The following is a 54466-nucleotide window of genomic DNA, read 5'->3' as shown; positions in this document are numbered from 1 at the left end:
AGCGGGCGCAGCGGGTGGCGGCGGTGCAGGTCGTCGGTGCGGTAGGTGGCGACCACCAGCAGCCGCTGGGTGTCCAGCCGGGACAGCAGGAACAACACGAGGTCCCTGGTCGAGGCGTCGGCCCAGTGCAGGTCCTCCAGCGCGAGCAGCACCGGGCCACGGGCGGCGAGGTGCACCAGCAGCGCGTGCACCGCGTCGAACAGCCGCAGCCGTTCCACCGTCTGGTCGGCGGGCTCCGGCTGGGTGAGACCGGGCAGCAGGCGCCCGAGCACCGGCCACTGTTGCGCCGCCTCCCGCTGCCCGCCCAGCGCCTCGGCGAAGGGCAGGTACGGCAACCCCGCTTCGCCGACGTCGAGGCAACGCCCGGACAGCACGGTCACCCCATCTGCTTCCGCGACCAGCTCACCGAGCAGCCGCGACTTGCCGACCCCGGCGTCACCGGCCAGGAGCACCGCCCCCGCCTGGCCCGCCCGGGCCCGGTCCAGCGCGGCACGCAGGGTGTCCAGCTCGGGTTCGCGGCCGATCAGCGGGATCGCGGTGTCGAGGCGAGGCACACCTCATGCTCCCACGGACGACGATCAGCGCGGGGGTCGTTCGTCGGCGAGGGCGGCGACCGAATCGGCCAGCCCGAAGCGGTCGCGCACCCGGCACAGGAAGTCCGGCTCGTCGAGGCGGACCAGCCGCGCGCGCCGGCTCGCCGCCTGCACGGTGATCCAGTCGCCCGGCTCCAGCACGCCCCGCAGCTGCCCGTCAACGCTCACCGCGGCCTCCCCGGACTGCTCCAGCACCCGGATGCCGACCCGCTGCTGCGGCGCCAGCACCACGCTGCGGTTGAAGACCATGTGCGGCGCGACCGGCGTGAACACCAGCGCGTCCAGGCCGGGCGAGACGATCGGGCCGCCCGCGGAGAAGCTGTAGGCGGTCGAACCGGTCGAGGACGCCACGACGAACGCGTCGGTCGAGTAGACGGCGAACTGCCGCCCGTCGACGTAGACCGCGAGGCTGGCCTGCCGGTCGCGGGCCAGCTTCTCCACCACGATGTCGTTGAGCCCCAGCACGTCGAGCTGGATGCCGTCGCCATCGGACGGGGCCCGCCGGGTGGTGGGCGGCGGCAGCGCCGGGCCGCGGCCGTAGCGCAGCATCGGCTCGATGCCCTTCGGGATGCTCAGCGGCCGCGACGCGCACATGGTGAGCGTCATCCGCGAGTCCTCCTGGAAGGCGCCGTCGTTGACCGCGTCCAGCGCGGCGACCACGTCCTCGGTGGCGACCTCGGTGAGGAATCCGACGCGGCCCACGTTCACGCCGAGCACCAGCGACCCGACCGGCGCCGCGACCCGCACCCCGCGCAGGAAGGTGCCGTCGCCGCCGACGGTGACGATCAGGTCCGGGTTGCCCGCGCGCTCGGCCTCCTCCTTGGCGTGCCGCCGGTGGCCGTCGAAGTCGTCCCACACGTCGATGTCGGTGCACGGGATGCCGCGGGCGGCCGCCCAGGCGCGGACCTCGCCCGCGGTGCGCCGCGCGGTCTCCTTGCCGCCGTGCACCACCAGGCCGATCCGGGAAACGGAAGCCATGTCCCTCCTCGCGACCGGAGGCACTCCACGTCGGCCTCCTCGGTACCAAGCTAGTACCGGCGGGTCAGGACGCGAGCGGCTCGGCGCCTTCGGGCACCGGAACGAGGGCGGGCTTGGGCAGTTCCGCGCAGCTCACGCGCAGTTCGGCCGGCCGCGGGGTGGCCCAGGTGCCCAGCATCAGGAAGGTGACGGACTCGCCGGGCCCGAGGTCGAGCGCGTCGGGCAGGCGGCGGGTGAGGGAGCGGTCGTAGCGGTCGCCGAAGTCGACCCGGACGCCGGTGGCGAGGACCGGGCCGGTGTTGGTCAGGCGGTACCACTGCTGCGGCTGGGCCTCGAGGCGGAACGCGGGCGCCGGCCCACCGCCGCGGCGGGGCCGGGCCGACCGGCGGCCGAACCAGAACGCCGTCGCCACGGCCAGGACCAGCACGGCCACCTCGATCATCAGTCGCACAACCAGCTGATCGTCCGTTCGGGGCAGTGCGCTACCCGGGGTGATCGAACCGTGATGTGACAAGCACGATCATCAATGTCCCGTCCACCAGGGATTCGGGCAGCGGCCACCCGGGGTGCTTAGCGTGTGCGCGCCTTTCCTCCCGAACCCCCGAAAAGGTGACGCATGACCGACCTCTCCCCCACCCGCCGTCAGGTCCTGATCGCCGGTGGCGCCGCGCTCGGCGCCGCCGCCTTCGCCGGCTGGGGCACCGCCTCCGCCAGCCCGGTGCGCGACCCGTTCACGCTCGGCGTCGCGTCCGGCGACCCGCTGCCCGACGGCGTCGTGCTGTGGACGCGGCTCGCGCCCGAACCGCTGGCCGCCGACGGCCTCGGCGGCATGCCGTCGAAGGTCGTGCCGGTCGAGTGGCAGGTCGCCGCCGACGAGCGGTTCCGGCACGTGGTGCGCGCGGGCGCCGAGATCGCGCGGCCGGAGTCCGCGCACACCGTGCACGCCGAGGTGTCCGGCCTGCGGCCCGGCGCCGAGTACTTCTACCGCTTCCGCGTCGGCAACGAGATCAGCCCGGTGGGCCGCACGAAGACGGCGCCGCGGCCGGGCGCGCGGCTGGACAAGTTCTCGTTCGCGTTCGCCAGCTGCCAGAACTACCCGGACGGCTTCTACACCGCGCACGCCCACCTCGCGCAGGAGGACCTGGACCTGGTGGCGTTCCTCGGCGACTACATCTACGAGGGCAACGGGCAGGGCAGCATCGGCCGCGGGCACACCCCGGCCGCGGAGACGTTCACCCTGGCCGACTACCGCGTCCGGCTGGCCCAGTACAAGGGCGACGCGGACCTGCAGGCCGCGCACGCCGCGTTCCCGTGGGCGCTCGTGTTCGACGACCACGAGGTGGAGAACAACTGGGCGGGCGACATCTCCCAGCCCGACACCGAGCCCGACCAGGACCCGGCCGTGTTCCGGCAGCGGCGGGCCCAGGCGTTCCAGGCGTACTGGGAGCACATGCCGCTGCGCCGCGCCCAGCGCCCGTCCGGGCCGGACATCCGCATCTTCCGCAGGCTCACCTTCGGCGACCTGGTGGACGTGCACCTGCTGGACACCCGCCAGTACCGGGACGACCAGGTCGCGGGCGACGCGCGGCTGGACCCGTCGCGCACGATCCTGGGCGCGCAGCAGAAGGAATGGCTGCTGCGCAACCTGTCCGGCCCGACCGCGCGGTGGAACGTCCTGGCGCAGCAGGTGTTCTTCTCCCAGCGGGACTTCACGTCCGGCACGGCCGACTCGTTCAGCGACGACGCCTGGGACAACTACTACGTGGAGCGCAACCTGGTGCGCTCGAAGCTGGCGCAGGCGAGCAACCCGGTGGTCATCACGGGCGACGTGCACGCCAACTACGTGGCCGACGTGAAGGCCGACTTCGAGGACCCGGCGTCGGCGACGGTCGCGACCGAGCTGGTGGGCACGTCGATCTCCTCCGGCGGCGACGGGACCGACCAGAACTCCGGTGACCGCGTGCAGCTCGCGGAGAACCCGCACATCAAGTTCATCAACCGCAAGCGCGGCTACGTGCGCAACACGATCACCCGGGACTCGTGGACCGCCGACTACCGCATCGTGGACTACGTGACGCGGCCCGGCGCGCCCGTCCAGACGCGGGCGAGCTTCGTCATCGAAGCCGGCCGCGCGGGAGCGCAGCAGGTCTGACCGGGGTTCCTCACCCGCCGGTCTCCCGCAGCCGGCGGGTGAGGAACTCCCGCTCGGGCGCGTTCTCCGTCCGCCGCAAGGCTTCCTCGTAGGCGCGTGCCGCCTCCTCCCGCCGGTCCAGGCGGCGCAGCAGGTCCGCCCGGACCGCGTGGAACAGGTAGTACTCGGCCAGCCGCAGGCGCTCCACGAGTGCCAGCCCGGCCGCGGGACCGTCGACCTCCGCCACCGCCACGGCCCGGTGCAGGGCCGCCACCGGGGACGGCGCGACCGCCATCAGCTGGTCGTACAGCGCCACCACCTGCCGCCAGTCGGTGTCCGCGGCGGTCGGCGCGTCGCTGTGCACGGCGTTGATCGCGGCCTGGATCTGGTACGGCCCCGGGCGTCCCCGGCGCAGGCACCGGCGCACCAAGGCCTGTCCCTCGGCGATCAGCTCCCGGTCCCACCGGCTCCGGTCCTGGTCGGCCAGCAGCACCAGCTCCCCGCCCGGACCGGTGCGGGCGGCGCGGCGCGACTCGGTCAGCAGCATCAGCGCGAGCAGCCCCAGCACTTCCGGCTCGTCCGGCATCAGCCCGGCCAGCACCCGTGTCAGCCGGATCGCCTCGGCGCACAGGGCCGCGCGCCTGGCCGTGTAGCCCTCGTTGAACACCAGGTACAGCACCGCGAGCACGGCCCGCAGCCGGTCCGGCAGGTCCGCCTCGTCCGGCACCCGGTACGGGATGCGGGCGGCGCGGATCTTGCCCTTCGCGCGCACGATCCGCTGCGCCATCGTCTTCTCCGGCACCAGGAACGCCCGCGCGATCTCGGCGGTCGTCAGCCCGCCGAGCAGCCGCAGGGTGAGCGCGACCCGCGCGGCCGGGGCGAGCGCCGGGTGGCAGCACGTGAAGATCAGCCGGAGCCGTTCGTCGGGCACGGCGCCCTCCTCCACCGGATCGTCACGTGCGTGCAGCAGGGCCGCGTGGGCCTGCCGGTCGTCGCGGGTCGCCTCGCGCCGCAACCGGTCCACGGCGCGGTTGCGGGCCGTCGTGATGATCCAGCCCGCCGGGCTGGGCGGAACCCCGTCCTCGGGCCACCGCCGCACGGCCGTCGCGAACGCGTCCTGGACCGCCTCCTCGGCGATGTCGATGTCGCCGAAGACGCGGACCAGGACGGCCACCGCGCGCCCGTACTCCTCCCGGAAGACGCGGGCGATCTCGTCGGTCAACCGCAGGACCCGTCGACCACCGGCCGGACCTCGATGGGCAGTGTGGTCGCCGCCGTCAGCTTGCGGCCCCACTCCAGCGCCTCGTCCAGGTCCGCGGCCTGGATGATGGTGAACCCGCCGACGTGCTCCTTGCCCTCCAGGTAGGGCCCGTCGGTGACGAGCACGTCGTCGCCCCGCGCGTGCACGACGGTGGCGGTGCTCGGCGGGTGCAGGCCCGCGTTGAACACCCAGGCGCCCGCGGCCCGCAACTCCTCCTGGAACGCCGCCACCTTCTCCATGATCGGTTCGAGGAATTCCGGCGGGGGCGGCTCGCCGTCGGGCTGGTAGATCGTGAGCAGGTAGTGGGTCATGGTCCCTCCTCGGTTCGGTCTTCACCACCTACACGAACGACGACCCCGCGAATCGACACCTCAGCGAAATTGGCCGGGGCATCACTCAGTCGGGGTGCTGGACGGTGATGTGGTGTCGATCAGCGCACGAAGCGTCCGCTGGTACCGCTCGAAGGCGGCCCGGCCCTCGTCGGTGAGGGAGAGCCAGGTCCGCGGCCGCTTGCCCTCGTACCCCTTGACCACCTCGACGTACCCGGCCCGCTCCAGGGTGAGGATGTGCCGCGACAGCAACGAGTCGCTGACCTCGACTGTGTCGCGGAGCAATCCGAACGCGACGCGGTCGGCCGCGGCCAGCGCCGCCATGGCCGACAGGCGGACCGGCGCGTGGATGATCTCGTCGAGCTGGTGCCGGGGGTGGGCACCCGTCTTCCTGCCGCTCACCGGCGCGCGACCCGCCACGCCAGGACGATGAACGGCAGCGCGGGCAGCACTCCGGCCGGCACCGCCCACGGGGTGAAGCCCTCGGGGACGAGGAACTTGTCGAGCAGCATGGTGGGCACGGCGAGCCCGACGCTGGCCCAGACGGCCGCGTTCTCCAGCCGCGCGGCGGCCCGGTCGATCACCCGCAGTCGCAGGCCGATGAGGCCGGTGAGCACGACCACGACCAGCACCCCGGGCAGGACCAGGTCCCCGACGGCGGCCGGGGCGGCGATCAGCCCGATGTAGCAGGCCGCGGTGAACACGGCCATGACCGCCGTGGCGGCCACGTACCACCAGCGTTCCCGGCGGACCCGGCGGCCCACGCGGTCGATCGTGTCCAGCGCTTCTCGCGGATCCAGCTCATCGGGCGAGGCCATGTGTCCACGCTGGCATGTACTTGAATGACACTCAAGTACTTTCCGATCGGTCTTTCCGTGCCCCCAGCCCGGAAAATGCGTTGACCGTGGCGCCTGCACCGAGGGACTCTGGGCGTACCGAAACTCCACGCGACGCCCGCCCGATCCGCTGCGCCCGGCTCCACACCGCGCGCTCCGGTCCGGTCGCCGGGGCGCGCGTGCGCGGGCCCGCTATCGCACGGGCCGCCCCCGGCCGGCGCGGACCGAAGCCGCGCCGGCCGGGGTGACCAACGGCGCCACCGCCTTCAGCGTCCGCAGGATCGGCGCGGTCTCCAGGTGCGTGATCGCGGGCAGCGCGAGCCGGGTCGTCAGATATCGGTGCAACGCGCCGGTGTCCGCGCACAACGCGATCGACAGCAGGTTGGTGCGCCCGGTGGTGGCGGCGACGACGGCGAGTTCCGCGTGGCTCGCCAGTTCCGTCGCGACCCCGTCCAGGTGCACCGGGGGCACGGACATCCACAGCAGCGCCGAAGCCGTGATGCCGAGCAGCGCGTCGTCGATCTCGACGTCGAAGAACAACGCGCCGCGCCCGCGGAGTTCGTCGCCCCGCCGGGCGACCGTCGATGCCGACCACCCGGTCGCCGCAGCCAGAGCCGTGTAGCCGGCGCGGCCGTCCTGCGCGAGCGCGGCCAGCAGCACGCGGTCCGTCTCGCCGAGCTCGACCGGTTCGCCCGTCGGCGCCGGGCGGCTCAGTTCCCGTTGCTGCGCGGGCGAAAGCGCGTCGAGGTGGCCACGCCACGCCGTCGGCCCGCCCAGGTAGGTGTGCAGCAGGTAGTGCGCCGACACGGAGGTGACGCTCGCGGTGCGCGGCACGTCCCGCAGCAGCAGCGAGTTCCCCGCGCCCGGCTCGGCGCGGACGATCGCGACGATCTCCGTGCCGCCTGAGGTCAGCCGCACCCAGGCCGTGTCGTCGCGCCGGGCGAGCGCGTGCGCGATGTCGTGCGCGGTGCTCGGCGCCGCGGTGAGTCGGACGACCCACTGCTGCCCACGCGTGCCGGCCGGGTCCGGGAGCCCGGTCACCCGCAGCCCGGCCTCGCGGGTGAGCCGCTGGTAGCGCCGCGTCACGGTCTGAGTCGACGTGCCCAGCACGGCGGCGATCTTCGTGAACGGCGCCCGCGCGTCCAGGTGAAGGGCGTGGAGCAGTCCGCGGTCAAGCTCGTCCAGCACGGTCACATCCAGCATTTTAGGGCTCCCAGCGGAAGGATCCGTCGGATTCCGGCTTGCAGGTGGAACCAGTCCTGCTCTCCCCGCACGCTGTCGCCGACCGCGTGGAAGGGAAGCCGGATGAACCACCGAGCGGCGCTGGCCGCACTGTTGACCGCCGAGGCGATGAACCTGCTGGACTCGACGATCGTCCAGGTCGCCGCGCCCGCCGTGCACGAGAGCCTGCCCGGGCCGGTGGCGGACGTCCAGTGGTTCAGCGCCGCCTACACCCTGCCGTTCGCCGCGCTGCTGATCACCGGTGGGCGGCTCGGCGACCTCGCCGGGCGCCGCCGGGTGTTCCGGCTCGGCGTGACGGCGTTCCTGCTCACCTCGCTGGCGTGCGCGCTCGCGCCGGCCGCGAACGCGTTGATCGTGTTCCGCGCCGCGCAGGGCGCGTCCGCGGCGGTGATCATCCCGCAGACGATCGGGCTGATCCGCGCGATGTTCACCGGCCCCGCGCTCTCCCGCGCGCTGGGCGCGATCGGCCCGGTCATGGGGCTCGCGGCGGTGTGCGGGCCGGTGCTCGGCGGCGTGCTCACCGAGGCCTGGACCTGGCGCTCGGCGTTCCTGGTGAACGTGCCGCTGTCGGTGATCGTCTTGCGGCTCGCCCGTGGCCTGCCGGAGGACCGCGCGCCCGGCCGCCCGCGCCTGGACGTGCCGGGGACGGTGCTCGCGGTCCTCGGCCTCGGGCTGCTCGTCCACCCGCTGACGCAACCGTCCACTCCGGACTACCGGCTCCTCGCCGCCGGCGCCGTCGTGCTCGTCGTCTTCGTGCTGCACCAGCGCCGCGGCCGCGCTCCGCTCGTCGAACGGTCCCTGTTCGCCGGACGACGGTTCCCGGCCGCGCTGGTCACCTCGGCGCTGTTCTTCACCGCCACCTCGGGCCTGACCCTGGTCGTGGTCCTGCACGAGCAACTGGACGCGGGCGCGGGTGTGCGTGCCGCCGGGCTGACGCTGGTGCCGTGGTCGGCCGGGCTGGGCGTGGCGTCCTGGGTCGCGGGCTCGGTCCTGGTGCCCCGCTTCGGCGACCGCGTGATGCCCGCCGGGCTCGCCGTCTTCGTCACCGGCCTGGTCACCGCGTGCCTGGTGACCGATCACGCCGCGTTCCTCGGCGCACTGGGGGTGATCGGAATCGGCGCGGGGTTGTTCAGCCCGGCGTTCTTCACCGCGGCGTTGCGCGCGGTGCGCCCGGTGGAAATCGGCTCCGCCGCGGGATTGCTCAACGCGATGCAGCAACTCGGTGCGACGCTCGGTGTCGCGCTGCTCGGCGGTGTGTTCTTCGGCAGCGGAGCGCTTGCGGCGTACCGGATCGGGATCGCATTGGCGATCGGCGCCGCGGCCGGCGCCGCGGTGATGGCGGGAAAACGACGCTCTCGGTTTTCCGGTGAAGCGGGTTATCGTGTTTCGTGACCATTCCGCGATTCTGGCCGCGGACTTTGCGGTGGCAGGTGATCCTGCTCGTCAGCGGGTTGCTCCTGCTGCTCACCACCACCGCGATCGTCACCACCGCGGCCCGCGTCCACGTGACCGACGTCGGTTCGCGGGTGCGGGACACGCTGCGCCCGGCGCAGGCGGCGGTCGCCTCGCTCAGCCGGGGTTACCTGGACATGGAAACGGGTGAACTCGGTTTTCTGCTGACCCGTGATCCGCAATTCCTGCAGCCCTACGAAACGGGGAGCGCGGCGGTCACCGCGGCGGAGGACAGCATCGCCCGGTTGATGGCCGACGACGCGGAAACGATGGACCTCCTTTCCGCGGTGAGCGCGGCCGGGATCGCCTGGCGCACCCAGGCCGCCGAGCCGGCGATCGCGCGGATCCGCGCGAACGGCACCGTCGCGGACAACCAGCAGGGCAGGGCGTTGTTCGACACCTTGCGCGCCCGGCTGACCGCGCTGGGCGACCACGTCGACCAACTCATCGCGGCCAGGCTGGCGTCGTCGCGCCGGGCGAACGCCACCGCGAACGTGACCACCGGGGTGTGCGTGGGCCTCGCGGTGGTGCTGGGCCTGGCGAGCGTGCTCATCCTGCGCCGGTCGCTCGTCACGCCGCTGAACCGGCTGGTCGCGCAGGTGCGCGAGGTGTCCGCGGGCGACCTGCACCGCGAGGTCGAGGCGGCCGGGCCGGAGGAGGTGACCAGGCTCGGCGAAGCGGTCGAGGCGATGCGGGTGCGGATCCTGTCGGAGGCCGACCAGGTGGCGGCTGCCTCCAACCGGATCGCCCGGCTGGAGGAGACCGACCGGATCGCCCGCACGCTCGGCGACACGGCGATCCGCCGGCTCTACGGCATCACGCTGGACCTGCAGTCCGCGGCCGCCCGGTTCCCCCGGTCCGGCCCGGTGATGGCGACCGCGATCAGCGGCATCGACCGCACGATCTCGGCGTTGCGGAGCTCCGTCTACGGCACGGCGACGCGCACCCAGCCTCCGCTGCACACCCAGGTCAGCGAGGTGGTCGGGGAGCTGGAGAGCACCCACGGGCACGCGCCGGGGCTGCTGCTCACCGGCGACCTCGACGCCGAGCCGCCCGCGGAGGTCGCCGCCGAGGTCACCCAGGTGCTGCGCGACTTCCTCCGCGCCACCGCGGTGCCAGGCGGCGGCGCGGAGGAGGTCGAGCTGGCCCTGTCCGGCGAGGAGATCCGGCTGCGCGTGACCTGCGCGGTGCCGGACGAGCGGGTGGCCGGCGTGGAGCGGGCACTGGCGGAGGCGTCCGCGGACGCGGTGGTGCGCCGCGAGCCGGGCCGCGTCACGGTCGAGTGGCGGCGTCCGTTGTGACGACCGGGTAGGCCGGTTCGCTCATCTCCGCCAGCGCGGTCTCGCGGCCCTCCGGCGTGAGGTGGTCGATGTAGAGGCGGCCGTTGAGGTGGTCGGTCTCGTGCTGGAAGCAGCGGGCGAGCAGGTCGCGGCCCGGCACGGCGATGGGGTTGCCCGCGAGGTCGAAGCCGCGGACGGTGACCTGGGCGGGGCGTTCGACGACGGCCCTGGCGCCGGGCACGGACAGGCAGCCTTCGGGGTGGGCGCCGGTCTCGTCACCGGCGACCTCGATGACCGGGTTCACCACGTGGCCGGCGTGCCACAGCTCGCCCTCGCTGCGTGCGTAGCTCTCCGGGCAGAGGTAGACGAACACGCGCAGCGGGACGCCGATCTGGTTGGCCGCGAGGCCGACGCCGCTGGCGGTGCGCATGCTGACGAACATGTCGGACACCAGCTGGGCCAGGTCGTCGCCGAACTCGGTGACGTCGGCGCACGGCCGGTGCAGCACGGGGTTGCCGACGACGGTGATGGGCCGGGACGCGCCCCGGGCGTAGTGGTGGGCCAGGTCGCCGCCGGTGGTGACGTCGTGGTGGACCTCGATCTCGGACATGGGACGAGTAAATCAACCGGGTGCGGGTATGACCGCGAGTGCCCAGTTCGAGTGCACCAAAAGGCAGGCAGAGATGACGAAGGCTCGCGAAATCATGACGCCGGACCCCGAGTGCGTGCGGACCAGCGACACCGTGCTCGACGCCGCGAAGCGGATGGCGGAGCTCCAGGTGGGGGCGATGCCCATCTGCGGTGAGGACAACCGGCTCAAGGGGATGCTGACCGATCGGGACATCGTGGTGAAGGTGCTGGCGGAGGGCAAGGACCCGCGCGCGGTGAACGCCGGGGAGCTCGCGCAGGGCGAGGCGGTCACGATCGGCGCCGACGACGATGCGAAGGAGATCCTGCGCACGATGTCGCAGCACCAGGTCCGGCGGCTCCCCGTGATCGACGGCCACGACCTGGTGGGGATCGTCGCGCAGGCGGACGTGGCGCGATCGCTGGACGAGCCCGAAATCGGCGATTTGCTGCAGGCACTGTCGACCGATTGATGGCGGTGGGTTCATCCTCGCCCGGAGGGGCGTCAACGCTTGGTCGTTGAGCGCCCGCTCCGGGCTTTGCGCTGTGCCGTAGAAGTCCGCGCAGGTTTCCGCTCCTCATTGCGACCCGCTCGCAGCCGTGCGCTGCCTCGCAAAAGCCCCATCCAGGTGTCCGCCTCCACATAGCGACCCGCCCGCGATCGTGCGCCGCCCCGTAAAAGCCCCGCGCAGGTGTCCACCCCCACATCGCGACCCGCCCGCCACCATGCGCCGCCCCGTAAAAGCCGCGCGCACGTCTCCGCCCCACACAGCGACCCGCCCGCCACCGCACGCCTCGTAAAGGCCCCACGCAGGTGTCCGCTCCCCATTGCGGCCCGCTCCGGCGTCTCGCTGTCCGGGGCTCCAGCCGATCTACCCCGCGCGTCTATCCCCTGTTGCTCCAGTCAGGTGATCCAACCAATTCGACCCGATGGGGTGGCGATTTTCCGCCCAGCACAGGTTTTTGTCGGTCCCCGTCCTTAACGTGGCTGCCATGAACCCGACAACCCACCCTGGTCCCAAGTGGACGGTCCGCATCCGCACCGCGCTGGTGAGTGCCGTGCGCGCCCTGGTCAGGTCAGTCCGCGTCCTCCAGCCGGAACCCGACCTTCAACCCGACCTGGAAGTGACCGATCGCGCCGTTCTCGATGTGCCCGCGTATTTCGGTCACCTCGAACCAGTCCAACCCCCGCAACGTCTGCGCCGCACGCTCGATCCCCCCGCGAATAGCGGCGTCCAGGCTCTCACTGGACGAGCCGACGATCTCAGTGACGCGATAGGTGTGCCCGGCCATCTCAGGCCTCCTTGCCCTAGGCGAATCCCGGCCCCGGCATTGTCACCCGCCACGCCCGCCACCGCATCCCGCTCCCGATCTCGCGCGCCCGTCGCGACAACCCACCCGAGCCCCTGGGCGAACCCCAACCTCAGCATCGCCACATCCCCCGCACGACTCCGCGCACCCACACACGACCTATGCGCCTTCCCCACGGCCAACCATCAACGCGCACCCACCCCACTCCCCTCCTGCCCGCTCTCCGCCCGGCCCACGAGCGACCACCTCAAGATCCGCGCGCCGGGGACCGGCGCCGGTCACTCGGGCGCATGCCAGGATCGGGGGCATGACACCAGAGGAGCTGTTGACCACCACCCGCAGCGTGCGCAAGCGGCTGGACCTGTCACGTCCCGTCCCGCGCGAGCTCATCGAGCGCGCGATCACCCTCGCGCTGCAGGCGCCGACCGGGTCGAACCGGCAGGACTGGCACTGGGTCGTGGTCACCGACGCCGACAAGCGCGCCAAGCTGGCCGAGCTGTACGCGAAGTCCTACAAGGCCTACCGCGACCTCGGCCCGGCGCCGGAGGAGCGCTACCCCGGCGATACGGACCGCGCCGCCACCCAGCACCGGGTGATGAACAGCGCCGACTACCTGGCCGAGCACATGGCCGAGGTGCCGGTGCTGCTCGTCCCGGCGATCCACGTCCCGGGCGGCAAGCTGCCCGAGGGCAACCAGGCCGGCCTGTGGGGCTCGATCCTGCCCGCGGTGTGGAGCTACATGCTCGCCGCGCGCACCCTCGGGCTCGGCAGCGCCTGGACGTCGCTGCACCTGGTCTACGAGAAGGAGGCTGCTGAACTGCTGGGCATTCCGGACCACGTCCGGCAGGCGGCGCTGATCCCGACGGCGTTCTACACCGGCGAGACGTTCAAGCCGGCGAAGCGCCAGCCGCTGTCCGAGGTCCTGCACTACGACCAGTGGTGACCCGGTGCCCACGAAGAGCGCGGCGTTCCTGCTGTACCGCCTGACCGGTGACGGTGGGGTGGAGGTGCTCATCGCGCACATGGGCGGGCCGTTCTGGGCGCGCAAGAACGAGCGGGCCTGGTCCATCCCGAAGGGCGAGTACACCGACGAGGACCCGCTGCCCGCCGCACGGCGCGAGTTCGCCGAGGAGGTCGGCGAGCCCGTGCTCACCGGCGAGATCCTGGAGCTGGGCGAGTTCCGCCAGCCGAGCGGCAAGGTCATCACGACGTTCGCCGCGGAGGGCGACTTCGACCCGGCCGGCTTCGCCAGCAACACGTTCGAGATGGAGTGGCCGAAGGGCTCCGGCCGCGTGCAGGAGTTCCCGGAGGTCGACCGCATCGAGTGGGCCAGGCCCGAGCGCGCCGCGGAACTGCTCGTCAAGGGCCAGGTGCCGATCATCGCCCACCTGCGGGAAACGCTGGTGGCGCAAGGAGTCCTGCGCGCCTGACCCCAGTGACCCAGCACGGTTCCGCCCGGACACCTCACCTCCGGGCGGAACCACCGGGCAGGCCGGCTAGCCCGGTCACGCTTGCCCCGGCAGGCTGGCTTGCCCCGGCAGGCCGGCTTGCCCCGCGGCAGGTCGGCTTGCCCGGGCAAGCCGCCGCGCCGGTGAAGCGAAGATCTGCCACGCTACGCCCCGGGCCAAGCGGATCCACCGGACGTGCCACCCCGGCCAAGCGGATCCACCGGACGGGCCGCCCCGCGCAGGCAGATCCTGCCTCGGCAGGGCGCGAAACCTGCCGCGGCAGGCGGAACCTTCACCGAGAGCGCACACGCCGATGGGCCAGACCATCTGCCCTCAGGCCCGCGACACCAGCCGACGGGCCAGACCACCAGCCCTCAGGCCAGCACCACCAGCCGACGGGCCAGACCACCTGCCCTCAGGAACCCACCGGCCGTCAGGCGAGCGACACCGCGACCTGCTCCAGCTTGTCCAGCGACTCCTGCATGCCGCCCTCCATGCCGGACTCCAGGTGCCCGTCGCGGGTTTCCTTGTTCGGGTACTCGGCCAGCACGGTCAGCGTGGTGCGTCCCTCGTGCTCGGTCAGCGTCAGCGTGTTCAGCGACTCCGCGCCGGGCATGCCTTCGAACACCTCGGTCAACACGATCCGCTCGTGCGGCACGATTTCCCGGTACTCGCCGTGGAAGGCGACCTCGAAACCGCCGTTGGCGATCATCACGTTGCGCCATCTCCCGCCGACCCGCAGGTCGACCTCGACGGACGTGACCTCGCCACGCTCGCCCGCCCACCAGCGCTTCACCAGCTCCGGCGTGGTCCACGCCTGCCACACCAGCCGCGCCGGCGCGTTGAACTCACGCACGATCTGGATCTGGTTGTCCGCCGGGAGCGTCACCTTCGCCGTACCGCTGGTCGTCATCGTGCTCATCTCCGTCCTCCAGTTCCCTGAGTTCTTCCAACACCGCGTCCAAGCGGTCGAATCGCTCGTCCCACAACCGCTGGTAACCACTGACCCACTCGTGGATGTCCTTCAGCGGGCGGGCGTTGATGCGGTAGACCCGCTGCCGTCCGGAGTCGCGAACCTCCACCAGACCCACCTCCCGCAGGACCCGCAGGTGCTTGGACACCAGCGGCTGGGCGAGCCCGAGCACCGACACCAGCTCGTTCACCGGCTTCTCCCCGCCGGCCAGCAGATCGAGGATCTGCCGCCGCCGAGGTTCGGCCACCGCGTTGAACGCGTCCGCCGTAGTCGCTGCCCTTGCCATGCACCAAATATATACCCATATGGGAATGCGTCAAGGGATCCAGGCAACTGCATCGATTTCGACCAGGTAGCGGGGGTCGAACAGGGTCTGGACGCCGACCAGCGTGCTCGCCGAACGCGTGGTCACCCCGGCACGCATCGGCGCGAGGATCGCCTCCGCCAGCTCCGGGCGATATCCGGCGACGTAGATCGTGTGCTTGACCAGGTGCTCACGACTCGTGCCGGCCGCGGCGAGCGCGATGTCGATGTTGCGCACGATCTGCTCCGCCTGCGCGCCGTGGTCACCCTCGCCGACGAGTTCACCCTCCGCGTTCCACGCGACCTGCCCGGACAGGAACACCAGCCGCGACGCGGGCACGGCGACGGACAGGCTGAACATCTCGGGCAGCGCGAAGAGCCCGGCCGGGTTGGCGTACTGCGGCATCTCATCCTTGGTCATCGACCCAGCCTAGGCTATGTTTAGTCAGTGACCAAGAACATCGTCATCGCCGGAGCAGGCCCGACCGGGCTGTGGCTGGCCGCGGAACTCCGCCTCGCCGGCGCCGAAGTGACCGTCCTCGAACAGCGCACCGAACGGGGCCCGCACTCGAAGGCCCTCACCATCCACCCGCGCACCATCGAGGTGCTCGCCTCACGCGGCGTCGAGCAGCCCTTCCTGGCCGAAGGGATCCCCATCCCGCAGGGGCACTTCGCCGTGCTCGACGACCGCCTGGACTTCGCCCTTCTCGACACCGATTTCCCGATCACCCTGGCGCTCCTGCAGGCGCGCACCGAGGAACTGCTGGAAGACCACGCACGCGACAGGGGCGCGGACATCCGGCGCGGCCACCGCGTCACCGGCCTCACCGAACACCCCGGTGAAGTGCGCATGGCAGTCGACGGCCCAGATGGCGGGTACACGATCGCCGCCGCGTACGTCGTGGGCTGCGACGGCACCCGCAGCACCGTCCGCGCCGCCGCCGGGATCGACTTCCCCGGCACGTCGGCGTCCGTGTACGGCTGGCTCGGGGACGTCGTGCTGACCGACCCGCCGTCCGCGGGCTCCTACAGCCGCGCGACCGCGGACGGCCTGCTCCTGGCCGTCCCGCTGCCCGGCGGCCTGCACCGGCTGGTCGGCCACAGCCCCGACGACATCCGCGCCGACCGGCCCGGCGACCTCACCCTCGACGAGCTGCGCGCCAAGGTCACCGCCATCGCCGGCCGCGACTTCGGCATGCACTCCCCCGCGTGGCTGTCCCGGTTCTCCAACGCCAGCCGCCAGGCCACCCGCTACCGCCGGGGACGCGTCCTGCTCGCCGGCGACGCCGCCCACATGCACATGCCGGCCGGTGGCGTCGGGCTCAACGTCGGCCTCCAGGACGCGATGAACCTCGGCTGGAAGCTGGGCGCGGTCGTGCGCGGCGAGGCGCCCGACGACCTGCTCGACACCTACCACGACGAACGCCACCCGGTCGGCGCCGAACTCCTGGAGCACACCCAGGCGCAGACCGCGCTGATGACCGCGTTCTCCCCGGACGGCCGCCGGCTGCGGTCGCTGCTCAGCACCCTCATCGCCGAACAGCCCGCGTTCGCCAAGGCCCTCGCCGAGCGGCTGTCCGGTTTGTCCGTCCGCTACCCCGGCGCGCACCCGCTCACCGGCACCCGTGCGCCGAACCTGAAATTCGGTGACACCACGCTCTTCCGGCTCCTGCACGCGGGACGCCCGGTGCTGCTGGACTTCCGCGACGAGCCCGGCCCCGCTGCCCCCGGCGCGATCGTCCACCACGGACGCCCGCTGGACGACCGGCCGGACTGGGCCGCGCTCGACACCGCCCTCATCCGCCCCGACGGCCACGTCGCGGAGGTGACCCCCAGCGGCGAGCCTGACCAGCACCGCTGACGGCCACCTGGCTAGCATCGCCCGGTGATCACCCGGAACGGCGACAGCCGGCGCGACGAGATCGTCCGGGCCGCGCTCGACCTGCTGGACGAAGAGGGCCTGGAGGCCGTCAGCCTGCGCGCCGTCGCGCGGCGGCTCGGTGTCCGGCTCAACACCGTCTCCTGGCACGTCAAGACCAAGGCGCGGCTGCGTGAGCTGATGGCCGAGGCGATCTTCGCCGGCATCTCCTTCGACGGGCTCCCGGACGACTGGCGGGACCGCACCGCCGAGCTGGCCCGCCGCTTCCGCCGCGCGCTGCTGGCCCACCGGGACGGCGCGTTCGTCGTGGCCGGGACGTTCGTCGCCGAGCCGGCCACCCTGCGCGCCGCGGAAGCGCTGGTCGCCGCCCTGCTCGACGGTGGCCTCGAACCGCGCGACGCGGGCTGGACCTGCTGGACGATCCTCTACTTCACGCTCGGCCTCACGCAGGAGGAGCAGGGCGCGACGGGTGCGGTGGCAGGCCTGCTGGAATCCGCGGTCACCCCGGACAGCCACCCCGCGCTGGCTCGCGTCCTGCCGCACCTCGTGGACAACGAGTTCACCCGCCGCTTCGAGTTCGGGCTCGACCGCATCCTGGACACGGCCGCACGTGGCTAGCCTGAACCCATGACGCCAGGCGAACTCAAACGACTGTGCCTGTCGCTGCCGGGGGCCCGCGAGGAGTTCCCGTTCGGCGAGGCCAACAGCGTGTTCAAGGTCGCGGGCAAGATGTTCGCCCTCAGCCCGCTCGAGTCGAAGCCGCTGCGGGTCAGCCTCAAGTGCGATCCGGATCTCGCGGTGCAGCTGCGCCGCGACCACCCGGAGATCACCGCCGGGTACCACCTGAACAAGCGGCACTGGAACACCGTCGTGCTGGACGGCGGCGTCCCCGAGGACCTGGTGCGGGAGATGGTCGAGGACTCCTACGACCTGGTCGTCTCCGGGCTGCCGCGCCGGGAGCAGGAGAAGCTGCGGTGGGTCGCGCTCAGCCAGGAGAAGACACCCCGCGGATCCGGCAAGCCGGCCCGGTGACCGTCGAACTGACCCTGCTGCCGCGGGTGACCTGCCGCGGCCGGGAGATCACCGCGCCCCGGCTGCGCGACCTCCTCGCGCTGCTCGCCGCCGACCTCACCACCGGCTGCGGCACCGGCCGGCTCGTGGACGGGCTGTGGCCGGACGAGCAGCCGGAGAACCCGGTGAAGGCGCTGCAGATCCTGGTTTCGCGCGCCCGCTCGCAGCTCGGCCCCGACCTCATCGCCAGCACGTCGACCGGGTACCGCCTCACACTCGAACCCGCTCAGGTCGACGCCGCCGCGCTGCTGCAGCACGCGTCCGCGGCCCGCGTGGACGATCCCGCGACCGCGCTCGCCGAGGCCGACGCCGGGCTCGCCCTCTGGGATGGCACCGCCGACGACGCGCTGGACCCGCTGTCCACCTTGCGCCGCGAACGCCTCTCCGCCCACCGCTTCCTCGTGCGCGCTCGCGGGCTGGCGCTGTCCCGGCTCGGCCGCCATGCAAAGGCGGTCGAACCGCTCACCGCCGCGGCGGCGGACCGGCCGCGTGACGAGGAAGTCCTGCTGGAGCTGCTGCGCTCGGAGTCCGCGACCGCCGGGCCGTCCGCGGCGCTGGCCCGGTTCGAGTCCTACCGCCGCGAGCTGCGGGACCAGCTCGGCACCGATCCCGGCCCGGAACTCCAGGCGTGGCAACGGGAAACGCTCGCCGGGGAGCGGCCCGCGGTCCGCCACGGCATCCCGCACGAGCCCAACCCGCTGCTGGGCCGCGCGGACGACATCGCGGCGGTCACGCAGCTGCTGCGCCGGTCCCGGGTCACCTCGATCGTCGGTCCCGGCGGGCTGGGCAAGACCCGCCTCGCGCATTCGATCGGCCGGGACGCCGAACAGCCGCTGGTCCACTTCGTCGGGCTGGCCGGTGTCCGCGCCGACGCGGACGTGGCCGGGCACGTCGCGACCGCGCTCGCCGTCGGCGAGGCGCGCCGCACCCCGAGTCCGCCGCCGCCCGACGACCTGACCGGCATCGCCGAAGTCCTCGGCGCCGCACCGGCGCTGCTGGTGCTGGACAACTGCGAGCACGTCCTCGACGGGGTCGCGGAGCTGGTCCGGGCCCTGGTGTCGATGACGCGGGACCTGCGCGTGCTCGTCACCAGCCGCGCGCCGCTCGGCCTGTCGTCGGAGTCGGTGTACCCGCTGCCGGAACTGGACCTCGACACGACGATCGAGCTGTTCGTCCAGCGCGCACGGGCCGCGCGGCCGGACGCCGACCTGCCCGCGGACACCGTGGCCGCGCTGTGCCGCCACCTCGACGGGCTGCCGCTGGCGGTGGAACTCGCGGCGGCGCGGGTGCGCGTGCTGTCGGTCGCGGAGATCGCGCGGCGCCTCACCGACCGGTTCGCGCTGCTGCGCGGCGGCCCGCGCGACGCGCCCCAGCGGCACCGGACGCTGCAGGCCGTCGTGGACTGGAGTTGGAACCTCCTCGACGAGCACGCGCAGGTGACGATGCAGGCGTTGTCGGTGTTCCCCGGCGGGTTCACCGAGGACGCCGCGCGCCACCTGCTCGGCAGCCGCGACACGCTCGACGTGCTGGAGGAGCTGTCCGGTCAGTCCCTGCTGAAGGTCGTCGACACTCCCGTCGGCGCGAGGTTCCGGATGCTGGAGACGGTGCGCGAGTTCAGCGCCGCCCGCCTCGACGAAGCCGGCGGGACCGCGCGCGCCACCGAGGATTTCCTGGCGTGGGCACGGGATTTCGGCCTGGCCCACCACGAACCGGTGTTCGGTCCCGACCCGTACACGGCGAGCGAGCGGATCCGCGTCGAGCAGGACAACCTCCTGACGGCGATGCGGCTGGGCATCGAGCGGGCGGACGGCGCGACCGTCGCGGCCACGGCGGCGGCGCTGGGCGCGCTGTGGACGGCCGACTCCAACTACTCGCGCATGGCCGCGCTCACCACGGACGTCCCGGCGGTGCTCGCGCACTTCCACCCGAAACCGGAGTTCGTCGAGGTGACCCGCACGGCCGCGACCGTGTGCGCCACCACGACCTTCATGCTCCAGGGTCCGCGCGCGGTGCGGTCGCTGGTCGTCCTGCGGCGGCTGCCCGAAGCGCCGCCGACGACGCTGGTCCGGGCGCTGTCCACCGTCCTGTCCACGCTCCCCAAGATCGATCCCCGCGAACTCGGCGCCCTGGGCGACAGCGATCAGCCGCTGCTCGCGTTCGTCGCACACGCCGTGCACAGCTACTGGTGGGAGACCGCGGGCGACGGCGAGCAGGCACTCGCCTCGGCGGTGCGGATGCTGGACGCGGCGGGCGATTCCGGTCTGCCGTGGGTCCGGTTGATGGCCCGCGCCCGGCTCGGCGAGCTGTACCTGCAGCGCGGCGAACCGGACGAAGCCACGCGGCACCTGCTGGTCGCGATGCGGGTGCTGGCGGAGCTCGCGCCGTGGCCCGACACGATCGGCATCCGGTGGGGGCTCATGCTCGCCGCCCTGCAGAGCGGCGCGGTCGACGAGGCTGAACGCTGGCTGGCGAAGACGAGCCCGGGCGGCGGCGAGGACCGGTTCGACGTCATCACGTTCGATCTGGGGGTGCGCGCCGAGATCGCCTTGGCGCGCAACGAAATCGACCAGGGGCTCGCGCTGTGGCGGCAGGCGGTGGCCCGTCAGCGGGACAGTGGCGTGCTCCCCCTGCCGGAGGCGCCCGGCCTGGACGCGTGGTCGCTGGAGCTGCTCTGCGTCACCGTGATCGCGCACGCGCAGCACGGCAGGCTCGGACTGGTCGCCGACCTGGTCGCCGAGCTCCCCCCGCTGGCGCCGCCGTTGTTCAGCGAGAGCGCGGCGAAGGTGCCCGCCTACCTGATCGGGATGCCGGTGCGCGGCACCGTCCTGCTCGCGCTCGGTGTGCTCGCACTCGACCGCGGGGACCGCACCGGGGTGCGGCTGGTGGCGCTGGCCGAGCGGCTCGGGTTCCTGCGCAACTTCCAGCCGACCATGACACCCGCCGGGTTCCGGGCCGCCGCCGAGAAAGCCGACGGGCCGGCGTACGCCGACGCGGTGTCGGAGTACGCCGGCCTCGGGCCGGACGAGCTGCGCCTGGCGGCGCTGGACCTGCTCAGCGGGTCGGTTCCCGGTTGAACAGGCGCTTGGACCAGAAGTAGCCGAGGACGGTGATCCCCGCGCCCCAGCCGATGGCGCCCCAGCCGTACCAGCCGATCGGCGTGCCGGCGAGCAGGCCGCGCAGGGTCTCGATGACGGCGGTGAACGGCTGGTACTCGGCGAACCAGCGGATGCCGGCGGGCATCGAGTCCAGCGGCACGAACGCGCTGGACAGGAACGGCAGCAGGAAGGTCATCGGCAGCACCACGTTGCTGGCGCCCTCCGGGGTCTTGGAGACCTGGCCGAGCGCGGCGGAGAACCAGCTCAGTCCGAGCGTGAGCAGCAGCAGGACGGCGGCCGCGAGCAGCCAGTCGCCGAAGCCGGCCGAGATGCGGAACCCCATCGCGACGGCCACCGCGAGGACGATCACGAGGCTCACCACGGTCTGGATGACGTTGCCGATGACGTGTCCGGTGAGGACGGACGCGCGGGCGATCGCCATGGTGCGGAACCGGGCGACGATGCCTTCGGTCAGGTCGGTGCAGATCGCGACGGCGACCGGCATCGAGGCCGAGCCGATGGTGAGCAGCAGGATGCCGGGCACGAGGTAGCCGAGGTAGTCGCCGCCGGCCGGCGCGCCGGCGATGCCGTTGCCGATCGCGCCGCCGAAGACGTAGTTGAACAGCAGCAGCATCATGATCGGGACGGCGACGACGCTCGCGGTCATGGACGGGTAGCGCATCGCGTGGCGCAGGTTGCGCCGCAGCATGGTGGCGGAGTCGGTGAACATCAGCGGGAGACCTTCTCTTCGGTGGGGTGTCCGGTCAGGGCGAAGAAGACGTCGTCGAGGTCGGGTGTGTGCACCGACAGGCCCTCGGGCTCGATGCCGGCGTGGTCCATGCGGTCGAGCAGCGCGCGCAGCGAGCGGACGCCGCCGTCGCTGGGGATCTGCAGGGTCCGGGCCTCGTCGTCGCGGGTGACCTCGCCGAACGTGCGGGCGGCCAGGTCGAGTGCGCGGTCGTCGGCGAAGCGGAGCTCGACGTGCCCGCCGGGGATGCGGCGCTTGAGCTCGGCCGGGCTGCCCTCGGCGACGAACACCCCGTGGTCGAGCACGGCGATGCGGTCGGCCAGCTCGTCGGCCTCCTCCAGGTACTGGGTGGTGAGGAAGACGGTGACGCCGCGGGCGACGAGGTCGCGGATGATCTCCCACATGGTGTGGCGGCTGCGCGGGTCGAGGCCGGTGGTCGGCTCGTCGAGGAAGATGATGCGCGGCTCGCCGACCAGGCTCATCGCGAGGTCAAGGCGGCGCCGCATGCCGCCCGAGTAGACCGCGGCGAGCTTCTTGCGCGCCTCGACCAGGTCGAAGCGTTCGAGCAGCTCGGCCGCCCTGCGGCGGCCCTCGGCCTTGGGCAGGTGGTGCAGGTCCGCCATCAGCCAGAGGTTCTCCTCGGCGGTCAGCTTGTTGTCGACGGCGGAGAACTGGCCGGTGACGCCGATGGCGGCGCGAACGCGGTCGGCCTCCGCGGCGACGTCGTGCCCGGCGATGCGGGCGCTGCCGGAGTCGGCCCACAGGTAGGTCGACAGGATCTGGACCATGGTCGTCTTGCCCGCGCCGTTGGGCCCGAGCAGGGCGAAGATCGAGCCGGCCGGGATGCGCAGATCGATCCCGCCGAGCACGACCTTGTCCCCGAACGCCTTGCGCAGCCCGGCGACCTCGATGGCCGGGGTGGTCGTGGTGGTGGTCAAAGCCCCCTCCTCCGTGTGCTGTTCCGTTGCTGGTGACGAGCTTCGGAGGAGGCGGCTTCAGGAGGGCTTCAGGCCGGTTTCAGGGGTGGCGGGGCGGGGTTTCAGGGGCCTTCGCCGGGACGGCGGTGGCTCAGCCAGCGCTCGCCGAGCGAGTCCCAGATCCCCTGGTACTCGCCGAACATGCGGCGGATCACCTCGCGGTCCACCTGCTCGGGCGGGGTCTCGGCCAGGTAGTAGGTGAGGTCGTCGCGCAGCCGGTAGAAGCGGTACTGCGTCTCCTCCATGAGAACCCACAGCGAGCGCCAGGCGAAGAACGGTTCGAGGGTGTTGACCACGGTCACCAGCGCGACGAGCGCGAAGCCGAGGCCGGCCCAGAAGTCCAGGTCCTGCAGGCCGAGGATGATCGTGGACGCGCCGGACAAGACGAGCGTCGCGACCCGGACGAGCGCGGACCGGCGGCGGAAGCGGTTCTTGCGGACCCGCGCGTAGCGGTTGCCGGTCTCGATGCGGGACAGCAGGTCCTGTGCCAGCTCGGCCGGGCTCAGCCCGGGCCGCGGCACCGCCGACTGGATGGGTTCCTCCATCGCGGCAGCTTAGGCGACCGTGATCATCGGGAAGAAGCCTGCGAAGACGCGCCCGGCCTACCGGCTGCGCCACCAGGACACGAGCCGCTCGGCGATGGCGTCCACGTCGGCTGTCAGTCCGAAGTGGTCGGACATCTCGTGGCGCAGGTACTCCCGGATCCCGTCCACGCCGGCATCCGCGCGCAGCCGGGACAGCAACGGCCAGACCAGGCAGTCGTACTCGTCGTCAACGGAATCCGCCACGCCGATCGGATCCCACTCGTTGAGCAGGAGGCGGATCGGTTCGACGGGAAGCACGGGACCAGTATGGAGGCATGCGGCACACCCGATGCGCGGCGGTCGACGTGCACTACCCGGACGTCGGTGGCGCCAACGCGGCGTTGGTGCTCGCCGCCGGGCCCGCCTTCGCCGAAATCACCGAGGAGCACGTGGCGCGGCTGGACGAGGTCGAGCCATACCGGCCGGGCGCCTTCTACCTGCGGGAGCTGCCGGCGATGCGCGCGGTGCTGCGCCGCGCGGGGCCGGTGGACCTGCTCGTCGTCGACGGGTACGTGCACCTCGACCCGGACGGCCGTCCCGGGCTCGGCGCCCACGCGCACGAGGAGTTCGGCGTCCCGGTGATCGGGGTCGCCAAGACGGCCTTCCGCACCGCCACACACGCCATTCCGGTGCTGCGCGGCAAGGCGGTCCGGCCCCTCCACGTCACCGCGATCGGCCTCGCCCCGGACGAGGCCGCGCGGATCGTCCGGACGATGGCCGGCCCCCACCGCCTGCCGGACGCGCTGCGCCGCGTCGACCGGCTGTCACGCGAGTAGGGCCCGTCCCCCCGAGGACGGGCCCCACCACCCCCGCGATCAGACCCGGGCGAGTTCCGGTTCCGGCGCCCGCCGCAGGCGCACCACGCCGGACAGTGCGATCAGCAGTCCGAGCGCCGCGATGCCGGTGATCACCGCCAGCGCCGGGGTCAGGCCGGTCAGCAGGTTGCCCTCACCGCTGCCCGTCAGCACCGCCGTCACGATCGCCAGGCCGATCGCGCCGCCGACCTGCAGCGACGTGTTCAGCAGGCCACCGGCGAGTCCCTGCTCGTTGTCGCTGATGCCGGTCGTCGCCTGGATGTTCAGGGACGAGAAGGCCAGGGTGAAGCCGATGCCGAGCAGGATCATGCTCGGCAGCACCGAACCGGCGTACCCCGAGTGCTCGTCGACGCGCAGGAACAGCACGTACGCGAGCACGTGCGCCAGCACGCCACCGAGGATCGTGCGCGACGTGCCGACCCGGTCGATCAGCGGCTCGATCCGCGGTGAACCGAACGCGACGATCAGCGCGGCAGGCAGGAACCCGAGCGCGGTCTCCAGCGCCGACCACCCCAGCACGTCCTGCAGGTACAGCATCACCACGAACTGGAACCCGATGTAGGCCCCGAAGAACAGCGCCGCCCCCAGGTTCGCCCGCGCCAGCGGCCCGGAGCGCAGGATGCCCAGCCGCAGCAACGGGTGGCTGCTGCGCTTTTCGATCAGCACGAACGCGGTCAGCAGCGCCGCCGCGACGACGAAGGTGATCAACGTCTGCGGTGAGGCCCACCCGGCCTCCGGCGCCTCGACGACACCGAACACCAGCAGCAGCGACCCGGCGGCACCGGTGATCGCACCGGGCAGGTCGTAGCCGCCCGCCGAGTGGTCCCGCTCGTAGGCCGGGACGACCTTGATCGCCGACACCAGCGCGATCAACGCGATCGGCACCGGCAGCAGGAACGTCCACCGCCAGCCGACCTCGGTCAGCAGCCCGGAGAACACCAGGCCCGCCGAATACCCGCTGGCGCCGAACACCGCGAAGATGCTGATGGCGCGGTTGCGGGCCGGGCCCTCCTGGAACGTCGTGGTGATGATCGACAGCGCGGCCGGCGCGGTGAATGCCGCCGCCAGGCCCTTGATGAAGCGGCTCGCGATGAGCAGCGCGCCGTTGTCGACGAGACCACCGAGCAGCGACGCGACCGCGAACACGGCCACCGCGACGAGGAACACCCGCCGCCGCCCGAGCAGGTCCGCCGTGCGGCCGCCGAGCAGGAGCAGTCCGCCGTAACCGAGCACGTACCCGCTCACGACCCACTGCAGCGCGCTGGTGGACAGGCCGAGATCAGCCTGGATGGACGGCAGCGCGACGCCGACCATCGAGACGTCGAGGGCGTCCAGGCCCACGACCGTTGACACGGTGAGCAGCACGGCCCACAGCCGTGCGTCCCACCGCGTCGATGTGGTGGACAGGTGCGCAGGAGAAGTCATGGCAGCCAGATTACATGCGCGCGCATCTAATGCAAGGGGATTTAATGTCTTTGCATCAGATTCCCGTGCATGCTAAGGTGTCGCCATGGGTGACGTCGCCGAAGGCCGGCTGGTGCAGCAGTGGCACGAGCTGCTGGCCCTGCACGCGACCGTCTTCGGCGAGCTGGAATGCCGCCTGCAGGACGCGCACGGCATCGGGGTCAGCGAGTTCGAGGCCCTCGAACGGCTCGCGACCTGCGACTTCAAGTGCCGCTCCGCCGACCTCCTGGAGGCGGTGCACCTGAGCCAGAGCGCCACCTCGCGCCTGGTCGCCCGCCTGGAGAAGGAGGGCCTGGTCGAGCGCGCGATGTGCGAGCAGGACCGGCGCGGCATCTTCGTCTCGCTCACCGACGCCGGGCGGCGCCGCTACGAGGAGGCGAAGCCGACCCACCGCGCGGTGCTGCGCGCCACGCTCGGCGAGGCGCGTCTCACGAAAGCCGGTTGACCCACCGCTCCACGGGGTAGCTCACCGCCATCGCGCAGACGCCGACGGTGGGAGTGCAACCGTGAGCGAGCACAACAGGGAAAGCGTTGTCAGCAAGGCGAAGGCCGGCCTCGACCGCGCGGACGCGGTACAGCAGCAGCACACCGCGCTCTCCGTGCCGGTCGCCGTGGTGAAGAAGTTCGTCGAGGACCAGTCCACGAACCTGGCTAGCATGATCGCGTTCTGGGCGTTCTTCTCGATCTTCCCGCTGTTCCTCGTCCTGATCACCCTGCTCGGGTTCTTCGTGCCGGACGACCTGAAGGGCGACGTCCTCGGACACGTCGGCTCGATGTTCCCGTTGCTGGACCCCGCCACCATGCAGGGCTTCGGCGGCTCGGTGTGGGCACTGGTCCTCGGGCTGGTGACCGCGCTGTGGAGCGGGATCGCGGTCGTGCGCGCCACCCAGACCGCGTTCAACTCGGTGTGGGAGCTGCCGTTCCACGCGCGCCCGAGCCTGCCCGAGCAGATCGGCCGCAGCGTGCTCGTGCTGGTGACGATCGGGCTCGGCCTGGTGGTGAGCACGCTCATCAGCGGGTTCGTCTCCAGCGGCACGGACCTGCTGAACCTGGGGTGGCTGGGCCGGATCCTGGGCTACGCCGTCGCGATCGTCCTGGACATCGCATTGTTCGTCGCCGCGTTCCGGATCCTCACCGACCGCGACATCTCCACCCGGGACGTGCTGCCCGGCGCGGTGCTCTCCGGCGTGCTGTTCTGGGTCCTGCAAACGCTTTCGTCGCTGATCATCAGCCGCTACCTGCAGAACGCGCAGAGCACCTACGGCACGTTCGCCACGGTCATCACGCTGCTCTGGTGGTTCTACCTGCAGAGCATCATCACGTTGCTCGGCGCGCAGCTCAACGTCGTGCTCAAGGACCGGCTGCACCCGCGCGCGCTGGTCGGCGCCCCGGAGACGGACGCCGACCACCGCGCTTACGAGTCCTACGCGGAGGAACGCTCCTACCACGAGCAGGAACGGGTGGACACCGAGTTCCCGCCCGAGCAGCGCCGCTGAGCTACTCGGCGCCGGTGACGAACGCCTCCCGCTCGGCGGCGGGACGTTCGCGCAGGGCGAGGACCGCGGCCAGCGTCACCAGGCAGGCCACCAGCATGTAGCCCGACACCGACAGCGACGTGCCGGTCTCCCCGACGAGCCAGGTCGACACCAGCGGCGCGAACCCGCCGCCGAGGATGGCGCCGAAGGCGTAGGCGAAGGACACCCCGCTGTACCGGATGCCGGCTGGGAACAGCTCGCTGTACGCCGCTGCCTGCGGGCCGTAGGTCAGGCCGAGCCCGAAGCCCAGCACGATCACCGCGGCCAGCATGAGCGGCACCGAGCGGGTGTCGAACAGCAGGAAGAACGGGAAGGTCCAGGCGCCCATCGCGAGCGTGCCGACGAGGTAGGTCTTCCGCCTGCCCCAGCCGTCCGACCAGTGCCCGGCCAGCAGCGTGAACACACCCCACGACACCGCGCCGACCATGCCCACGAACAACATCGTCGTGCTGGACAGCTTGAGCGTGCGGGTGCCGTAGGAGTTGATGAACGCGATCAGGATGTAGCCGACCATGTTGTTGGCGATGAACAGCCCGATCGCGACGACGAGCTCACGCCGGTTGGTGCGCAGCAGCTCGGCCAGCGGCGCCGACCGGCGGGCGCGGCGGGCGCGCAGCTCGCTGAACACCGGGCTCTCCGACACCCTGGCCCGCACGAAGAAGCCGACCGCGATCAGCACCACGCTGAGCAGGAACGGGATCCGCCAGCCCCAGCGCGCGAACTGGTCGTCCGTGGTCGCGGCGGACACGCTGAAGAACACCAGGTTCGCCAGCAGCAACCCGATCGGCACGCCGATCTGCGGGAACGAGCCGAAGTAGCCGCGGCGGCCGGACGGCGCGTGCTCCACCGACATCAGTGCCGCGCCGCCCCACTCACCGCCCGCGGACAGGCCCTGCAGCAGCCGCAGCACGACGAGCAGCACCGGCGCGGCGACACCGATCGAGTCGTAGCCGGGCAGCAGCCCGACACCGATCGTGGAAATCCCCATCAGCAGCAGGGTCGCGACAAGAACCGCCTTGCGGCCGACCCGGTCACCGAGGTGCCCGGCGACGATCCCGCCGATCGGCCGCGCCACGAAGCTCACCCCGAGCGTCGCGAACGAGGCCAGCAGCGCCGCGGTCCCGTCCAGCGAGGGGAAGAACTGCTTGCCGAACACCAGGCTCGCGGCCGAGGCGTAGATGAAGAAGTCGTACCACTCGATGGTCGTGCCGACGAGGCTCGCGCCGACGACGCGGCGCAGCTGCCGGCCGTCGTGCGCCGAGCTCGTCCGGGCCGAGGCCTCGGGCGTGTGCGTCATGGGCCATCCCTTCCCGCCATTGGAAAGAAGATCAAAGGTTTGATTAGTTCCCTGGCAACCTAGATCCCACAGTGCCGGAAGACCAGTGGCGGGTGCAGACCTTTACCGTCCTGAGACCTTCGACCGCCCGGTCACAGGAAGTCACCCAGCCGCGCGGCGAAAGCGGCCGGGTCGCCGGCGAAGCCGGTGTGGTCGCCGGGGAACCGGACCGGTTCGACGCCCAGCTCCTTCGCCAGCGCCTCCGACGTGCGTTCACACAGCTGCCCGGCGGACTCGGTGCCGATGCCGACCACCACGGGACGGGTGCGCAGGACGTCGAAGTCCGGGATCCAGCGGGTGGTCGGGCGGTACATGTGCGCGTACTGGAAGTCCGCGTCGGCCCGGTCCCGCGGGTTCGGCTCCTGGGCGAAGAACTGCTGGAAGACCGGCTCCGGGAGGTCGATGCCGGCCATCACCAGGAACTTCCGCATGGCGCCGACCGGGTCGCCGCCGAAGTGGGTCGCGATGACCTCCTCGCCCTGCGCGCGGATCCGCTCGGCGTCCGGGAGCAGGTCGCTCAGCGGCGGTTCGTGCGCGATGACGGTGGTGACCAAGGTCCGGGCGCGCCTGGGCGAGAGCGAGGACGCTGACCGCGCCGCCGCTGGAACCCAGCACCACGGCCGGGCCGGCGTCGGCGTGCTCGATGAGCCGGGCGAGGTCGTCGGCGCGCATCTCCGGCGTGGAGTCCTGGTCCGGGTCGTCGACCGGGCTGCGGTTGATGCCGCGCGGGTCGGTGGTGAGGACGGTGTGGTCGGTGGCGAGCAGCTCGGCGAGCGGGGTGAACGACCGCGCGTCCATGGGTGCGCCGACGAGCACGACGAGCGGGCCGTGGCCGCGGATCTCGTGGTAGAGCTCGGCGCCGGGGACGCGGAGTGTGCCGGCGATCTGGGACATCGGATCCTCCTCGGGAAGTGGGTTCACAGGTGTGACCGCCGGCGTGGGGCAGAATCATCGCTCGTGACGGAACTGGCCGTTGACCTGGAGCGGGCGCGCGCCGGGGACGACTCGGCGTTCACGCGGCTGGTCGAGCCGCTGCGGCGGGAGCTGCACGCGCACTGCTACCGGATGCTGGGGTCGGCGCATGACGCCGACGACGCGTTGCAGGAGGCGCTGCTCCGCGCGTGGCGGGGGCTGGCGCGCTTCGAGGGGCGCGCGTCGCTGCGGTCGTGGCTGTACACGGTGGCGACGCGGACCTGCCTGGACGCGGTGGAGCGGCGTGGCAGGCGGGCGTTGCCGATGGACCTCGGACCGTCCAGCGAGCACGTCGTCGCCGGTGACGCGCCGCGGACGGACGTCGAGTGGCTCGGGCCGTACCCGACGGGACCGGACGCGCGGGCCGAGCAGCGGGAGGCGGTCGAGCTGGCGTTCGTGGCCGCGTTGCAGCACCTGCCGGGGAACCAGCGGGCGGCGCTGGTGTTGTTCGAGGTGCTGGGGTTCTCGGCGGCCGAGATCGCGTCGATGATGGGCACCTCGGCGGCGTCGGTGAACTCGGCGCTGCAACGGGCGCGGCGCGTGGTGCCGGCGCGGGAGCCGGCGCCGTCGGACGCGCGGGTGCGGACGCTGGCGTCGGACTACGCCAGCGCCCTGGAGCGGGGCGACGCGGACGCGCTGGTGGCGCTGCTGACCGAGGACGTGACGTGGTCGATGCCGCCGATGCCGCACTGGTACCACGGGATCGACGCGGCGATGTCCTTCGCGCGCCGGTACCCGCTGGCGTCCTGCGGCTCGTGGCGGCACCGGATCGTCTCCGCGAACGGGTTGCCCGCGGTGGCGTCGTACCTGCGCTCGTCGCCGGGCGGGGCGTTCGAGAGCTGGTCGATCAACGTGCTCCGGCCGCGGGACGGGCGGATCGCGGAGATCACGTCGTTCGTGGCGCGGGAGCACTTCGCGGTGTTCGGGCTGCCGGACGCGCTGGACTGAACGGGCACGGTCCTCTGTGGACCGGTTTACCGTCGGTGACCCTGGGTAAACCGATGATCCTCCGGTTGACGAGTCAGCGGAGGAGGTGATGCATCGTGGATGACATGGTGCATCGGCCGGATCGGTTCACCAGCGTCGTGGACGGGCCGTCCGAACTGGCGGCCCTCCGGCGGCGGGTGCGGGTCATGCTCGCGGGCGTCGGCGAGGAACACGTCGTCGACGCGCTGCTGGTGACCGATGAAATCGCCGGCATCGCCTGGCTGTCCACGCGCCAGCCGTTCACGTTGCGGCTGGGCTGGGCGGGCGCGGACACCATCCGCGTCGACGTCACGATCGCCGCCGAGCCACCCGCCCGCGGGGAACTCGGCACGTCGGCGCGGGTCCTCGACGGGATCGCCGCCAGGTGGGGCATGACGCCACGCCGCGGCGAAACGGTGCTGTGGGCGGATGTCCCGGTCGCCGCCCCGGTCACGCCGGACGGTCCGGCGCTGGACGCGGTGCACGTCACGGAACCGGCGTGACGGTGGTCGCCGGTGGTCCGGGAACCGGGCCACCGGCGACGGCGGTTAGAGTGTCCGGGCTGAACTGACCGACGATGGAGGAGATCCGTGCCGCAGGCCTTCGCCACCCGCTGGACGCGCGAGGGCAGCGAAGTCATCGTCACCATCGTCGGCGAGGTCGACCTCACCACGGCGCCCCGCGTGCGCGAAGCCGTGAAGGACGCCCGCGACAGCGTCGGCCCGGTCGCGCTCACCACCGTGATCCTCGACCTGTCCGAGGTCGAGCACCTGGACTCCCTCGGCCTCGCGGTGCTGGTCGAGACCGCCGCCGAGTGCCACTCCGCGGAGCAGGCGCTCGCGCTGGTCTGCCCAACGCCGGTCGTGACGCGGCCGCTGGAGATGACCGGCCTCGACGGGATCCTCACGATCACCGCGTCACTGGACGAGGCCCGCGAGGCGGCGCGGGAGTACCTCTCCGGCAAGTCCTAGGCGCTGGTCGTCGAGCCGGGGCGGACGATCATCAGGACCGTGACGACGGCCCACAGGACGTTGAAGATCCCGGTGTACATCGCCAGCCGCGCCGGGGCGCGTGGCTCCGGTTCCGCCTGCTCCGCGATCCCGTCCAGGATGCCCTGCTGGCGCGGAAGCACCACCAGCACGAGCACGGCCGCCGCGATCGCGGTCAGCACGATGGACACGATCACCCACGCGTCGCCCGTCACGCCGAGGCTGCCCGCGGTCGCGAACCCGAACACCGGGATCGCGATGCCGACCGCGGCGTAGACCCGGCAGATGCGGTGCAGCGTGCGCAGCACCGCGAGGTCGTGGTCGGTGCCGCCGGTCGCGCGGCGGGTCGCGGCGGGGAACATGCTGGCCGCGACGGTGACCGGGCCGATCGCGACCAGCGCCGCGAGCACGTGGAGGGAGAGCAGTACCTTCGTCACGCCCCGGGACGGTAACGACCGCCGGTGATCACCGGAACTGGCTCGATGGCCAACTTCCACAAGATTCTCGCCAACCCGCTGACCAGGGCGGTCCTGGCGCAGCGACGTGGCGAGGACCTACGGTGTCGCCATGCACACGGTCGCCGTGCTGGCGCTGGACCAGGTGGTCCCGTTCGACCTGGCCACCCCGATCGAGATCTTCACCAGGACCCGCCTGCCCGGCGGGCGCCCGGCCTACCGGGTGCGCGTCTGCGCCCCGATCCCGGAGGTCAGCGCGGGCACGTTCACGGTGCGAGCCGAGTGGGGCCTGGAGGCGCTCGCCGACGCCGACACGATCATCCTGCCCGGCTGCGCCGATCCGACGGTGCCGGTGCCGGAGGACGTGCTGGACGCCCTGCGCAAGGCGGCCGCCGACGGCATCCGGATCGCGTCGGTCTGCGCCGGCGCGTTCGTCCTCGCCGCGACCGGCCTGCTCGACGGCCTGCGCGCGACGACGCACTGGGTGGCCGCGGACCTGCTCGCCCGGCGGCACCCGGAGATCGAAGTCGACCCGGACGTGCTGTATGTGGACAACGGCCAGTTCCTCACCTCGGCGGGCGCCGCGGCCGGGATGGACCTGTGCCTGCACCTCATCCGGCGCGACCACGGCTCGGCGGTGGCAGCCGACGCGGCGCGCCTGTCGGTGATGCCGCTGGAGCGGGAGGGCGGTCAGGCGCAGTTCATCGTGCACGACCAGCCGCCGGCGCCGCGGGGTTCGGTGCTGGAGCCGGTGCTGCGGTGGATGACCGACCACCTCGACCGGGACCTGACGCTGAACGACATCGCGGCGCGGGCGGGCATGAGCACGCGGTCGCTGAACCGGCGCTTCCGCGAGCAAACCGGGACGACGCCGCTGCAGTGGCTGCACCGCGAGCGCATCCGGCAGGCGCAGTACCTGCTGGAAACGACGCGGCACCCGGTGGACCGCATCGCGGGGCAGGTGGGTTTCGGTTCGCCGACCGCGTTCCGCGAGCGGTTCCGGCGGGTGGTCGGCACGAGCCCGAACGCCTACCGGGCGGCGTTCCAGCGGCGGGAACCGGCGCAGCCGGGCACGCCTTCGTAGCGGCGCCGGGGCTTTGGCGCGCCGTCAGCACAAGCGCCACCCCGCCGCGCTCCAGCGGCGGGAACGGACCCAGCCGGGGTCGTCTCCGCGACAGCCGCCCGGGCCGGCTTTCGATTCCCGCGGCGAACCGGCTCAGGCCCAGCGAACCCTCGCAGCAGCGGCTCCACGGCCGATTCCGGTGCGTCGACTCCAGCTGACACCGACCGCGCTGCGGTCAGCAAAGGGAACCTACCCAGCGAGGCACCGAACCTTCCGGCCCGGCGCGCCGTCGCCCTCCCACGGGCCGAACCAGCGGGCCGTCCGCTCCGGATCGGTGACGTCGGCCCAGACCTCCTCGACCGGCGCACCGATCTCCCGGCTCAGCACCAGGTCGCTCCCGTCCAGCCGTCCACCCACCCGACCGCTCCTCCCAGTGAAAGGGCGATCCTGACCACGCCAACGATCGAGACGGGGCCGTCCCGTCCACTCCTGGTACTGTCCGGGACATGACCCGGACCCGTCGCGCGCCGAGTGGCGCCGCCGTGCTGCGTGTCGAGCTCACGGACGCCATCGTCGAGGTCGTGATCGACGAACTCGCCGAGAAGGGCTACGCCCGCACCTCGATGGACGGCGTGGCCAGGCGGGCGGAGGTCGGGAAGAGCTCCCTGTACCGCCGGTGGCCGTCGAAGCAGGACATGGTGGCCGACGCGGTCTCCCAGCTGAGCGTCCCGCTGGTCGACATCCCCGACAGCGGCTCCCTGCGCGGCGACATTGAGCGCGCCTTCGAGATGGTCGTGCAGTGGCTCAGCGACGAGCGCCTCGGCCGGATCCTGCCCGACCTGACGGCCGAGGCGAAGCGCAACCCGGCACTGGCCAAGGCCATGACCGAGCACCTGGAGGAGCCGCGCCGCGCCAAGGCGGAACCGGTGCTGGACCGCGCGATCGCCCGGGGCGAGCTGCCGCCGGACGTCGACCGGGAACTGGCGCTCGACATCTTCGCCGCCCCGATCTACTGGCGCTACACCGTCCGCCGCACCGAGATCACGCCCGAGTTCCTGGCGACGCTGACCGATTCGACGCTGGCGTTCCTCGGCGCGCGGCCGGCGAAGAAGCGCCGCAGGTAGTTCACCGCAGCACCCGGAACGTGCTGCGGTGGAACACCACCGGCTCCGCGCCGGGGAAGTCCGTCAGCGCCGTGATCCCGAGCAGCGCGATGACGTGGTCACCGGCGTCGACCTCCCCGGTCAGCCGGCATTCGAGCTGCAACGCGCTGTCCTCGACCAGCACGGCGCTCCCCCGCGCCACCCACGGCACCCCGGCGAACCGGTCCCCCTCCGGCATCGCCAGGCTGCGGCAGATCCCGCCCTGCCCGGCCGACAGCACGCTGACCCCGAGTTCCGGCGCGGCACGCAACGTCCGCCAGGTCCGCGACTCCTTCCGCACGCACACCGAAACCAGCGGCGGGTCCAGGGAAACGGCGGTGAACGTGCTCGCGGCCATGCCCACCGGTTCACCGCCGACCAGCGCGCACACCGCCGCCACCCCGCTCGGGAACTGGCCGAACGCCGCCCGCAACGTGCTCCCGTCGATCATGTCGCCACTCCTTCCAGCTCGAACGCGCCGCGGAGGAACTCGACCGCCGGGCCAACCACCTCCGGGCTGCTGAACACCGCCGTCGCGTGGTCCGCGCCCGGCACGACCTCCAAAGTGGACTTTCCACCCGCGGCGAGCACCGCCTCGTGCAGCCGCCTGCTCTGCCCCAGCCCGCACCGGCGGTCGGCGTCGCCGTGGCTGATCCGGAACGGCGGCACCCGCGACGCCGCCGCCACCGCGCGGGACACCGCCGCCCCGGCCACCACGCCGGGCCGCGAAGCCAGCGGGAACCCGAAGAACTGCGACCCGACGTCGACCATGTTCCGCAGACCGGCCTCCGTCGGCTCGAAGGCGTCCTCGGTGATCGTCGAGAAGTCGGTGACCGGGTAGTGCAGCACCACCGCGGACAGCCGCGCGGACACCGCCGGGTGGTCGCCGACCGGCCGTCCGATCCGGTCGGTGAGCGCGGCCAGCCCCATCAGGTACCCGCCGGCGGAACTGCCCCACCCGGCGATGCGCGCCGGGTCCAGCCCGTACCGGTGGGCGTGGACGCGGACCCACCTGATCGCGGCGAGCACGTCCTCGACCGGCTCCGGGTACCGCGCCTCGCCGGCGAGCCGGTAGTCCACCGACGCCACCGCGATCCCGTGCCGCGGCAGGCTCGCCCACGGCCCCATTTCCTTGACGCCGCCGAGGAAACTGCCGCCGTGCGCGTAGACCACCACCGGCACCGGGCCGGTCGCGCCGAGCGGGACGTGCAGGTCCAGCATCAACGGCCGCCAGCCGACCGGGATCGCGTACTTGACGTTCAGGTACGACTCGGCGTCGTCGAGGACCCGCACCGGCCGGACCGTCCACAAGCGAGGATCGGCCATGTGGTGCGAGGCGGGCCGCGCGAAGGCGACGTCGGACGGGTGCGGCAGCGTCATGCCTTGCGCACCCCCGGCAGGTAGCGGCCGGCATCAGGGATCTCGCCGCTCAGCTCGGCGGCGCCGACGAACGCGTTCTTGGCGTCGATGCTGTCGTGGCTGGCGAACGTACGGGCGTTGCGCCAGAACCGGTCCAGCCGGTACTTGTTGGCGGTGCTGCGCGCGCCGGTGAGGTCGTGCACGCGTGCCGTGACGTCGAGCGCCGCCGTGGTGCACACGACCTTGACCTTGAAGAACTCGGTCATCAGCGCACGCAGGTCGGTCGTGTCGTCGGAGTTCGCCACCTTCCGGCAGGTGCCCAGCAGGTAGGCGCGGCCGGCGGCGAGTTCCGCGGCCATCTCGCCGATCTGCCGGTGCATCAGCGGGTCCTCCATCGCGGAGCCGAACATCGGCATGCTCGCGCGGTTCAGCCCCCGCAGGTACTCCAGCATCGCCGCGTACGCGCCTTCGCCGATCCCCTGCAGCAACAGCGCGTGGCCGGGCAGGACGAGGTCGACGAACACGACCTCCGACTCGGGCGCCGCGTAGTGCCACCCGTCGGGGACGAACACCTCGGCGTAGGTGATGGTCTGGCTGATCGTGCCGCGCTGGCCCATGTTGTCCCAGTCGCCGTGCACCTCGACGCCGGGCGCGTCGAGCCGGATCAGCGCGTGGTGCCGGGTGGTCGCACCGTCCGGCCCGGTGAGGCGGAAGCTGACGTTCGCCAGGTCGCGGCCACCGCCGCCGCTGTTGGTGTTGAAGGTCTTCACGCCGTTGACGACCACCCCGCCGTCCACCCGGCGGCCGGTGACCGGTCCGGTGCCGCCGGTTTCGGCGTTGGAGGCGACGATCCGGCGCCCCTCGGAGATCAGCTCGTCGGCGAGTGCCTGCTTGGTCGACGCGGGCAGCGGCGCGGACATCACCTCGCGTGCCTGCAGCGCGGTGGTCGACCAGCACTGGCCGGTCGACCCGTCGCCCGCGGTCACCTCCAGCGCCGCCTCGACCACCCGGTCCCAGCCGGCGAAGGTGCCGCCCGTCCACAGACCGCCGAATTCGACGGGGACGTTCGCGCGCTGCAGACCGGCCTCGCCGAGCAGGCGCATCGCCTCGGTGGGATCGACGCCGAGTGCGTCCACCTCGACGCCCAGCTCGGCGATGCGCGGCCGGAGCGCCCTGGCGCGCTCGACGACCTCGTCGTAGCTCGCGGGCGCCGAGGGCCAGGCGGGGATTTCGCGGAATTGCGTGGAAACGGACATGAACGCCGTCCTTCCGGGAGGAATCGAGAAATGGACGAGACGGTATCGTCTCGACCACGGTAACTCGTCCGGAGCGGACCAACAAGAGTCTGGACACGCCGGGAGCGCCCGGCGTACGCTGCTCGGACGCGACGATACCGTATCGACCATTCGCGAGCGCTGTTCCGTGGCGTGGTGGGGGGACCGCCATTCACCCCGGATGTCCAGGAGTGCTCATGAACCCAGACGGAAATCACCACCGGTTGCGACCCAACGCGGTGGGCATCTTCGACATGATCCTCATGGTGATCGCGGTGACCGCACCGCTGACCGCGGTCGCCTCGAACCTCTCGCTGAGCCTCGCGTTCGGCGCCGGCACCGGCACGGTCGGCGTGCTCGTCCTGGTGCTGGCGATTCTGCTGGTGTTCTCCGCGGGCTACGTGGCGCTGAGCCGCCAGGTGGTCAACGCGGGCGCCTACTTCGCCTACATCGGGTTCGGCCTCGGCCGGCGCATGGGCGGCGCGTCGGCGCTCGTGGCGACGCTGGCCTACAACGTCGCGGCGGCCGGGATGTCCGTGGCCGTCGGGTACTTCGGCCACGCCGGGCTGTCCGCCTACCTCGGGGTGGACGTCCCGTGGTGGGTGATCGCGCTGGTGGCGGTGGCGGCCACCTGGGTCGTCGGCTACTTCGGCGTGACGATCGCGGGCAAGGTCAACGTGTTCGTGGCCGTGACCGAGTTCGCGGTGCTGCTGGCGTTCGCGATCGCGGTGCTGGTGCGGCGGCCGGGCGGGTTCTCGTTCGACGTGCTCGCGCCGGGCACTGTGTTCGGCGGGAACTTCGGGCTCGCCGTGGTGTTCTGCATCCTGTCCTTCGCCGGGTACGAGGCCGCCGCCATCTACGGCGAGGAGGCGCGGTCGGCGCGGCGGAACGTCGGCCGGGCAACGTACTCCGCGCTGATCGTGCTGGCCGTGACGTTCGTGTTCGTCATGTGGGCGATCGCGGCGGCGTTCCCGGACGCGGCCGCGGCGGCGCAGGCCGATCCCGGCGCGCTGCTGGTCTCGGCGATCACCGCCTACCTCGGCGGGTGGGCCGGACCGGTGCTGAGCCTGATGATCACGTTCAGCTTCTTCGCCGCGGCGCTGTCCTTCCACGCGATCGCGTCGCGGTACATGTTCTCCCTGGCGCGCGACGGGTTCCTGCCCCGGTCGCTGAGCCGGGTGCACCACCGGCGGCGGACGCCGGTGTCCGCGGGGACCGTGCAGCTGGTCGTGTGCGTGCTGGTGGTGGTGCCGTTCGCGGTGGCGGGCGCCGATCCGATCGCGACGTTCTTCCCCGCGGTCTCCGGGATCACCGCGCTGGCGATCATCTACCTGATGGCGGCGTGCTCGGCGAGCATCGTCACCGCGGCCGCGCGCGGGCGGATCAGCGGTTCCACGTGGGCGGTGCGGGTGGCGCCGTCGATCGCGTGCGTGGCGCTGGTGAGCTGCGGGGTGGTCATCGTCGCGCACTACACGGAAATCACCGGCAGCGATTCGCCCGTCATCAGCGCGCTGCCGCTGACCCTCGTCGTCGCCGCGGTCTACGGCTGGCTCGCGGCGCGGACCCGGACCGTCACCGAGGAACCGGCTCTGGCCTGAAAGGAAGTCCGATGAGCTACACCCCCAATCCCGGCGACACGCTGGTGTTCGAGAACGACCGCGTGCGCGTGTGGTCGATGACGCTCCCGCCGCGCGGGATGTACGACTGGCACCAGCACCACCACGACCACCTGATCATCTGGCCGGACCCGGGCCGCGCGGAGGCGCAGCGCCTCGGCGACGAGGACTGGACGCTGCGGCAGACCGCGGAGGCCGGGTACGTGGCGTTCAAGACCGTCGGCAGCGGCGGACCGCTGACGCCGCACCGGATCCGCAACCTGGAGGACCACGCCGTGACGCACTACATTGTGGAGCTGATCAGCGAACCGTCACCGAGCCCCGTGGAGCTGCCGTCGGAGACGAACGACCGCGGCTCGGCGGTGGACGTCCGGACGGGCGAGCCGTTCTAGGGAGGCCACATGCGAGTCGCCCTGCGCTCAGCGTGGAGCAGCGCGACGGCTCGCTCTACCTGGGACGGATCGAGCTCTGCCGGACCGGCGGCTGGGTTTCCGCGAGGTGCGCCGCCGTGATCGCAAGATCGCGATGAGGTACCGCGGAACGCCTTGATCGGCTACGGCATCATGACCGGCGTGAAGCGTGGATCTTTCTTCCGGACAGCAGCGGTGTTGGCGGCGGCGCTGACCGCCTCGGCGTGTGGATCGTCCTCTTCGGACGCTCCGGCCCCGCCGGCGGCGAGCAGCAGCGCCCCGCCGCCCATCGTGGAACCCACGACGCCGCCGGGCACTTCGCTGACCGTCGGGCAGCGCGCGGTGGTCAGCTACTCCGACGGGATCGACGAGGGCCTGCTGGCGATCACGGTCACCGCGATCGAGCAGGCGGACCAGAACGAGTTCCGGACCGCGTTCGGGGACCGGGCGCAGGGGCTGACGCCGTACTGCATCCGCTACACCGTGGAGAACCTGACCGGGATCGACTTCGGCACCAAGGTCGGCCCGAAGCTGGAGGCCCTGGTCGGCGACGGGGAGACCACGGGAACGTTCATCACGGGCGACATCCCGAGCTGCGCCCCACGCCTGTCCCCCGGCGACTTCGACCACCCCGGCGCGCGGTACGAGAACGCGGACCTGGACGCGACGTCCCCGGACGCCCCGGTGGTGGCGGCCCGCTACGACGGCAACGACTACGACGGCAATCCGCTGGTGTGGCGCATGCCCTGACCCCCGGTATGTGGTGGTGCACGGTGGCCGCCGGGTACCACCACCCCCGACGCCGCGGCCACGGTGCCGAGCGCCGCTGCCGGACGAGCCACGCCACGACCGAGCGCCACTGCCGGACGAGCCACGCCACGACCGAGCGCCGCTGCCGGACGCGCTGCTCGTGGGCGGCATCGCCGCCGGGCGGGCCGCCCGGCGGCCCTCCGGGCAAGCAGCGCCACGGCTCCGCGCCGCCGCCGCAAGGCGCGCCGCGAGCGGGTGGGACCGGCAACCAACGGTCCCACGCGTGCGGAGTCCTACCCCGCCACCGGCTCCAGCACCTTCGCGCCCGTCTTCTCCCGCAGCTCCTCCTCCGTGACGCCCGGCGCGAGGCGCACCAGGCGGAGGCCCTCCGGTGTCACGTCCAGCACCGCGAGGTCGGTGATGATCCGGTCCACCACGCCCGCGCCGGTCAGGGGCAGCGTGCACGTCTCGACGATCTTCGGGCTGCCGTCCTTCGCCACGTGGTCGGTGATCACGATGATCCGCTTGGTGCCCGCGACCAGGTCCATCGCGCCGCCCATGCCCTTCACCAGCGCGCCGGGCACGGTCCAGTTCGCCAGGTCGCCGTTGGCGGCCACCTGCAGCGCGCCGAGGATCGCGAGGTCGATGTGCCCGCCGCGGATCATGGCGAACGACGTCGCCGAGTCGAAGAAGCTCGCGCCGGGCTGGACGGTCACCGTCTGCTTGCCCGCGTTGATCAGGTCGGCGTCCTCCTCGCCCTCGAACGGGAACGGGCCGAGGCCGAGGATGCCGTTCTCGCTCTGCAGGGTCACCCGGACGCCGTCCGGGATGTGGTTGGCCACCAGCGTGGGGATGCCGATGCCGAGGTTCACGTAGTCCCCGTCGCGCAGTTCCGCCGCCGCCAGCGCGGCCATCTCGTCGCGGCTCCAGCCCATGGTCACGCCTCCGTCCCGGCGAGCGCCCGCGGGCGCACCGTGCGCTTTTCGATCTCCTTCTCCCGCGGCGTGGCGACCACCAGGCGGTCCACGAACACGCCGGGGGTGATCACCAGGTCCGGGTCGACGTAGCCGTCGAGCAGGACCTCGGTCTCCACCACGGTCACCCGGCCGCAGGTGGCGACCACCGGGTTGAAGTTGCGGGCCGCCATCCGGTACACGAGGTTGCCCTCCCGGTCCGCGGTGTGCGCGTGCACCAGCGCCAGGTCGGCGACGATGCCGCGCTCCTGCACGTAGGTCTCGCCGTCGAACTCGGCGTGCGGCTTGCCCTGGGCAACGGGCGTGCCCACGCCCGTCTTCGTGTAGAACGCCGGGATGCCCGCGCCGCCCGCGCGCATCCGCTCGGCCAGCGTGCCCTGCGGCGCGAACTCGACCTCGACCGAACCGTCCAGGTACTGCTGCGCGAACAGCTTGTTCTCCCCGACGTAGGACGCGATCACCTTGCGGACCTGCTTGTTCTCCAGCAGCAGCCCGAGGCCCTTGCCGTCCACACCCATGTTGTTCGACACGATCGTCAGGTCGCTGACCCCGGCTTCGCGGACGACCTCGATCAGGTCGTAGGGGATGCCGGACAGACCGAAGCCGCCGACCGCGATCGTCATGCCGTCTCGCAGCGCGCCTGCCATCGCGTCGGCGGCCGCGCCGAACACCTTGGACACGTGAACTCTCCTTCGAGCGTCCGTGGGATGAGCACCTGCCCGCAGTCAAGACGACCTGGGGAAACCCGGTCAAGCGCGCCTTCTGGATCTCTCGTCAGGTGAACGACTCGAGGCATGGCGTTCACTGAGTGGACGTACCATGGGGACATGCCGCCCGCCCACCTGATCGGCCGGGCCGCGCTGGTGCTTCGCGCGCTGTCCGCGGCCGGCGAGCCCGGCGCGTCGACCTCCGACGTGTCGCGGCTGACCGGGCTCGCCCGTCCGACGGCCCACCGGCTGCTGGCGGCGCTGGCCGACGAGGGGTTCGTCGACCGCGACCAGCGCAACGGCCGCTGGTACCTGGGCCCGGAGCTGTACCTGCTGGGCGAGTCGGCGGCCGCGCGCTACGACGTGACGCAGCACGCGCGGGCGAGCGTGCACCGGCTCGCGGCGGCGACCGGGGAGAGCGCGTTCTTCTCCGCCCGGCGCGGCGACGAGACGGTGTGCCTGCTGCGCGAGGACGGCGACTTCCCGATCCGGTCGTTCGTGCTGTACGAGGGCGCGCGGTTCCCGCTGGGCGTGGTCTCGGCTGGGCTGGTCGTGCTGTCGCTGCTGTCCGACCGGGAGATCGACGACTACCTGGCGCGGGTCGACCTGACGGAGCGGTGGGGCGAGGCGCACGCGCCGGGGCCGCTGCGGGAACGGATCGCCGAGACGCGGGAGCGGGGGTACGCCGTCAACCCGGGCCTCGTGGTCGAGGGCAGCTGGGGCATGGCGGCGGCGGTGTTCGGCTCGTCCGGGGAGCCGGCGTGGGCGCTGACACTGACCGGGGTGGAGTCCCGCTTCCGCGAGCCGCGGCGGGCGCAGCTGGGCGCGCTGCTGCTCAAGGAGGCCCACGCCCTGACGACGACGCTGCGCGCGGACCGGCAGCGCGGCGGGCTCTGACGCGGGCGCCGGTGTTCGGGTGTCGCAGATCGGTGGGGGCGGCCCTTGATGAGCCGCCCCCACCGGGCCTCAGCCGCGCGTCACCGGTCCAGCGTGCGCAGCGCCCGCTGGTACAGCCGTCGCGCCTCGGTCAGGTTTCCGTGCGCCTGGTGGTCCATCCCGAGCGTCGTCAGGCCCGCCGCGGACACCTCGGGCGCGCGCCGGGCCAGGTGGCGGACCACGTACTCGGCGTCGCGGCCCGCTCCGCCCACCAGCATCGAGCTGAACGAGTGCAGGAACGGCAACCCGACGAAGTACAGGCCGGGCACCGGCGTCACGCCGCGCTCCTGCTCGGGGTAGCCGTCCTCGCCGGTGACGGGCAGGTCGATCCAGCCGTAGTCGGGGCGGAAACCGGTGCACCACACCACGTTCGCGACATCGAGCACCCGCCCGTCCGCCAGCACGGGCATGCCGTCCCGGACGCCGGTGGTCTTGTCGACGACCCGCTCCACACCGGCCTTGCGCAGGTCCTCCTTCTTGACCCGGATCAGCGGCCCGCCGTGCCCGCGCACCTCCTCGCGCAGCTTGCGGCCCACCGGCCGGTTCACGGTCAGGACCCGCGTCGCGGCGAACCACAGCACCCGCAGCGCCACCGACGCGACCCGGCTTTCGAAGTAGAACGGGATCTCGCCGGTGTCCGTGCCGGACAGGATCGTCGGGTGCTCGCGGGCCACCTCGTAGGCGATGTCCGCGCCGGAGTGGCTCGCGCCGACGACCAGCACCGGCCCTGGCCGCAGCTGCGAAGGGTTCCGGTACTCGCTCGAGTGCATCTGGCAGATCTCCGGGCTCAACTCGCCCGCGAAAGCCGGGACACGCGGAACGCCCCACACCCCCGAGGCGACCACCACGTTCGCGGCCTCGAACCGCTCATCGCCCGCGGTCACCACGAACTCTCCGTCCTCTTGCGACAGCCGGTCCACCCGCGCGCCGCAGCGCACCGGCAGGTCGAACCTCCGCGCGTAGGCCTCCAGGTAGTCGGCCATCTCGTCCCGCGTGGGGAAACTGCCGGGTGGCGCGGGGAACCGCATCCCGGGTAGCCCGTCGTAGCGCGCCGGGCTGAACAGCCGCAGCGAATCCCAGTGCCGCCGCCACGAGTCGCCGATCCGCTGGTGCGCGTCGAGAATCACGAACCGCCTGCCGTCGCGGGCCAGGTGGTACCCGGCCGAGAGCCCGGCCTGCCCACCGCCGATGACCACCGTGTCGAACCTCATCGTCCACCTCCTGTTTCGAGGAGACCGACGCTAGGCCGCGGCGCGCCACGGGAACTTCGGGCGAACGACCCAATTCCCGCCGCCGGGCATGGGTAGTTCTGCCCAGTCAGCCGATCCGGTGCTGGAACGCGTACGCCGCCGCCGCGGTCCGTGAACCGACCCCGAGCTTGGCGAAGATGTTGCTGACGTGCCGCGCCACGGTCTTCTCGCTCAGCACCAGCTCCCGCGCGATGCCGCGGTTGGTCGCGCCGGCGGCCAGCAACCGCAGTACCTCCGTCTCCCGCGGGCTCAGCAGCGAGGCGCCGCGGCGGGCGTCGCGCACGCGGGCCAGGTCCGGTTCGGCGCCGAGCCGCGCGAACACCTCCGCGGCCGCGTCCAGCTCCACCTCGGCGGCGTCCTCGTCGCCGAGCGCGCGGCAGGCCAGCCCGACGAGGCACCGGGTCCGCGCCGCCTCGTAGGGCGCGTCCAGTTCGCACCACAACCGCAGCGCGGTCCGCAACGGCGGCAACGCCGCGGACTCGTCACCCGCGGCGAGGTGCGCCGCGCCGGTCGCGCCCGACGCCAGCGCACGCAGGGCGGGCGTGTGGAACCGGCCTGCGATCGCGGTCAGCTCGGCCGCCGCCGCCCGGGCGCACTCCGGGTCGCCGTTGCCGATCGCGGCTTCCACCTGCGCGGGCAGCAGGCGGGACCGGCTGATGTCGTCCTCGGCCTCGGCCAGTGCGCGGCGCAGGGACAAGTCCGCCGCGTCGGCGCGGCCCTGGGCCAGGCGGAGCAGCGCCAGGCCCGGCTGGACGTCCCACCCGCTCTCGCCGGCCCGCCGGTAGGAGCGCTCGGCGTCGGCGAACTCGCCGCGCAGCCGGTGGATCTCGGCGAGCTGGTAGTAGGCCATGCCCGCGACCACGTGTCCGTACCGCTGGTCCAGCCGCGCGCACGCCGTCCGCGCCTCCCGGACCGCGTCCGGCCAGTCGCCGACGAGCTGCAGCAGTTCCGAGCGGTGCACCCGGCAGATGCCGGAGTAGGCGCCGGTGAACTGCGGCACTGCGTCGCACCAGGCGTTCACCGCGGCGGTCCACTCGCGGGCGCGGCCCAGCTCGTGCACGTCGCGGCAGGCGGCGATCATGCTGCAGTACATCCACCCGGTCACCTGGGAGGAACACGCGCCCGCGGCGATGTCGAGCATCGCCTCGTCCAGCAGCGCGAGCCCCTCCTCGACGCGGCCCTGCGCGAGCCGGGCGCGGCCCTGGACCTGCACCCCGATGGTCACCAGATCCCGGTCGCCACACCGGTTCCCCAGCTCGACGGCTTCCGCGGCGGTGGCGAACGCGGCGTCCCCGGTCTGCCGCTCGGCCTCGCCGATCAGCAGGTAGCCGCGCTGCGCGCAGTCCGGGTCGTGCGCCAGCAGCCGCGCCGCCCGCGCCATCCAGCCCTGTGCGCGGGAGAACTCGCCCTGGAACGCGCACACTTCGCGCAGCCAGAAGGCGCACCGCACGGCCCGGCCGATCGCGCCGGCGTGCACGTGCTGCTCGTAACAGCGGCGGAACGCGTCGGCGGCCTCGTCCGGGCGGCCCAGCAACAGCGCCAGCTCGCCGAGCCGCTCCAGGTCCGGCAGCGCGAGCGGGGTTTCCCGGTCGACGGCGGCCAGGGTGTCGCAGGCGTCGGCCCAGGCCCGCCGGTCGTAAGCCGCGCCGGCCCGTTCGAGCAGGACGCGCGTGTCCACCGGGTCATTAAACGCCCGCGATGTCCTTGTCACCAGGCCCGTCGGTCAGGCGGCCGCGCAGCTTCGCGGGCGCGACGGCGAGCCACCCGTCGGTGAGCGCGTCGCCCAGCGCGGTGCGGGACACCTTCCGCAACTGGACGAGCACCGCCGCGTAGCCGTCGAAGTGCGGGATGGTGAAGAAGGCGTCGGGATTCGCCGCGAGGACCGCTTCCTTCTCGCCGAGGTCGTCCACGCCGATCGCGAGGATCGGCCCGTCCGGCGGAGTCTCGTCGCCGAACCGGCGGAGGTCGGCCTTGCTGAACGGCCGCACCCAGGCGAACGCCTTACCGGCGACGGACCACGTCTGGTGACCGTGCCGCTCCCCCTCGGTCACCTCCGGCAGCTCGGAAACCAGCCGTGCCACGTCGCCGACAGTCGCCATCGTCGAACGGTACCGCTCTCACGGCGCGCCCGGCAGCTTCCGCCGCTCGAAGCTCTCGCGCAGGGCGGCGCGGCGGGCGTGGCCGCGCTCGTACAGGCGCCCGAACACGAACGCGTCGGTCACCGAATCCCCCGTTCGCTGCCGGAGGAGCTCGCCCGCGCTCACCAGGTCGTGGTACTCGCCCAGCTCGCTCTGCACCTCCTTGACCACCCGCCGCCACGAGCGCACCCGCTTGCCCAGCAACGGTTTCGCCACATCGGCCGCGTACCGCGCCGCCTTCGCCTTCTTGCGCACCTCGTGCAGGGCGGAGTCGGGGTCGCGCGCGTCGCGCACCGCCTCCGCCGCGGCCGTCAACCGCCGGTTCGCGCGGCGGAGGGCCTTGCGCAGCTCGCGGCGCCCGGACTCGGCGGCGGTCGTCAACGGCGGGTCGGCCACCCACTCGTCGAGCGCGCCCAGCAGCCGGGCGCAGCGCTCGCCGGTCAGTTCGGCGAGCAGCGCCTGCCGGTCCCGCTCGGCTGCTTCGTCCAAAAGCGACACGAGTGTGCGGCGGGCGTGCTCGGTTTGCGGCTCGCGCGGGAGGTTCGCGAGCTCGGCGAGCAGGGTTTCGCGGCGGACCTCACCGTCCCGCGCCGGGGACAGCACCCGGCCGGCCCACTTGAGTTCGTCCGCCAGCGCCTTGGCCCGGTCACGCACGAAGAGGCGCCGGTAACCGCGCAACGCGCTCCGCAGCCGCCGCATCGCGACGCGCAACTGGTGCACCGCGTCGTCGTCGCCGCGCCGGACGCCCTCGTCGTGCCGCCGGATCGCCTCGACCTGGGTGCGCACGTAGGTCATGACGGTCTCCCCGGCGTTGCCCGGCTCGTCGTCGGCGGCCAGGTCGGCGGCGAGCAGGCGCCGTAGCTTCGACGGCCAGTGCGCGGGCCGCACCCCGCCCGCGACGAGGGCTTCGGTGAGAGTGTCGAGGAGTTCCGGTTCCGCGTCGTCGAGTTCGACCTCGAGTTCGCGCCAGTGGTCCAGGTGCGCCTGGTCGCCGGCGCGCTCGCCGTGGACGTGGTCGTCGGTCAGCACGGCCAGCCGCCGCCCGTCGGCGTCGGTGAGGTCGTGGGTGAAGCGGTCGACGCGGAGGCGCGCGATCTCGACGAGGTCCGCACCACCGGTCCACTCGCGCGCGGCGTCGGCGAGTTCCGGCGGCAGCTGGTTGCCTGGCGGCAGCTGGGTCTCCTCGCGGGCCCCGGCGGTCGCCGGGCGCTTGAGGTGCCAGCCCGCGTCGTCCCCACCGGTGCGGCGGCGCAGGGTCACGCCGGCGCGGGCCAGGCGGAGGTCGCGGGTGTCGTAGTAGGTGTTGTCGAGCCGGGACTCCCTCGGCGGGGCCTGCTCCGCCACCGGACCCACCCCGGCCAGCCGCGGCACCGGCCGGCCGTCGTCGAAGTCGAACTTCCGCTCCCGCTCGGTGACCGTCTTGGCGCCCATGGCGAGGAGTTCCCGGGCGACGACCGGCGAAAACCCGCGTGCGGCACCAGCGGAGCGGCCATTGGCAGGAACCTCGCCTACCGCCGGCGGACGCCGGTGCAGGCGATCAGCTCCGCCAGCGCTTCCCGGTCCAACCGCGCCTCCTCCCGTCGCGCCGGGCGCTACCCGCCTTCGGCAACCCGCCTGCCCGTTCAGCAGATCGCGTACACGTCCAGCACCACCGCGTCCGGGCGGCGCAGCGCCGAGCTCACCGCGACCACGTGGTTGAGCCACGCGTGCTCCGGCGAGTCCTCGGCCGTCTCGAAGGTGATCGCGGTGCGGAAGCGGTACGTGGACGGGTCCGGGCACTGTCCGGCGAGCAACGCGGTCATCACCTCCGGCGGCCCGTGCCGCACGCCCCGGCTGATGATCGACACCAGCGAACCGTCGTCGGTGCGGGCGGTGTAGTGCGCCTCGACGCGCACCCAGCCGCCGGTCTGCAGGATCTGCCAGTCCGCGCCGCCGGGCAGGACGTCGGCGGACAGCCGCGGGCCGTCGACGCGGCCGCCGGTGATCGGCACGACCCGGCGACGGCCGTGCGGGGTGCCGCCCAGGTCGAGCACCTCGTCCAGCGTCACCTCCGCCCTGGCGAGGAACTCCAGACCGGGTCGCGGTGGCTCGTACGGGGTCGCCATGACCCGGCAAACTATCAGGGATTCTGATCGAGAACAGCCGTCGCGCGGAGGACGACGTCCCGCAGGTACCGGTGCTCGGGATCGTCGTCGTACATCGGGTGCCACCACATCGCCTCGCGCAGCGGGCCGATCTCCAGCGGGCACGGCAGCGCGCGCACCCCCAGCTCGGCGGGCACCCCGGCGGCGAGCCGGCGCTGCAGCAACGCGACGCGGCCAGTGCCACGGACCAGGCTCGGCACGGTCAGGAACGTCTCCGTCACCACCTGCACGTTCGGCTCGATGCCGAGCATCCGCATCTGCCGCGCGGCCGGAGTGGACGCCGTCGGCCCGTGGTAGGTGACCACCCACGGCATCGTCTTCAACTGCTCGACGGTCAGCTCCTCGCCGACGTCCGGGTTGTCCCGCGACACGAGGCACACCCAGTCGTCCAGGTACAGCTCGCGGTAGGGCAGGTCGGTGATGAACCCGTGCGGCATCAGCAGCAGGTCGTGGTTGACCAGGGCCTGCGCCGCCTGCTCGACCAGCGACGGGGTGTTCGCGGTCAGCCGCAACCGGGTGCCGGGCGCCTCGGCGGCGAGCAGCGCGGCGATCTCCGCCCCCAGCACCGCGACGCCGTAGTCGCTGATCAGCAGCGAGAACTCGCGCGCCGAGGACGCCGGGTCGAAGTCCGGTTCGGCGGCGAACACCCGTTCCACCCCGGAAATCGCGACGCGCACCCGTTCCTTGAGCTGCACCGCCAGCGGGGTCAGCCGGTAGGAGTTGCCGACCCGGATCAGCAGGTCGTCGCCGAAGTGCCGGCGCAGCTTGCCCAGGTGCGCGGACACCGCGGGCTGGCTCAGGCCCATCCGTTCGGCCGCGCGCGTGACGCTGCGCTCCTGCAGCAGCGCGTGCAGCGCGACCAGCAGGTTCAGGTCCAGGCTCGCGAGGTTCACCAGCGCAGGCTACATCAGCCAGGCTGATACCTCCCATAACCGATTTCGTCTTCCCTGATACCGCAGCGGTGCCCGACAGTGGACTCGTCGCTCAAGGAGGAACCGACGTGATCCACGACCGCACCGATCCCGAAGGCGCGATCGCCGCCGCGGCCAAGCGGTGCTCCAACTGGGGCCGCTGGGGAGCCGGGGACGTCCTCGGCACGCTGAACTTCCTGGACGAGGCCAAGCGCCGCGAAGGCGCCGCGCTCGTCCGGCAGGGCAAGAGCTTCTCGCTCGCGCAGCGGTTCGAGGCCGACGGCCCGCAGAAGGGCTGGCGCCGCCGCACCAACCCGGTGCACACGATGCTCGACACCGGCCTGGACGCCGAACGCGGCCAGGGTTTCCCGCACGGCCTCGGCGGCGCGGACGACGTCGTGTTCATGCCGCTGCAGGCCTCGACGCAGTGGGACGGCCTCGGCCACATCTTCGACCACGGCACCGCCTACAACGGCCGCCGCGCCGGCGACGTCGTGACCAGCGAGGGCGACCAGGTGACCGGCATCGAGACCACCGCGGGCCGGATCGCCGGCCGTGGCGTGCTGCTCGACGTCGGGCGCGCGATCGGTGAGGACGGCGAGCTGCCGGACGGGTTCGCGATCACCGTCGAGCACCTCGAAGCCACCATCGCCGCACAGGGCGAGACCGCCCGCGTCGGCCGCGGCGACCTGCTGCTGGTGAGGACCGGACGGCTCACCCGCGCCCGGCGCGAGGGCTGGGGCGACTACGCCGGCGGTGACGCGCCCGGCCTGTCCTTCACCACCGCCGATTGGCTGCACGGCACCGAGATCGCCGGGATCGCCACCGACACCTGGGGTTTCGAGGTGCGGCCCAACGAGTTCGACGTCGCGTTCCAGCCGCTGCACCAGGTCTGCATCCCGCACATCGGCCTGTTCCTCGGCGAGATGTGGGACCTCGACGCGCTCGCCGCGGACTGCGCCGCCGACGGCGTGTACGAGTTCTTCCTCGCCGCCGACCCCATCCCGGTGACCGGCGCGGTCGGCGCCCCGGTCGCACCCGTCGCCGTCAAGTAGGAGTTGCCATGCCAGCCGTGAACAACGTCCTGGTGGTCGGCAGCGGCCTCGCCGGGACCGCCACCGCGATCGGGCTCGCCGCGCACGGCGTCGCCGTCGACCTGGTCGAGCTCAAGCCCGACATCGCCGCCATCGGGTCCGGGATCACCTTGCAGGGCAACGCTTTGCGGGAGCTGCGGAACCTGGGCGTGTGGGAGCGGGTGCGCGCCGAGGGGTTCGGTTTCGACAGCCTCGGCCTGCGCGCGCCCGACCCCGCGGGCACCCTGCTCGTGGAGATCCCGGACGCCCGCACGGGCGGGCCGGACCTGCCGGCCACGATGGGCATGCCGCGCCCGGCGCTGGCGCGGATCCTGCTGGAGCGCGCGGCCGAAACCGGTGTGAAGACCCGCTTCGGCGTCACCGTCACCGAGCTGGAGACCGACGGCAGCGTGGTGTTCTCCGACGGCTCGTCCGGGCGCTACGACCTGGTCGTCGGCGCCGACGGCATCCGCTCGTCGGTGCGCCGCATGCTCGGCGTCGATCTCGAGACCCGCGCCACCGGCATGGGCATCTGGCGCGCGTTCGGGCCGCGCCCGGCGTCCGTCACGCGCACCGACCTGTTCTACGGCGGCCCGTGCTACATCGCCGGCTACTGCCCCACCGGGGAGAACTCGCTCTACGCCTACGTCGTCGAGGACGCGCAGGACCGCTCCGCGCTCACCCCGGACGAGCGGCTCGCCACGATGCGCGAGCTGGCCGCGGCCTACCACGGCCCGTGGGACGAGATCCGGGAGACGCTGACCGACCCGTCCCGCGTCAACTACACCTGGTTCGAGACCCACGTGCTGCCGCCGCCGTGGAACCGGGGCCGCGTCGTGCTCATCGGCGACGCCGCGCATTCCTGCCCGCCCACCCTCGCGCAGGGCGGCGCGCAGGCCCTGGAGGACGCCGCCGTCCTCACCGAACTGCTGCTCGCCGCCGACGCGCTGGACGACACGCTGTGGCAGGCCTTCACCGACCGCCGCTACGAGCGGGCCAAGGCCGTCGTCGACGCGTCCAACCAGCTCGGCCAGTGGCTCCTCGACCACGAACAGGGCGACGTGCCGGGCCTGATGGGCCGCGTCGCCGCACTCGTCACCCAGCCCGCCTGATCCAGGAGGACCCATGACCGACCGACTCATCACCCACCTGCGCCACGTCGACCTCGCGGTGCCGGACCTGGCCCGGCAGCAGGACTTCTTCACCGGAGCGTGGGGCCTGACCACCGAGCACACCGACTCCGGCATCGCGTTCCTGGCCGCCGAGGGATCGCCCGAGCAGTACGTGATCCGGCTGCGCCGGGCCGACGACAAGCGCATCGACCTGATCTCGTTCGGCGCCGCCACGCCCTCCGATGTGGACACCCTCGCCGCGCGTCTGGCGTCCTCCGGCGTGCGGCTGGTCAGCGAGCCCGGCGCCATCGACACCCCCGGCGGCGGTTACGGCTTCCGGTTCTTCGACAACGAGGGCCGCACGATCGAGATCAGCGCCGACGTCGCCGTTCGCGCCCACCGCAAGGTCGAGGAGGGCGAGTCGATCCCGGTGCGGCTGTCGCACGTCGTGATCAACTCCGCCGACCCGGAGGGCACCCGCGCGTTCTACGAGAAGCACCTCGGGTTCCGGCTCTCCGACATCCTGATGCACCCGCGGATGGGCGAGATGATGTGGTTCATGCGGGTGAACTCGTGGCACCACAGCATGGCCATCGCCCGCTGCCCGCACCCGTCGCTGCACCACGTGTCGTTCGAGATGCGCGGCCTGGACGAGTACATGCGCGGCACCGGGCGGCTGTTGCGCGCCGGGGTGGAGAAGATCTGGGGCCCGGGCCGCCACCTGGCCGGGAACAACACGTTCAGCTACTTCCTCGACCCGCACGGCAACACGATGGAGTACACCACCGAGCTGGAGCTGATCGACGAGGACACCTGGCACCCGCACCTGTACGACTTCAGCGACCCCGAGGTGTCCGACCAGTGGGGCACGGCTAACGCGATGAACGAGTTCGTGGCCCAAAAGTCGTTCAACGACCCGGACAAGGGGCTTTTCGTCGCCCCGCCGGTGTGAGGAGGTCCTGATGCGTTTCGCCACCTACTCGCTGGACGGCGCGGTGCGGGCCGGTGTCGTCGACGGCGACGGCATCCACCCGCTGCCGCCGGACGTGACGGTGCTCGGCCTGGTGCGGTCCGGGCTGCCGGCCGCGCTGGAGACCGGTTCGACGGTCCTGAGTGGACCGTCCGTGCCGCTGGATCGCGTGCGGTTGCTGCCGCCGTTGGAACCGCCGACGGTCCGGGACTTCGTCGCGTTCGAGGAGCACGTGGAGGGTGTGGTCGCGAGCGTCTCCGGCGGGGCCGGGGTCGTGCCGGAGTGGTACGAGGCGCCCACGTTCTACTTCACCAACCCGTACGCGCTGCTCGGCGCGTTCGACGACGTGCCGGTGCCGCCGGGCTCGCGGCTGTTCGACTTCGAGCTGGAGGTCGCGGCCGTGGTCGGGCGGGACGGCTCCTCGCTGGCGCCGGACCAGGTGGAGATCTTCGGCTACACGGTGCTGAACGACTGGTCGGCCCGTGACCTGCAGCGGCGCGAGATGAAGGTGCAGCTCGGCCCGGCGAAGGGCAAGGACTCGGCGACGACGCTCGGGCCGTGGCTGGTCACGGCCGACGAGCTGGAGTCCTATCGCGACGGTGACGGGTTCCTGGAGCTCGACCTGCGGGTGTCGGTGAACGGCACGGAGATCGGCCAGGACCTGCTGTCCAACATGGGCTGGCCGTTCGAGGAGCTGGTCTCCTACGCCTCACGCGGCACCTGGGTGCGGGCCGGGGACGTGCTGGGCTCCGGGACCTGCGGCAACGGCGGCTGCCTCGCCGAACTGTGGGGCCGCGGCCGCGAGCTGCCGCCGCTGGCGCCGGGCGACGTCGTGGAGATGACCGTCGAGGGCATCGGGACGATCCGCAACACCGTCGTCGCCGGGGTGGAGCTGCCCCCGGTGCGGGCCGCGCGGCCCCGGCCGCGGAAGCGCAAGCGATGAGGGTCGCCGGCAAGGTCGTCGTGGTGACCGGCGCCGGGCAGGGGCAGGGCGCGGCGGAGGCGCGGCTGCTCGCCGAGGAGGGCGCCCGGGTGATCGGCGTCGATCTGGGTGCCTCGCCGGTGGAGCCGTTGCCCGGGGTCGAGTACGTGCAGCTCGACGTCACCGACTCGGCGGGCTGGGCCGCGCTGGCGTCCCGGCTGGATCGGGTGGACGGGCTGGTCGCGAACGCCGGGGTGACCTGGCGGGCGCGGCTGGACGAGGTCGACCCGGCCGACCTGGCGCGCGTGCACGACGTGAACGTCGGCGGGGTGGTGCGGGCGATCCAGGCCGTGCTGCCGCTGATGCCCGCGGGCGGATCGATCGTGACGGTCGGCTCGGTGGCGGCGCTGACCGGGCACTACCCGGTGGCGTACACGGCGAGCAAGTGGTTGTTGCGCGGGCTGACGCGGGCGGCGTGCCTGGAGCTGGGCGCGCGCGGGATCCGGGTCAACGCGGTGCACCCCGGCTACATCGAGACACCGATGACTGCGTCGGCCGCGGCGGCGTTCCGGGACGCGAACATCGCCGAAACCCCGCTGGGGCGCACCGGAACCGTCGACGAGGTCGCGCCGCTGGTGGTGTTCCTGCTCTCGGACGAGGCGTCGTTCATCACGGGCGCGGAGATCCCGGTCGACGGCGGCCTGACCGCGCACGGTGGCGTGAAATCGATCAGTGAGAAAGGGCCCGCCCGCCAGCCCACCACCACCCTCAACGGACACGCTCCGCGTGGCTGAAAGGAATTCAATGTTCGAGTACTTCCCCGGCAACTACGTCTGGAACCTGGGCGTCGTGGCGACGCTGAACAGCGGCGGGCTGATCGACGAGGTCGACCGCGCGTGCCGCCCGATCAAGGAGGCCGCGCAGCGCGGTGAGGACGCCGGGACGGCCGACTTCCTGACGGCGTGGACCGCGCTGACCGACCAGCTCGTGGGGCAGGCGGAGGAAGCGGAGGCGGCGGGGCACACCCGCACCGCGCGGCAGCTGTACGCGCGGGCGACGAACTACCTGTGCCAGGCCGAGCGGATGCAGAGCGCCTCGGCGCCGGGCCGTCTGGACACCTACCGGCGGGTGCTTTCGTTGCAGGAGAAAGCGTTTGCGCCCGGTGTGTCGCGGGTCGAGATCCCGTACGAGGGCACGACGCTGCCCGCGTACTTCAGCGCGGCGCCGGTCGACGGTCCGGCGCCGGTGATGATCATGTGGAACGGGCTGGACTCGACCAAGGAGCACATGTACTCCTCCGGGCACTGGGAGGAGCTGGCGGCGCGCGGGATCTCGTGCCTGATGGTGGACTGCCCCGGTTCCGGCGAGGCGTTGCGGCTGCAGGGCCTGACGGCGCGCGTGGACACCGAGGCGTGGGCGTCGGCGTGCGTGGACTACCTGGTCGGAAGGTCCGATGTGGACTCTTCACGGATCGGCCTGGTGGGCTGGTCGCTGGGCGGCTACTACGCGCCCCGCGCCGCCGCCTTCGAGAAGCGGCTCGCGCTGGTGGTGGCGTGGGGCGCGAACCACGACTGGGGAGCCGTCCAGCGGCGGCGGCTGGAGCGCGAGGGCGAGCGGCCGGTGCCGCACTACTGGGAGCACGTGCTGTGGGTGTGGGGCCACGACGACCTGACGGAGTTCATCGACTTCGCGGACGCCGTCAACCTGGACGGCGTGGTGGAGAAGATCGACGTCCCGTTCCTCATCTGCCACGGCGAGAACGACCGGCAGATCCCGCTGGCGTACGCGCACCGGTCGTACGAGCAGGCCACCGCCAGCCCCCGGCGCGACCTGCGGATCTTCAGCCCCGCCGAGGGCGCGACGGAGCACATCGGGCTGGACCACCTGCCCTACGTGAGCAGCTACGTGGCCGACTGGGTGGCCGACGTGTTCGAGGGTCGCTGACCGAATGGTGGTGGGGGGCCCCCCCCGCCGGGGCCCACCCCCGCCCGCACTACCCCCCCGCGCCCCCCCCCAAACAGAGAAACAGACCGATGTGGAAAAAGATTAATTAAGAGGGGGGGTG

Annotated in this window: 61 protein-coding genes and 1 pseudogene (1 of these 62 cut by a window edge); 28 read left to right on the top strand and 34 right to left on the bottom strand. The window is 72.4% G+C overall.

All coding sequences use genetic code 11. From position 1 onward, the window contains the following. From ABZ215_RS16440 to ABZ215_RS16430, 3 genes are all read right to left on the bottom strand, one after another. Positions 1-554 carry the beginning of an AAA family ATPase gene (locus tag ABZ215_RS16440; protein ID WP_354950158.1) on the bottom strand. It extends 2314 nt beyond the left edge of the window, so only the first 554 of its 2868 coding nucleotides appear in the window; its start codon is at positions 552-554; its stop codon lies beyond the left edge, outside the window. Positions 555-578: 24 nt separating this feature from the next. Continuing rightward, positions 579-1571 carry an NAD(+)/NADH kinase gene (locus tag ABZ215_RS16435; RefSeq protein ID WP_354950157.1) on the bottom strand — a complete coding sequence of 331 codons (993 nt, stop codon included), beginning with the start codon at positions 1569-1571 and terminating at the stop codon, positions 579-581. 64 nt (positions 1572-1635) lie between these two features. Beyond that, positions 1636-2013, bottom strand: a complete 378-nt coding sequence (locus ABZ215_RS16430; protein WP_020422009.1) for a hypothetical protein — start codon at positions 2011-2013, stop codon at positions 1636-1638. A gap of 174 nt (positions 2014-2187) precedes the next feature. On the opposite strand from ABZ215_RS16430, the gene ABZ215_RS16425 reads away from it, so the two are divergent. Continuing rightward, positions 2188-3723, top strand: a complete 1536-nt coding sequence (locus tag ABZ215_RS16425; RefSeq protein ID WP_020422010.1) for an alkaline phosphatase D family protein — start codon at positions 2188-2190, stop codon at positions 3721-3723. 10 nt (positions 3724-3733) lie between these two features. On the opposite strand, the gene ABZ215_RS16420 is transcribed toward ABZ215_RS16425, so the two are convergent. The 5 genes from ABZ215_RS16420 to ABZ215_RS16400 all read right to left on the bottom strand — a co-directional run bounded on the left by ABZ215_RS16420 (position 3734) and on the right by ABZ215_RS16400 (position 7322). Further along, entirely contained in the window at positions 3734-4924 is a 1191-nt protein-coding gene (locus tag ABZ215_RS16420; RefSeq protein ID WP_020422011.1) for a sigma-70 family RNA polymerase sigma factor, read from the bottom strand. Beyond that, complete coding sequence (locus tag ABZ215_RS16415) at positions 4921-5274, bottom strand: YciI family protein (protein WP_020422012.1); 354 nt, start codon at positions 5272-5274, stop codon at positions 4921-4923. The genes ABZ215_RS16420 and ABZ215_RS16415 overlap by 4 nt, the downstream gene beginning before the upstream one ends. Positions 5275-5355: 81 nt before the next feature. Further along, complete coding sequence (locus ABZ215_RS16410) at positions 5356-5694, bottom strand: transcriptional regulator (protein ID WP_354950156.1); 339 nt, start codon at positions 5692-5694, stop codon at positions 5356-5358. Further along, positions 5691-6110 carry a hypothetical protein gene (locus ABZ215_RS16405; RefSeq protein WP_354950155.1) on the bottom strand — a complete coding sequence of 140 codons (420 nt, stop codon included), beginning with the start codon at positions 6108-6110 and terminating at the stop codon, positions 5691-5693. Before ABZ215_RS16405 ends, ABZ215_RS16410 begins: the two co-directional genes overlap by 4 nt. A 210-nt stretch (positions 6111-6320) precedes the next feature. After that, the gene (locus tag ABZ215_RS16400) at positions 6321-7322 is read right to left on the bottom strand and encodes an Lrp/AsnC family transcriptional regulator (RefSeq protein ID WP_354950172.1); all 1002 of its coding nucleotides are present in this window, start codon (positions 7320-7322) and stop codon (positions 6321-6323) included. Between the two features lie 111 nt (positions 7323-7433). On the opposite strand from ABZ215_RS16400, the gene ABZ215_RS16395 reads away from it, so the two are divergent. Together ABZ215_RS16395 and ABZ215_RS16390 are read left to right on the top strand one after the other, a co-directional pair. Beyond that, complete coding sequence (locus ABZ215_RS16395) at positions 7434-8762, top strand: MFS transporter (RefSeq protein WP_354950154.1); 1329 nt, start codon at positions 7434-7436, stop codon at positions 8760-8762. Beyond that, entirely contained in the window at positions 8759-10123 is a 1365-nt protein-coding gene (locus ABZ215_RS16390; protein ID WP_354950153.1) for a CHASE3 domain-containing protein, read from the top strand. The genes ABZ215_RS16395 and ABZ215_RS16390 overlap by 4 nt, the downstream gene beginning before the upstream one ends. On the opposite strand, the gene def is transcribed toward ABZ215_RS16390, so the two are convergent. Continuing rightward, on the bottom strand, positions 10095-10712 hold the full coding sequence (gene def, locus ABZ215_RS16385) for a peptide deformylase (RefSeq protein ID WP_354712356.1): 618 nt from the start codon (positions 10710-10712) through the stop codon (positions 10095-10097). The two genes, ABZ215_RS16390 and def, sit on opposite strands and share 29 nt — an antisense overlap. 73 nt (positions 10713-10785) lie before the next feature. Here def and ABZ215_RS16380 point away from each other — a divergent pair, with 73 nt between their 5' ends. After that, positions 10786-11202 carry a CBS domain-containing protein gene (locus ABZ215_RS16380; RefSeq protein WP_354950152.1) on the top strand — a complete coding sequence of 139 codons (417 nt, stop codon included), beginning with the start codon at positions 10786-10788 and terminating at the stop codon, positions 11200-11202. A gap of 604 nt (positions 11203-11806) precedes the next feature. Here ABZ215_RS16380 and ABZ215_RS16375 read toward each other — a convergent pair. After that, entirely contained in the window at positions 11807-12022 is a 216-nt protein-coding gene (locus ABZ215_RS16375; protein ID WP_017984202.1) for a dodecin, read from the bottom strand. A gap of 325 nt (positions 12023-12347) precedes the next feature. On the opposite strand from ABZ215_RS16375, the gene ABZ215_RS16370 reads away from it, so the two are divergent. Both ABZ215_RS16370 and ABZ215_RS16365 read left to right on the top strand, forming a co-directional pair. After that, the gene (locus ABZ215_RS16370; RefSeq protein ID WP_354950151.1) at positions 12348-12983 is read left to right on the top strand and encodes a nitroreductase family protein; all 636 of its coding nucleotides are present in this window, start codon (positions 12348-12350) and stop codon (positions 12981-12983) included. Between the two features lie 4 nt (positions 12984-12987). Next, entirely contained in the window at positions 12988-13470 is a 483-nt protein-coding gene (locus ABZ215_RS16365; RefSeq protein ID WP_354950150.1) for an NUDIX domain-containing protein, read from the top strand. Positions 13471-13921: 451 nt separating this feature from the next. Here the strand turns inward: ABZ215_RS16365 and ABZ215_RS16360 are convergent, their stop codons facing one another. The 3 genes from ABZ215_RS16360 to ABZ215_RS16350 are packed head-to-tail and all read right to left on the bottom strand — an operon-like array spanning position 13922 to position 15185. Beyond that, entirely contained in the window at positions 13922-14401 is a 480-nt protein-coding gene (locus ABZ215_RS16360) for an SRPBCC family protein (RefSeq protein ID WP_354950149.1), read from the bottom strand. Continuing rightward, complete coding sequence (locus ABZ215_RS16355; protein ID WP_039791908.1) at positions 14337-14747, bottom strand: metalloregulator ArsR/SmtB family transcription factor; 411 nt, start codon at positions 14745-14747, stop codon at positions 14337-14339. The genes ABZ215_RS16360 and ABZ215_RS16355 overlap by 65 nt, the downstream gene beginning before the upstream one ends. 30 nt (positions 14748-14777) lie before the next feature. After that, entirely contained in the window at positions 14778-15185 is a 408-nt protein-coding gene (locus ABZ215_RS16350; protein ID WP_027936457.1) for a RidA family protein, read from the bottom strand. Positions 15186-15212: 27 nt separating this feature from the next. Between ABZ215_RS16350 and ABZ215_RS16345 the strand changes: the two genes are divergently transcribed. The 4 genes from ABZ215_RS16345 to ABZ215_RS16330 are packed head-to-tail and all read left to right on the top strand — an operon-like array spanning position 15213 to position 20788. Next, a complete protein-coding gene (locus ABZ215_RS16345; protein ID WP_354950148.1) occupies positions 15213-16625 on the top strand; it encodes an FAD-dependent monooxygenase in 1413 nt (470 codons plus the stop codon). A 24-nt stretch (positions 16626-16649) separates the two neighbouring features. Beyond that, positions 16650-17261, top strand: coding sequence for a TetR/AcrR family transcriptional regulator C-terminal domain-containing protein (locus ABZ215_RS16340; RefSeq protein WP_354950147.1), 612 nt, complete (start codon positions 16650-16652; stop codon positions 17259-17261). Positions 17262-17270: 9 nt separating this feature from the next. Further along, the gene (locus tag ABZ215_RS16335; RefSeq protein WP_020422027.1) at positions 17271-17675 is read left to right on the top strand and encodes an MmcQ/YjbR family DNA-binding protein; all 405 of its coding nucleotides are present in this window, start codon (positions 17271-17273) and stop codon (positions 17673-17675) included. Then, positions 17672-20788: a BTAD domain-containing putative transcriptional regulator gene (locus tag ABZ215_RS16330; protein WP_354950146.1), complete on the top strand. Its 3117-nt coding sequence runs from the start codon at positions 17672-17674 to the stop codon at positions 20786-20788. Before ABZ215_RS16335 ends, ABZ215_RS16330 begins: the two co-directional genes overlap by 4 nt. On the opposite strand, the gene ABZ215_RS16325 is transcribed toward ABZ215_RS16330, so the two are convergent. From ABZ215_RS16325 to ABZ215_RS16310, 4 genes are all read right to left on the bottom strand, one after another. Beyond that, a complete protein-coding gene (locus ABZ215_RS16325) occupies positions 20766-21539 on the bottom strand; it encodes an ABC transporter permease (RefSeq protein WP_354950145.1) in 774 nt (257 codons plus the stop codon). The two genes, ABZ215_RS16330 and ABZ215_RS16325, sit on opposite strands and share 23 nt — an antisense overlap. Next, entirely contained in the window at positions 21539-22495 is a 957-nt protein-coding gene (locus ABZ215_RS16320; RefSeq protein WP_354950144.1) for an ATP-binding cassette domain-containing protein, read from the bottom strand. The genes ABZ215_RS16325 and ABZ215_RS16320 overlap by 1 nt, the downstream gene beginning before the upstream one ends. A 101-nt stretch (positions 22496-22596) precedes the next feature. After that, entirely contained in the window at positions 22597-23079 is a 483-nt protein-coding gene (locus ABZ215_RS16315; protein ID WP_020422031.1) for an SLATT domain-containing protein, read from the bottom strand. A 57-nt stretch (positions 23080-23136) separates the two neighbouring features. Next, positions 23137-23376 (bottom strand): hypothetical protein, encoded by a 240-nt coding sequence (locus tag ABZ215_RS16310; protein WP_354950143.1) that lies wholly within the window; start codon positions 23374-23376, stop codon positions 23137-23139. Positions 23377-23393: 17 nt separating this feature from the next. Here ABZ215_RS16310 and ABZ215_RS16305 point away from each other — a divergent pair, with 17 nt between their 5' ends. Next, the gene (locus tag ABZ215_RS16305; protein ID WP_354950142.1) at positions 23394-23894 is read left to right on the top strand and encodes an endonuclease V; all 501 of its coding nucleotides are present in this window, start codon (positions 23394-23396) and stop codon (positions 23892-23894) included. Positions 23895-23933: 39 nt separating this feature from the next. On the opposite strand, the gene ABZ215_RS16300 is transcribed toward ABZ215_RS16305, so the two are convergent. Next, the gene (locus ABZ215_RS16300; protein WP_354950141.1) at positions 23934-25358 is read right to left on the bottom strand and encodes an MFS transporter; all 1425 of its coding nucleotides are present in this window, start codon (positions 25356-25358) and stop codon (positions 23934-23936) included. A gap of 85 nt (positions 25359-25443) precedes the next feature. Here ABZ215_RS16300 and ABZ215_RS16295 point away from each other — a divergent pair, with 85 nt between their 5' ends. After that, positions 25444-25842, top strand: coding sequence for a MarR family transcriptional regulator (locus tag ABZ215_RS16295; RefSeq protein WP_354950140.1), 399 nt, complete (start codon positions 25444-25446; stop codon positions 25840-25842). 61 nt (positions 25843-25903) lie between these two features. Continuing rightward, positions 25904-26893: a YihY/virulence factor BrkB family protein gene (locus ABZ215_RS16290; RefSeq protein WP_020422036.1), complete on the top strand. Its 990-nt coding sequence runs from the start codon at positions 25904-25906 to the stop codon at positions 26891-26893. 1 nt (position 26894) lies between these two features. On the opposite strand, the gene ABZ215_RS16285 is transcribed toward ABZ215_RS16290, so the two are convergent. From ABZ215_RS16285 to ABZ215_RS16275, 3 genes and pseudogenes are all read right to left on the bottom strand, one after another. Then, positions 26895-28229 carry an MFS transporter gene (locus ABZ215_RS16285; RefSeq protein ID WP_020422037.1) on the bottom strand — a complete coding sequence of 445 codons (1335 nt, stop codon included), beginning with the start codon at positions 28227-28229 and terminating at the stop codon, positions 26895-26897. Positions 28230-28360: 131 nt separating this feature from the next. Beyond that, entirely contained in the window at positions 28361-28822 is a 462-nt protein-coding gene (locus ABZ215_RS16280; RefSeq protein ID WP_354950174.1) for a hypothetical protein, read from the bottom strand. Positions 28823-28883: 61 nt separating this feature from the next. Beyond that, positions 28884-29066, bottom strand: a pseudogene (locus ABZ215_RS16275) (alpha/beta hydrolase); the annotation flags it as partial. A 159-nt stretch (positions 29067-29225) separates the two neighbouring features. Between ABZ215_RS16275 and ABZ215_RS16270 the strand changes: the two are divergent. From ABZ215_RS16270 to ABZ215_RS16260, 3 genes are all read left to right on the top strand, one after another. Next, entirely contained in the window at positions 29226-30188 is a 963-nt protein-coding gene (locus tag ABZ215_RS16270; RefSeq protein ID WP_354950139.1) for a sigma-70 family RNA polymerase sigma factor, read from the top strand. Between the two features lie 104 nt (positions 30189-30292). Then, positions 30293-30709, top strand: a complete 417-nt coding sequence (locus tag ABZ215_RS16265) for a hypothetical protein (protein WP_237339492.1) — start codon at positions 30293-30295, stop codon at positions 30707-30709. A gap of 87 nt (positions 30710-30796) precedes the next feature. Then, entirely contained in the window at positions 30797-31177 is a 381-nt protein-coding gene (locus tag ABZ215_RS16260) for an STAS domain-containing protein (RefSeq protein WP_237339464.1), read from the top strand. Here the strand turns inward: ABZ215_RS16260 and ABZ215_RS16255 are convergent. Continuing rightward, positions 31174-31632 carry a DUF2269 family protein gene (locus ABZ215_RS16255; protein ID WP_017984222.1) on the bottom strand — a complete coding sequence of 153 codons (459 nt, stop codon included), beginning with the start codon at positions 31630-31632 and terminating at the stop codon, positions 31174-31176. The two genes, ABZ215_RS16260 and ABZ215_RS16255, sit on opposite strands and share 4 nt — an antisense overlap. A 130-nt stretch (positions 31633-31762) precedes the next feature. On the opposite strand from ABZ215_RS16255, the gene ABZ215_RS16250 reads away from it, so the two are divergent. After that, positions 31763-32734: a helix-turn-helix domain-containing protein gene (locus tag ABZ215_RS16250; RefSeq protein ID WP_354950138.1), complete on the top strand. Its 972-nt coding sequence runs from the start codon at positions 31763-31765 to the stop codon at positions 32732-32734. Positions 32735-32962: 228 nt separating this feature from the next. Here the strand turns inward: ABZ215_RS16250 and ABZ215_RS16245 are convergent, their stop codons facing one another. Continuing rightward, complete coding sequence (locus ABZ215_RS16245; protein WP_354950137.1) at positions 32963-33130, bottom strand: hypothetical protein; 168 nt, start codon at positions 33128-33130, stop codon at positions 32963-32965. An 89-nt stretch (positions 33131-33219) separates the two neighbouring features. On the opposite strand from ABZ215_RS16245, the gene ABZ215_RS16240 reads away from it, so the two are divergent. Next, positions 33220-33837, top strand: coding sequence for a TetR/AcrR family transcriptional regulator (locus tag ABZ215_RS16240; protein WP_237339465.1), 618 nt, complete (start codon positions 33220-33222; stop codon positions 33835-33837). Position 33838: 1 nt separating this feature from the next. On the opposite strand, the gene ABZ215_RS16235 is transcribed toward ABZ215_RS16240, so the two are convergent. Genes ABZ215_RS16235 through ABZ215_RS16225 form a run of 3 tightly spaced genes read right to left on the bottom strand, consistent with a single transcriptional unit; the run spans position 33839 to position 36470 of the window. Beyond that, positions 33839-34306, bottom strand: a complete 468-nt coding sequence (locus ABZ215_RS16235) for a flavin reductase family protein (RefSeq protein WP_354950136.1) — start codon at positions 34304-34306, stop codon at positions 33839-33841. After that, positions 34303-35235, bottom strand: coding sequence for an alpha/beta hydrolase (locus ABZ215_RS16230; protein WP_354950135.1), 933 nt, complete (start codon positions 35233-35235; stop codon positions 34303-34305). Before ABZ215_RS16230 ends, ABZ215_RS16235 begins: the two co-directional genes overlap by 4 nt. After that, positions 35232-36470 (bottom strand): acyl-CoA dehydrogenase family protein, encoded by a 1239-nt coding sequence (locus ABZ215_RS16225; protein WP_354950134.1) that lies wholly within the window; start codon positions 36468-36470, stop codon positions 35232-35234. The genes ABZ215_RS16230 and ABZ215_RS16225 overlap by 4 nt, the downstream gene beginning before the upstream one ends. Positions 36471-36685: 215 nt before the next feature. Between ABZ215_RS16225 and ABZ215_RS16220 the strand changes: the two genes are divergently transcribed. The 3 genes from ABZ215_RS16220 (at position 36686) to ABZ215_RS16210 (ending at position 39264) form a co-directional block, all read left to right on the top strand. Further along, positions 36686-38086 carry an APC family permease gene (locus ABZ215_RS16220; RefSeq protein ID WP_354950133.1) on the top strand — a complete coding sequence of 467 codons (1401 nt, stop codon included), beginning with the start codon at positions 36686-36688 and terminating at the stop codon, positions 38084-38086. Positions 38087-38097: 11 nt separating this feature from the next. After that, on the top strand, positions 38098-38496 hold the full coding sequence (locus ABZ215_RS16215; protein ID WP_020422050.1) for a hypothetical protein: 399 nt from the start codon (positions 38098-38100) through the stop codon (positions 38494-38496). A gap of 180 nt (positions 38497-38676) precedes the next feature. Beyond that, the gene (locus tag ABZ215_RS16210) at positions 38677-39264 is read left to right on the top strand and encodes a hypothetical protein (RefSeq protein WP_354950132.1); all 588 of its coding nucleotides are present in this window, start codon (positions 38677-38679) and stop codon (positions 39262-39264) included. A gap of 293 nt (positions 39265-39557) precedes the next feature. Here ABZ215_RS16210 and ABZ215_RS16205 read toward each other — a convergent pair whose 3' ends face one another. Both ABZ215_RS16205 and ABZ215_RS16200 read right to left on the bottom strand, forming a co-directional pair. Further along, entirely contained in the window at positions 39558-40199 is a 642-nt protein-coding gene (locus tag ABZ215_RS16205; protein ID WP_037323002.1) for a CoA transferase subunit B, read from the bottom strand. 2 nt (positions 40200-40201) lie between these two features. Continuing rightward, positions 40202-40918, bottom strand: a complete 717-nt coding sequence (locus ABZ215_RS16200) for a CoA transferase subunit A (RefSeq protein WP_354950131.1) — start codon at positions 40916-40918, stop codon at positions 40202-40204. A 147-nt stretch (positions 40919-41065) separates the two neighbouring features. Here ABZ215_RS16200 and ABZ215_RS16195 point away from each other — a divergent pair, with 147 nt between their 5' ends. Next, on the top strand, positions 41066-41842 hold the full coding sequence (locus ABZ215_RS16195) for an IclR family transcriptional regulator (RefSeq protein WP_354950130.1): 777 nt from the start codon (positions 41066-41068) through the stop codon (positions 41840-41842). Positions 41843-41922: 80 nt separating this feature from the next. Here ABZ215_RS16195 and ABZ215_RS16190 read toward each other — a convergent pair whose 3' ends face one another. The 6 genes from ABZ215_RS16190 to ABZ215_RS16165 all read right to left on the bottom strand — a co-directional run bounded on the left by ABZ215_RS16190 (position 41923) and on the right by ABZ215_RS16165 (position 48306). After that, positions 41923-43092 carry an FAD-dependent oxidoreductase gene (locus ABZ215_RS16190; protein ID WP_354950129.1) on the bottom strand — a complete coding sequence of 390 codons (1170 nt, stop codon included), beginning with the start codon at positions 43090-43092 and terminating at the stop codon, positions 41923-41925. Between the two features lie 106 nt (positions 43093-43198). Beyond that, entirely contained in the window at positions 43199-44809 is a 1611-nt protein-coding gene (locus ABZ215_RS16185) for a response regulator transcription factor (protein WP_354950128.1), read from the bottom strand. Between the two features lie 7 nt (positions 44810-44816). Beyond that, entirely contained in the window at positions 44817-45230 is a 414-nt protein-coding gene (locus ABZ215_RS16180) for an MmcQ/YjbR family DNA-binding protein (protein ID WP_354950127.1), read from the bottom strand. Positions 45231-45248: 18 nt separating this feature from the next. Then, complete coding sequence (locus ABZ215_RS16175; RefSeq protein WP_354950126.1) at positions 45249-46700, bottom strand: CYTH and CHAD domain-containing protein; 1452 nt, start codon at positions 46698-46700, stop codon at positions 45249-45251. Positions 46701-46891: 191 nt separating this feature from the next. Continuing rightward, positions 46892-47374, bottom strand: coding sequence for a DUF3237 domain-containing protein (locus ABZ215_RS16170; RefSeq protein ID WP_354950125.1), 483 nt, complete (start codon positions 47372-47374; stop codon positions 46892-46894). A gap of 14 nt (positions 47375-47388) precedes the next feature. Next, positions 47389-48306, bottom strand: a complete 918-nt coding sequence (locus ABZ215_RS16165; protein ID WP_354950124.1) for a LysR family transcriptional regulator — start codon at positions 48304-48306, stop codon at positions 47389-47391. Positions 48307-48413: 107 nt separating this feature from the next. Here ABZ215_RS16165 and ABZ215_RS16160 point away from each other — a divergent pair, with 107 nt between their 5' ends. The 6 genes from ABZ215_RS16160 to ABZ215_RS16135 are packed head-to-tail and all read left to right on the top strand — an operon-like array spanning position 48414 to position 54345. Further along, positions 48414-49379, top strand: a complete 966-nt coding sequence (locus ABZ215_RS16160) for a cyclase family protein (RefSeq protein WP_020421193.1) — start codon at positions 48414-48416, stop codon at positions 49377-49379. 8 nt (positions 49380-49387) lie between these two features. Continuing rightward, positions 49388-50509 (top strand): FAD-dependent oxidoreductase, encoded by a 1122-nt coding sequence (locus tag ABZ215_RS16155; protein WP_354950123.1) that lies wholly within the window; start codon positions 49388-49390, stop codon positions 50507-50509. Between the two features lie 13 nt (positions 50510-50522). Next, positions 50523-51461, top strand: coding sequence for a VOC family protein (locus tag ABZ215_RS16150; RefSeq protein ID WP_354950122.1), 939 nt, complete (start codon positions 50523-50525; stop codon positions 51459-51461). Positions 51462-51471: 10 nt separating this feature from the next. Further along, positions 51472-52422, top strand: a complete 951-nt coding sequence (locus ABZ215_RS16145) for a fumarylacetoacetate hydrolase family protein (protein ID WP_354950121.1) — start codon at positions 51472-51474, stop codon at positions 52420-52422. Continuing rightward, positions 52419-53195, top strand: a complete 777-nt coding sequence (locus ABZ215_RS16140) for an SDR family NAD(P)-dependent oxidoreductase (RefSeq protein ID WP_354950120.1) — start codon at positions 52419-52421, stop codon at positions 53193-53195. The genes ABZ215_RS16145 and ABZ215_RS16140 overlap by 4 nt, the downstream gene beginning before the upstream one ends. Positions 53196-53205: 10 nt before the next feature. Further along, a complete protein-coding gene (locus ABZ215_RS16135; protein ID WP_354950119.1) occupies positions 53206-54345 on the top strand; it encodes an alpha/beta fold hydrolase in 1140 nt (379 codons plus the stop codon). Positions 54346-54466: the final 121 nt, after the last annotated feature.

This window comes from Amycolatopsis sp. NPDC006131 (assembly GCF_040614175.1).
Classification (GTDB): domain Bacteria; phylum Actinomycetota; class Actinomycetes; order Mycobacteriales; family Pseudonocardiaceae; genus Amycolatopsis_E; species Amycolatopsis_E tucumanensis.
This window is presented reverse-complemented; position numbering and strand designations above follow the sequence as displayed.

Excerpts from the sequence above, each read along its gene's own strand:
- ABZ215_RS16405 (WP_354950155.1), bottom strand. The coding sequence starts at position 6,110 with ATGGCCTCGCCCGATGAGCTGGATCCGCGAGAAGCGCTGGACACGATC.
- ABZ215_RS16425 (WP_020422010.1), top strand. The coding sequence starts at position 2,188 with ATGACCGACCTCTCCCCCACCCGCCGTCAGGTCCTGATCGCCGGTGGC.
- ABZ215_RS16395 (WP_354950154.1), top strand. The coding sequence starts at position 7,434 with ATGAACCACCGAGCGGCGCTGGCCGCACTGTTGACCGCCGAGGCGATG.
- ABZ215_RS16190 (WP_354950129.1), bottom strand. The coding sequence starts at position 43,092 with ATGAGGTTCGACACGGTGGTCATCGGCGGTGGGCAGGCCGGGCTCTCG.
- ABZ215_RS16325 (WP_354950145.1), bottom strand. The coding sequence starts at position 21,539 with ATGTTCACCGACTCCGCCACCATGCTGCGGCGCAACCTGCGCCACGCG.
- ABZ215_RS16170 (WP_354950125.1), bottom strand. The coding sequence starts at position 47,374 with ATGGCGACCCCGTACGAGCCACCGCGACCCGGTCTGGAGTTCCTCGCC.
- ABZ215_RS16380 (WP_354950152.1), top strand. The coding sequence starts at position 10,786 with ATGACGAAGGCTCGCGAAATCATGACGCCGGACCCCGAGTGCGTGCGG.
- ABZ215_RS16220 (WP_354950133.1), top strand. The coding sequence starts at position 36,686 with ATGAACCCAGACGGAAATCACCACCGGTTGCGACCCAACGCGGTGGGC.
- ABZ215_RS16175 (WP_354950126.1), bottom strand. The coding sequence starts at position 46,700 with ATGGGCGCCAAGACGGTCACCGAGCGGGAGCGGAAGTTCGACTTCGAC.
- ABZ215_RS16285 (WP_020422037.1), bottom strand. The coding sequence starts at position 28,229 with ATGACGCACACGCCCGAGGCCTCGGCCCGGACGAGCTCGGCGCACGAC.
- ABZ215_RS16295 (WP_354950140.1), top strand. The coding sequence starts at position 25,444 with ATGGGTGACGTCGCCGAAGGCCGGCTGGTGCAGCAGTGGCACGAGCTG.
- ABZ215_RS16135 (WP_354950119.1), top strand. The coding sequence starts at position 53,206 with ATGTTCGAGTACTTCCCCGGCAACTACGTCTGGAACCTGGGCGTCGTG.
- ABZ215_RS16225 (WP_354950134.1), bottom strand. The coding sequence starts at position 36,470 with ATGTCCGTTTCCACGCAATTCCGCGAAATCCCCGCCTGGCCCTCGGCG.
- ABZ215_RS16335 (WP_020422027.1), top strand. The coding sequence starts at position 17,271 with ATGACGCCAGGCGAACTCAAACGACTGTGCCTGTCGCTGCCGGGGGCC.
- ABZ215_RS16355 (WP_039791908.1), bottom strand. The coding sequence starts at position 14,747 with ATGGCAAGGGCAGCGACTACGGCGGACGCGTTCAACGCGGTGGCCGAA.
- ABZ215_RS16150 (WP_354950122.1), top strand. The coding sequence starts at position 50,523 with ATGACCGACCGACTCATCACCCACCTGCGCCACGTCGACCTCGCGGTG.
- ABZ215_RS16300 (WP_354950141.1), bottom strand. The coding sequence starts at position 25,358 with ATGACTTCTCCTGCGCACCTGTCCACCACATCGACGCGGTGGGACGCA.
- ABZ215_RS16250 (WP_354950138.1), top strand. The coding sequence starts at position 31,763 with ATGCACACGGTCGCCGTGCTGGCGCTGGACCAGGTGGTCCCGTTCGAC.
- ABZ215_RS16235 (WP_354950136.1), bottom strand. The coding sequence starts at position 34,306 with ATGATCGACGGGAGCACGTTGCGGGCGGCGTTCGGCCAGTTCCCGAGC.
- ABZ215_RS16195 (WP_354950130.1), top strand. The coding sequence starts at position 41,066 with ATGCCGCCCGCCCACCTGATCGGCCGGGCCGCGCTGGTGCTTCGCGCG.
- ABZ215_RS16215 (WP_020422050.1), top strand. The coding sequence starts at position 38,098 with ATGAGCTACACCCCCAATCCCGGCGACACGCTGGTGTTCGAGAACGAC.
- ABZ215_RS16360 (WP_354950149.1), bottom strand. The coding sequence starts at position 14,401 with ATGACGACCAGCGGTACGGCGAAGGTGACGCTCCCGGCGGACAACCAG.
- ABZ215_RS16145 (WP_354950121.1), top strand. The coding sequence starts at position 51,472 with ATGCGTTTCGCCACCTACTCGCTGGACGGCGCGGTGCGGGCCGGTGTC.
- ABZ215_RS16305 (WP_354950142.1), top strand. The coding sequence starts at position 23,394 with ATGCGGCACACCCGATGCGCGGCGGTCGACGTGCACTACCCGGACGTC.
- ABZ215_RS16375 (WP_017984202.1), bottom strand. The coding sequence starts at position 12,022 with ATGGCCGGGCACACCTATCGCGTCACTGAGATCGTCGGCTCGTCCAGT.
- ABZ215_RS16155 (WP_354950123.1), top strand. The coding sequence starts at position 49,388 with ATGCCAGCCGTGAACAACGTCCTGGTGGTCGGCAGCGGCCTCGCCGGG.
- ABZ215_RS16430 (WP_020422009.1), bottom strand. The coding sequence starts at position 2,013 with ATGATCGAGGTGGCCGTGCTGGTCCTGGCCGTGGCGACGGCGTTCTGG.
- ABZ215_RS16240 (WP_237339465.1), top strand. The coding sequence starts at position 33,220 with ATGACCCGGACCCGTCGCGCGCCGAGTGGCGCCGCCGTGCTGCGTGTC.
- ABZ215_RS16435 (WP_354950157.1), bottom strand. The coding sequence starts at position 1,571 with ATGGCTTCCGTTTCCCGGATCGGCCTGGTGGTGCACGGCGGCAAGGAG.
- ABZ215_RS16140 (WP_354950120.1), top strand. The coding sequence starts at position 52,419 with ATGAGGGTCGCCGGCAAGGTCGTCGTGGTGACCGGCGCCGGGCAGGGG.
- ABZ215_RS16315 (WP_020422031.1), bottom strand. The coding sequence starts at position 23,079 with ATGGAGGAACCCATCCAGTCGGCGGTGCCGCGGCCCGGGCTGAGCCCG.
- def (WP_354712356.1), bottom strand. The coding sequence starts at position 10,712 with ATGTCCGAGATCGAGGTCCACCACGACGTCACCACCGGCGGCGACCTG.
- ABZ215_RS16370 (WP_354950151.1), top strand. The coding sequence starts at position 12,348 with ATGACACCAGAGGAGCTGTTGACCACCACCCGCAGCGTGCGCAAGCGG.
- ABZ215_RS16415 (WP_020422012.1), bottom strand. The coding sequence starts at position 5,274 with ATGACCCACTACCTGCTCACGATCTACCAGCCCGACGGCGAGCCGCCC.
- ABZ215_RS16265 (WP_237339492.1), top strand. The coding sequence starts at position 30,293 with ATGGTGCATCGGCCGGATCGGTTCACCAGCGTCGTGGACGGGCCGTCC.
- ABZ215_RS16350 (WP_027936457.1), bottom strand. The coding sequence starts at position 15,185 with ATGACCAAGGATGAGATGCCGCAGTACGCCAACCCGGCCGGGCTCTTC.
- ABZ215_RS16180 (WP_354950127.1), bottom strand. The coding sequence starts at position 45,230 with ATGGCGACTGTCGGCGACGTGGCACGGCTGGTTTCCGAGCTGCCGGAG.
- ABZ215_RS16230 (WP_354950135.1), bottom strand. The coding sequence starts at position 35,235 with ATGACGCTGCCGCACCCGTCCGACGTCGCCTTCGCGCGGCCCGCCTCG.
- ABZ215_RS16205 (WP_037323002.1), bottom strand. The coding sequence starts at position 40,199 with ATGGGCTGGAGCCGCGACGAGATGGCCGCGCTGGCGGCGGCGGAACTG.